This is a genomic window from Pseudomonas frederiksbergensis (assembly GCF_003732275.1).
Classification (GTDB): Bacteria; Pseudomonadota; Gammaproteobacteria; order Pseudomonadales; family Pseudomonadaceae; genus Aquipseudomonas; species Aquipseudomonas frederiksbergensis_H.
Genome location: NZ_MOBM01000039.1, coordinates 115,344 through 173,014 on the forward strand (window position 1 = coordinate 115,344; position 57,671 = coordinate 173,014).

Below are 57,671 nucleotides of genomic sequence, written 5' to 3' on the forward strand. Positions count from 1 at the left end.
GTCGAATAGCGTGCTGGGCGGGAATGGCTGGTAATCGAAATCCATTTCCTGCGCACTCATGCCAAACCCCAGGGCGGTGTCCACTGCATCCATCATGTGCAGGTAGTGAGCCCAGGTTTCCGCCCAGTCCTCCCAAGGGTGCATGGTGGCGTAGGCGCTGACGTAACGTTGCTGCCAGTCGAGCGGCGCGCCTAGCTGATAATGCCGCTCAAGGGCCTCGGCGTAGCTTGCTTGCTCGTCACCGAACAGATCGCGGAACGGTTCCAGCCAATGACTGTTGGCGACCAGGCGGTCCCAGTAGTAATGCCCGACCTCGTGACGAAAGTGCCCGAGCAGCGTGCGATAAGGTTCGTGCATCTGCACGCGAAGCTGCTCGCGATGGGCGTCGTCGGCTTCTTTGATATCGAGGGTGATCAGACCGTTGGCATGCCCGGTGGTCGGCGGCTTGCCTTCGAGGTCGATACCGATGAAGTCGAAGGCCAGACCGATGTCTTCGTCCATGGATTTCGGAATGACCGACAAGCCCAGGCTGATCAGCTGCGCCACCAGACGACGCTTGGCGATTTCCACTTTGCGCCAGCGCTCGTGGTTCTCGGGGATCGACAGGTCAGGGATGGTGCGATTCAGGCTACAGGCTATGCACAACCCATCGTGATCATTGGCCGTCAGCAGCCAGTTGCATGCGGCCGGAGAGTCGAGATTGGCGCAGCGGCGGAACAGCCCCGCGTCGGGATCGGCGTCGAGCAACCAGGTATCCGATTGCGGGCCGGGTTGCAGCGAAGACAAGCGACTCTGCTGCGGCTGATAGCCCAGCGCTGCCGAACAAGCCAGGCACTGACTGTTGCGAAAGAACAGCGACTGCCCGCAACGGCAATGCCAGACCTTGCTGTTGCGCAACCGCTCACCCATGAAGGGCGCGGCGATGCGTGAACTGAGCTGTTCGAAGAAGCGGTACATGGCGATCTCTCCCTGGGGCCTGCCAAGACTAGATCATTCCCACACCGTGATCGTTCCCACAAATGAACACACCTGTGTGGGGCCGAGCTTTTGTGGCGAGGGGGCTTGTCGGAACGCCGCATCGCCCCGTTGGGCTGCGCAGCGGCCCCAAAACCGCCAACCGCATTTTTCAGGCATACCGTGCAAGCAGGTCTTGCGACGGCTTCGCCGCCGAACGGGAGCAAGCTCCCTCGCCACAGGTCCCGCGCTAGATCGAGATGTTGTATTCCTTCAGACGCGCCACAAACGCCTCTTCATCCAGCACCTTCAATCCCAACTCATTGGCCTTGGCCAACTTCGATCCCGCGCCCGGCCCGGCGACCACGCAGTGGGTCTTGGCCGACACGGAACCGGCCACCTTGGCGCCGAGGCTTTCAAGTTTGTCCTTGGCGACATCGCGACTCATCAGCTCCAGCGAACCGGTCAGCACCCAAGTCTGCCCGGCCAACGGCAATCCTTCGACGACCTTTTTCTCGCTCTGCCAATGCATGCCGAAATCACGCAGCTGCTTTTCGGCCGCTTCAGCGAGCTGACGATTTTCGGTCCCCGCAAAGAACTCGCGAACCGAAGTCGCCTGTTTCTCCGGCAATGCCTGACGCATGTCCAGCCAATCAGCACTCATCACCGCTTCGAGCGAGCCGAATATATCGGCAAGCTTCTGCGCCCCGCCCGGCCCGACCGACGGAATGTGCAATTTGTCGAGGAAACCGCCCAACGTGGTACTGGCGGCAAATTCGGCACCCAGCTCGCCCTGATCCTGAATCTGCAGGCCGTGCTTGAGCAGATCCTTGATCACCTGCTGGTTATGCGCGTCTTCAAAGAAGCTGTGAATCTCGTGAGCCACTTCCAGGCCGACATCCGGCAAGTACGTGAGCACGTGCGGCAACGCCTGCTGAACCCGCTCCAGAGAGCCGAGAGAACGCGCAAGGACCTTGGCCGTCTCTTCACCGACATCAGGAATGCCCAAGGCGTAGATGAAGCGCGCCAGACTCGGCTGCTTGCTGTCTTCGATAGCACCGAGCAGGTTCTTGCTCGACAGTTCGGCAAAGCCTTCCAGGTCAACAATCTGCTCGAACGTCAGGGCGTAGAGATCGGCCGGCGAACTCACCAGGCCTTCATCCACCAGTTGCTCGACGCTCTTCTCGCCCAGCCCTTCAATGTCCATGGCGCGGCGCGAAACGAAGTGAATGATCGCTTGCTTGAGTTGCGCACCGCAGGCCAGACGCCCGACGCAGCGATACACCGCGCCTTCGCTGATGGTCTCGCGACCCTTGCTGCGCTTGACCAGTTGCGTGCGCTCGACATGGGAACCACAGACCGGGCACTGCTCGGGAATCTGCACCGGCCGGGCATTCTCCGGGCGGCGTTCGGTAACCACTTGCACCACTTGCGGGATCACGTCGCCGGCGCGACGAATGATCACGGTGTCGCCGATCATCAGGCCCAGCCGCGCAACTTCATCCATGTTGTGCAAGGTCGCATTGGCCACGGTGACGCCCGCGACCCTGACCGGTTTCAAGCGCGCCACCGGCGTCACGGCACCGGTGCGACCGACCTGGAATTCCACGTCGAGCAGCTCGGTGAGCTCTTCCATGGCCGGGAATTTGTGGGCAATCGCCCAACGCGGTTCGCGAGCGCGGAAACCCAGTTCACGCTGGGAAGCAATGCTGTTGACCTTGAACACCACACCGTCGATTTCATACTGGAGCGCATTGCGACGCTCACCGATATCGCGGTAGTAATCCAGGCATTCATCGATGCCGCGTGCCAGTTTCAGCTCATGGCTGATCGGTATCCCCCAGGCTTTGAGTTGCTGCAGATTGCCAATGTGCGTGTCGGCGATATCGGCCGAAATCTGGCCGATGCCGTAGCAGCAGAATTCCAGTGGACGGTTGGCGGTGATCTTCGAATCCAGCTGCCTCAAGCTGCCCGCCGCCGCGTTACGCGGGTTGGCGAAGGTCTTGCCACCCGCTTCCAGTTGCGTGGCGTTGAGCCGTTCGAAACCGGCCTTGGACATGAATACTTCGCCACGCACTTCCAGGGTCGCCGGCCAGCCGGTGCCATGCAGCTTGAGCGGAATATTGCGCACGGTGCGCACGTTGACGCTGATGTCTTCGCCAGTGGTGCCATCGCCGCGGGTCGCGCCGCGCACCAGCACACCGTCCTGGTACAGCAGACTGACCGCCAGGCCATCGAGCTTGGGTTCACAGCTGTACTCCACCGCTGCGCCACTGCCAAACAAGTCGCCGACCGGCAGATCCAGCCCTTCCGTCACCCGGCGATCGAATTCGCGCATGTCGGTTTCTTCGAAGGCGTTGCCAAGGCTGAGCATCGGCACTTCATGACGCACCTGAGTGAACGCCGACAATGCTGCGCTGCCGACACGCTGGGTCGGCGAGTCGCTGGTGATCAATTCTGGATGGGCCGCTTCGAGGGCTTTGAGCTCGTGGAACAGACGATCGTATTCGGCGTCCGGAATGCTGGGTTCGTCCAGCACGTGATAACGATAGTTGTGCTGATCGAGCTCGGCGCGCAGCTCTAGAATGCGGTTTTTGGCGGCGGTCATGGGTGTTCTCTCATAAAGCAAAAGAGCAGCCGAGGCTGCTCTATCTCATCTCATCAAGATCAAGAGATCGCAGCCTCGTTTCACTCGACAGCTCCTACAGAAAATCGCGAACCCTGTAGGAGCTGTCGAGTGAAACGAGGCCGCGATCTTTTGCCTTTAACGCTTCTGGGTCAAAGCGCGACGCTCGAACTCGACGATGCGCTGACGGTAGTGCTCAATCGTTTGGGCGGTCAGCACGCTGCGCTGGTCGTCTTTCAGTTCGCCGTTCAGCTCCTGGGACAGTTTGCGTGCCGCAGCCACCATCACGTCGAAGGCTTGCTTCGGATGACGCGGGCCTGGCAGACCGAGGAAGAAGCTCACCGCCGGGGTGCTGAAATGATCGATGTCATCCAGATCGAAGACACCCGGTTTGACCGCGTTGGCCATGGAGAACAGGACTTCGCCGTTACCGGCCATGCTTTCGTGACGGTGGAAAATGTCCATCTCGCCAAAACGCAGACCGCTTTCCAGAATGTTCTGCAACAGTGCCGGGCCCTTGAAGCCGGCCGGGTCGCGGCAGATCACGCTGATCACCAGCACTTCTTCGGCTTGCGGCTGATCTTTATCGGCCGGGCTGGCGGGCTTGGTGTCATCCGGGAAATCGTCACGGCTATTGAAGCTCGGGCCGCCGTCCAGGTCCAGATTGAGGTTCAAGTCGCCTTGCGATGGCTCGCCATGGCCACGCTTGCCGCGCTTGGAACCCGATTCGCGCGATTCACGGGCAGGCATGCTCACCGACGGCAGATCATGCTCGTCCAATTGCGGCTCTTTATGGTTATCGAGCACGCGGGGCGGGCCCAACAGCTCGGCGCTGGTGTCCTCGTCCGGCAAATTGGACAAACTTCGATCAAGACGGAACTTCAGTTTTCCCTTGCCGCCGCGCATGCGACGCCAGCCATCGAAAAGAATACCGGCAATGACAATAATGCCGATGACGATCAGCCACTCGCGCAGACCGATTTCCATGTAATCCCGTGCCTCTATAAAAAATGCTGAAAAATAAGGGGTTTACATTGTGTAAACCGCTTTAAAACGTGGCGCCAACTCTATGTTCTGACAGGCGTTTTGCCCACGTATACGAAAAATTGACATTAAACTAGCACGACCAAAGGCAACTTTACACCGTCTGTCACAGTGGCTAGCGCGAATTATGTCGATTGGCCAGCAAGTCAGACAGGTAAAAAGCCCTACAGCTCAAAAATACCCGCCCTACAAGCAATAATTCAGGCGTCCACCATGGCCATCGCCTCCTCCACATCCACAGCCACCAGACGCGAGCAACCGGGTTCGTGCATCGTCACCCCCATCAATTGATCGGCCATTTCCATGGCGATCTTGTTGTGGGTGATGTAGATGAACTGCACCGTCTGCGACATCTCTTTGACCAGCCGTGCGTAGCGTCCAACGTTAGCGTCATCCAATGGCGCGTCAACCTCATCGAGCATGCAGAACGGCGCCGGATTCAACTTGAAGATGGCAAAAACCAGGGCCAATGCAGTCAGGGCTTTTTCGCCACCGGAGAGCAAATGGATGGTGCTGTTCTTCTTTCCTGGCGGCTGCGCCATAATCGTTACCCCTGTATCGAGTAGATCTTCGCCCGTCAGTTCCAAATACGCGCGTCCTCCACCGAAAACTTTTGGGAAAAGGGCCTGTAAACCGCCATTGATCTGATCAAAGGTATCTTTGAAGCGGTTTCGGGTTTCCTTGTCGATCTTGCGAATCACGTTCTCGAGCGTGTCCAGCGCTTCCACCAGATCGTCGTTCTGAGCATCCAGATAACGTTTACGCTCGGATTGTTGCTGGTATTCGTCGATGGCCGCGAGGTTGATCGCGCCGAGGCGCTGAATTCGAGCGGCGATGCGCTCGATTTCTTCTTCGGCGTCTTTCTCGTTGGCCCCGGCCAGCAGCGTGGCGAGCACGCCGTTGAGATCGTAGCCGTCCTCGAGCAATTGATCCTGCAAAGTCTTGCGTCGCACCGTCAGCGCTTGCCACTCCATGCGCTGCTGCTCGAGCTGGCTGCGAATCAACTGGGATTGCTGCTCGGCCTGAGTGCGGCGCTTTTCGGCATCGCGCAGTTCGCGGTCGGCGTCTTCCATGGCGATTTGCGCGGTCTTGAGCTCTTCGTCGACGGTCATGCGCTTGTCGAGCAGCTCTTCGAGTTTCAGTCGCAGCTCTTCCAGCGGCGCTTCGCCCTCTTCGAGGTTGAGGCTCAACTGTTCACGCTTCTCGGTCAGGCGCTCGGACTGCATTTCCAGACGTTCAAGGGCCTGACGAGTGGAATCGTGTTGCGCCTTCAGCGAACCGAGGCGTACCGCCAGTTGATGTGCATGATCCTTATGCTGTCGGGCTTCCTGACGCACCCGGTCGAGGCGTTCGCGCAAGCTGTCGCGCTGGGCCAACAGCAACTCACGCTGCTCGGTGTCCAGCGCCATGCTGTCGAGGGCTTCCTGCAACTGCAGGCGCGCTTCGCCGATGTTTTCGTGCTCCAGGGCGCGCTGTTCGCTCAGCTCGGTGAGTTCTTCATCAAGACGGGTGCGGCGCAGGGTCAACTGCTCGACCTTGGCTTTGCCAGCGGACAACTGGGCTTTCAATTCGCCCTGCTGCCGGGCTTCGTCTTGCAGCAGTCGGCGCAAATGTTCGCGGCCGTTTTCCTGCTGACGCTGTTGCGCCCTGAGATTCTGAAGTTGGGTTTCCAGGGTTTCGACCGTGGCTTCGCGCTCTTCGCGTTCAAGGCCCAAGCGCTGGATTTCCTGGCCACGGGCAAGTACACCGCTTTCCGCCTCGCTGGCCCGGCGCACACGCAAAAAGTGTCGGCCGACCCAGTAACCGTCGCGGCTGATCAGGCTTTGCCCGGCGGCCAATTGCCCGCGCAAGGCCAAGGCCTGCTCAAGGCTGTCGACCGGTTTGACTTGCCCCAGCCATGGCGACAAATCAATCTGCGCCTCGACCTTGTCGAGCAAACTGCCAGGCATGCGCACGCCATCGGTGGCCGGACTGAGCAGACGTAAATCGCCTTGGGCAAACCCGGCCAGATCGAAATCACCGAAGTCATCCACCAGCACCGCTTGCAGGTCAGCGCCGAGCACGGTTTCCACCGCCAGTTCCCAACCGGCCTCGACCTTCAGGCCTTCGGCCAGGCGTGGACGATCCGCCAGATGCTGTTCGCGCAGCCATTCAGCGGTGCCGGTGCCCGGATCGAGCGCGGCTTGCTGCAAGGCTTCCAACGACGCCAGTCGACCGTTGAGACGCTGCAAATCACCTTGGGCTTGCTGCTGCGCCGAGAGCGCTTGCTGCAGCTCCTGACGCAGTTGCTCGAGGCGCTCGACCTGAGCCTCCTCACTGGCCTGCAAGTCTTCGAGCGTGGCCTCGGACGCGGCCAACTGCTCGCTGAGTTCCATGATCGCCGCGTCTTCCGGATCCGCCGACAGCAACGCACGTTCTTCGCCAAGGCGCTTCTGGCGATCGGCCAAACGCTCCATGCTGGTTTCCAGCTGCTGGATTCGCGACTGCTGAACTTCAGACTGACGGCGTGGCTCAGCGGCGGTGAGGTTGAACGTGTCCCACTGCTCCTGCCAGCCGTGCATGGTGGTTTCGGATTCTTCGAGCGCGGCAGCAGCTTCTTCGGCGGCGGCGCTGGTGACTTCCTGTTCCGGCGTGAGCATGTCCAGCTCTTCGCCCAAGGTCAGCAGCAAGGTGCGGTCGTGGCCCAAGTGAGACTCGGTTTCCAGCCGCGCGCGCTCGGCTTCCTTCAGGTCGTCCTGCAACTGACGCAAGCGCTGCTGACCGTGCTGGATGCTCTGTTCGACCCGGGCGATATCACCGCCGACCGAATAGAAACGCCCCTGCACCAGATTGAAGCGTTCGGACAGATCGTGATGACCGTCACGCAGGCGTTCGATGGCCGCGTCGGCATTGCGTTGCTCGGCCACCAGGGCTTCGAAGGTGACCTCCTGAGTGCCGATGATCGCTTCGCGCTGGCCGACCTGTTCGTTCAACGCTTGCCAGCGCAGGGCCGACAGCTGGGCCTTGAGCTGGCGCTCTTCGCCTTTGTATTCCTGATACTTCTTGGCGGCCTCGGCCTGGCGGTGCAAGCGTTCAAGCTGACGCTCGAGTTCTTCGCGCAGGTCGGTCAGGCGGGCAAGGTTTTCGTGGGTGCGGCGGATACGGTTTTCAGTCTCGCGCCGACGTTCCTTGTACTTGGAAATACCGGCGGCTTCTTCGATGAAATTGCGCAGGTCTTCGGGCTTGGACTCGATCAGCTTGGAGATCATCCCCTGCTCGATAATCGAATAGCTGCGCGGGCCGAGGCCGGTACCCAGAAAGATGTCGGTGATATCGCGGCGGCGGCATTTGGTGCCGTTGAGGTAGTAGGTGGTCTGGCTGTCGCGGGTCACTTTGCGGCGAATGGAAATCTCCGCATAGGCAGCCCATTCGCCGAGCAGGGTGCCGTCGGAGTTATCGAACACCAGCTCAATGCTCGCCTGGCTCACCGGTTTACGGCTGGTCGAGCCGTTGAAGATGACGTCGGTCATCGACTCGCCGCGCAAGTTTTTGGCTGAGCTCTCGCCCATCACCCAACGCACGGCGTCGATGATGTTCGACTTGCCGCAACCATTGGGTCCGACCACGGCCGCCATGTTACTGGGGAAGTTTACCGTGGTCGGATCGACGAAGGATTTGAACCCCGCCAGCTTGATGCACTTGAGCCGCACGCTTAAGCGACCGTCAGGGCAGAGACCACCAGATCGCAGCTGCGCTGGGCATACGCCGTCAGCACCACGCGGATCTGAGGAAAGTCACGGGCCAGCACGGCAGCGAGCAAGCGCTCGAACAGCTCGAGGAACTCGCTCATCGAGGCCTTGCGCTGATCCAGCGCGAGGAAATACGCGCGGCTCATGGCCGGCTGCAAATTCTCGACGGTTTCCTGCAAGTACGGATTGTTGGCGAACGGATAGGCGGCGCGCATCACACTGAAGCTGTCGTCGACGAACGTGCGGATGTCCTGGCGTTGGTAGCTGTCGGTCAGGCGCTGCTGGATCTGCACGAACGGCGCCATGTCGGCCTGGACTTGCCAGCCGCTGGCCACGGCGTTGCCGAGCAGAATGTACAACTCGCTCATCAACGTGCACAGGCTCTGCACCTTGTGCGCCGTGAGTTCGGTCACATGGGCGCCACGTCGCGGCAAAATCGCGATCAAGTGGCGGCGCTCGAGAATCAGCAAGGCCTCACGGACTGAACCGCGGCTGACATTGAGGGCCAGCGTGACCTTCTGTTCCTGGATGCGCTCCCCCGGCTTCATTTCGCCGCGAATGATACGTTCGGCGAGGTGGTGAGCGATTTGCTCGGCGAGGCTGTCCGGCGCCTTGAACGTCATGGTTGTCCTTCAAACTCTTCGATCTGCACAAGCGGCGCAGTGTAGCGCAATTGATGGGTCATGGCGGAGTGCCCACCCAGCGGTTTTTGGCACGATTCAAGCAAAAGGCAAGCTATCCCGTGAGGGTCAATAATGAAGGAACGAGTCGTTGATCGACAAAATGCTATTTCCTGACCTTTAAGTCAGAAAATCATTGACCGAAAAGTCAGACCTGATAAATTCGGCTCATGTCGGTTAACAACAATAATGAGTTTGCGAGGCCTTCCGTGATCCAGTTTTTACTAAACCAGGAACTCCGTAGCGAGCACGCCCTGGACCCGAACCTGACCGTGCTCAATTACCTGCGCGAACACGTGGGCAAACCCGGCACCAAAGAAGGCTGCGCCAGCGGTGACTGTGGCGCCTGCACCGTGGTGGTTGGCGAGTTGCAGACGGACGACGATGGTCGCGAACACATTCGCTATCGCAGCCTCAATTCGTGCCTGACGTTCGTCTCCTCCTTGCACGGCAAGCAACTGATCAGCGTCGAAGACCTCAAGCATCAAGGTGAGCTGCACAGCGTGCAAAAAGCCATGGTCGAGTGCCACGGCTCGCAATGCGGTTTCTGCACGCCGGGCTTCGTGATGTCGCTGTTCGCGCTGCAAAAGAACAGCGACGAGCCCGACACCCATAAAGCCCACGAAGCGTTGGCCGGCAACCTCTGTCGCTGCACCGGTTATCGGCCGATCCTGGCCGCCGCCGAGCAATCTTGCTGCGGCAAACAACCCGACCAATTCGATGCTCGCGAAGCGGACACCATCGCTCGCCTGAAAACCATCGCCCCCACCGACATCGGCGAACTCAACAGTGGCGACAAACGCTGCCTGGTGCCGTTGACCGTGGCCGATCTGGCTGATCTCTACGACGCTTATCCACAGGCCCGCCTGCTGGCCGGCGGCACCGATCTGGCGCTGGAAGTCACGCAGTTCCACCGCACCTTGCCGGTGATGATCTACGTCGGCAACGTCGCCGAAATGAAACGCATCGAACGCTTCGACGATCGCCTGGAAATCGGCGCCGCTACCGCCCTCTCCGACTGCTACGACGCCTTGAAGGCCGAGTACCCGGACTTCGGTGAATTGCTGCAACGCTTCGCTTCCTTGCAGATCCGCAACCAGGGCACTTTGGGCGGCAACATCGGCAACGCCTCGCCAATCGGCGACTCGCCACCGCTGCTGATCGCCCTCGGCGCGCAGATCGTCCTGTGCAAAGGTGAAACCCGCCGCACCCTGTTGCTGGAAGATTACTTCATCGATTACCGGGTCACCGCGCGTCAGGAAAGCGAGTTCATCGAAAAGATCATCGTGCCGCGCGCCAGCGTTGAACAACTGTTCCGCGCCTACAAGGTATCCAAGCGTCTGGACGATGACATTTCCGCCGTTTGTGCCGCGTTCAACCTGCGTATCGACACCGGCGTGATCGCCGACGCCCGCGTTGCTTTCGGCGGCATGGCGGCCACTCCAAAACGCGCCAAAAACTGCGAAGCCGCCCTGCTGGGTGCGCCGTTCAACAACGCCACCATCGAACGCGCCTGCGCTGCATTGGCCGAAGACTTCACGCCACTCTCGGACTTCCGCGCCAGCAAGGAATACCGCCTGCTCAGTGCGCAGAACCTGCTGCGTAAATACTTCATCGAACTGCAAACACCGCATATCGAGACTCGGGTGACCGCTTATGTCTAATCATCACGCTGTAGAGAAGACCCAAGCCGAACTGGCTGAATTGTTCGCCAAGGACCTGACCACCGGCGTCGGCCGCAGCGTCAAGCACGACAGCGCCGACAAGCATGTGTCCGGTGAAGCGCAGTACATCGACGATCGGCTGGAATTCCCCAATCAGCTGCACGTTTACGCACGGCTGTCAGACCGCGCCCACGCGAAAATCATCAGCATCGATACCAAGCCCTGCTACGCCTTCGAAGGCGTGCGCATCGCCATTACCCACGAAGATGTGCCAGGCCTGAAAGACATCGGCCCACTGTTGCCGGGCGATCCGTTGTTGGCCATTGATGACGTGCAATTTGTCGGTCAACCGGTACTCGCCGTGGCGGCGAAAGACCTGGAAACCGCGCGCAAAGCAGCCATGGCTGCGATCATCGAATACGAAGATCTCGAACCCGTTCTGGACGTGGTCGAAGCCCTGCGCAAACGCCACTTTGTGCTCGACAGCCACACACATCAGCGCGGCGATTCGGCGACTGCTTTGGCCACTGCTGAACATCGCATCCAAGGCACGCTGCACATCGGCGGCCAGGAACACTTTTATCTGGAAACCCAGATCTCTTCGGTGATGCCGACTGAAGACGGCGGCATGATCGTTTACTGCTCGACCCAAAACCCCACCGAAGTGCAGAAACTGGTGGCGGAAGTGCTGAACGTGTCGATGAACAAAATCGTCGTCGACATGCGCCGCATGGGCGGTGGTTTCGGCGGCAAGGAAACTCAAGCGGCAAGCCCGGCGTGCCTGTGCGCGGTGATCGCGCACCTGACCGGTCAGCCGACCAAAATGCGCCTGCCGCGTGTCGAAGACATGCTGATGACCGGCAAGCGTCACCCATTTTACGTCGAGTATGACGTGGGCTTCGACAGCACTGGCCGCCTGCACGGCATTGCGCTGGAACTGGCCGGCAACTGCGGTTGTTCTCCGGACTTGTCGGCATCGATTGTCGACCGTGCGATGTTCCATGCCGACAACTCGTACTACCTGGGCGACGCGACCATCAACGGTCACCGCTGCAAAACCAACACCGCGTCGAACACCGCTTACCGTGGTTTTGGCGGCCCGCAAGGCATGGTCGCCATCGAAGAAGTGATGGACGCGATTGCCCGCCACCTGGGCCTCGATCCGCTGGCGGTGCGCAAGGCCAACTACTACGGCAAGACCGAGCGCAACGTCACCCATTACTACCAGACCGTCGAGCACAACATGCTCGAGGAAATGACCGCCGAACTGGAAGAAAGCAGCCAGTACGCCGAGCGTCGCGAAGCGATCCGTCGCTACAACGCCAACAGCCCGATCCTGAAAAAAGGCCTGGCGCTGACCCCGGTGAAATTCGGTATTTCCTTCACCGCCAGCTTTCTCAATCAGGCCGGCGCGCTGATCCACATCTACACCGACGGCAGCATCCACCTGAACCACGGCGGCACCGAAATGGGCCAGGGTCTGAACACCAAAGTTGCGCAGGTCGTGGCTGAAGTGTTCCAGGTGGAAATGGACCGCGTACAGATCACCGCGACCAACACCGACAAGGTCCCGAACACCTCGCCAACCGCTGCTTCGAGCGGTGCCGACCTCAATGGTAAAGCGGCGCAGAACGCGGCTGAAATCATCAAGAAACGCCTGGTGGAATTCGCCGCGCGGCAATACAAGGTCAGCGAAGAAGATGTGGAATTCCACAACGGTCACGTGCGGGTTCGCGATCACATCCTGACGTTTGAATCGCTGATCCAGCAGGCCTATTTCGCCCAGGTGTCGCTGTCGAGCACCGGCTTCTACAAGACCCCGAAAATCTACTACGACCGCAGCCAGGCGCGGGGTCGGCCGTTCTACTACTACGCCTTCGGTGCAGCCTGCGCCGAGGTGATCGTCGACACCCTGACCGGCGAGTACAAGATGCTGCGCACCGACATCCTCCACGACGTCGGCGACTCGCTGAACCCGGCGATCGACATCGGTCAGGTCGAGGGTGGTTTCATCCAGGGCATGGGTTGGCTGACCATGGAAGAACTGGTGTGGAACAACAAAGGCAAACTGATGACCAGCGGCCCGGCCAGCTACAAGATCCCGGCGGTGGCAGACATGCCGCTGGACCTGCGGGTGAAGCTGGTGGAAAACCGCAAGAACCCGGAAGACACGGTGTTCCATTCCAAGGCCGTGGGTGAGCCGCCGTTCATGCTCGGCATCGCCGCGTGGTGCGCGATCAAGGATGCGGTGGCCAGTTTGGGCGACTACCAGCATCAACCGAAAATCGACGCACCGGCGACCCCGGAGCGGGTGTTGTGGGGCTGTGAGCAGATGCGGCAGTTGAAGGCGGTGAAAGCCGTGGAAGCTGAAACCGAACTGGCTTCGCTCTAGACCGAGGGGCGGCCATCGCGAGCAGGCTCGCTCCCACAGGGTTATGTGCTGATTGTTGGACCTGTGCAAAACCAATGTGGGAGCGAGCCTGCTCGCGAAGAGGCCCGAACAGACAACAGAGATGTTGAGGTGAAACATGTACAACTGGATCGACGCCCTCGCCGACCTGCAAACCCGGGGTGAACCCTGTGTGTTGGTGACCATCATCGAAGAGCTCGGCTCGACGCCACGTAATGCCGGCTCGAAAATGGTCATCAGCGCCACGCAAACGTTCGACACCATCGGTGGCGGGCATCTGGAATACAAGGCCATGCAGATCGGCCGCGAGATGCTGGCCAGCGGCCGACAGGACACCCATCTGGAGCGCTTCAGCCTCGGCGCCAGCCTGGGCCAGTGCTGCGGTGGCGTGACCGTATTGCTATTCGAACCGATGGGCCAGGTCCAGGCGCAGATTGCGGTGTTCGGCGCCGGCCATGTCGGTCGGGCGCTGGTGCCGCTGCTCGCCAGCCTGCCCTGCCGGGTGCGCTGGATCGACTCGCGGGAAGCTGAATTTCCCGAACAGATTCCCCACGGCGTACGCAAAATCGTCACCGAAGAACCGGTGGATGAAGTCGATGACCTGCCCGCCGGCAGCTACTGCATCGTCATGACCCACAACCACCAACTCGACCTCGAACTCACCGCCGCGATCCTCAAGCGCAACGACTTCGCCTACTTCGGCCTGATCGGTTCGAAGACCAAACGGGTGAAGTTCGAACACCGCCTGCGTGATCGAGGTTTCGACAGCAGCGTGCTGCAACGCATGCGCTGCCCGATGGGCATCGGCGAAGTCAAAGGCAAGTTGCCTGTGGAAATCGCCATCTCCATCGCCGGCGAAATCATCGCCACCTATAACGCGAATTTCGGCCAGCACACTGCCAGCGCCGGATCATCGATCGCCAAACTGCTGCCTGCTTCACGCCGCAGCCAAGCTTTGAACTGAAAGCTTCGAACTCATTGAGAACTCACATGCCTCTGACTCGCAAAGCCTACCGCGCCGCCCTCCTGCACAGCATCGCCGATCCCGCCGAAGTGGGTATCGAAGCCTCGTACGAGTATTTCGAAGACGGCCTGCTGGTGGTCGATAATGGCCAGATCAGCGCCATCGGCCACGCCAGCGAATTGCTGCCGACCCTGCCGGCCGATATCGAAATCACCCATTATCAGGACGCACTGATCACTCCGGGCTTCATCGACACCCACATCCACTTGCCGCAAACCGGCATGGTCGGCGCCTACGGCGAACAGCTTCTGGACTGGCTGAATACCTATACCTTCCCGTGCGAAAGCCAGTTCGCCGACAAGGCCCACGCTGACGAAGTCGCGGATGTTTTCATCAAGGAACTGCTGCGCAACGGCACCACCACCGCGCTGGTCTTCGGCAGCGTGCATCCGCAGTCGGTGAACTCGTTCTTCGAGGCGGCCGAACAGTTGGACCTGCGGATGATCGCCGGCAAGGTGATGATGGACCGCAACGCGCCGGACTACCTGACCGACACCGCCGAATCGAGCTACGTCGAAAGCAAGGCGCTGATCGAGCGCTGGCACGGCAAGGGTCGCCTGCATTACGCCGTCACACCGCGTTTTGCACCAACCAGCACTCCAGAACAACTGACCCTCGCCGGCCAGTTGCTGAGTGAATATCCGGATCTGTACATGCAGACCCACATCAGCGAAAACCTCAAGGAAGTCGAGTGGGTCAAGGCGCTGTTCCCGGAGCGCAAAGGCTATCTGGATGTCTACGATCACTACCAATTGCTCGGCGAGCGCTCGGTGTTCGCCCACGGCGTGCATCTGTGCGACGACGAATGTGCGCGACTGGCGCAGACGGGTTCAGCGATTGCGTTCTGCCCGACCTCGAACCTGTTCCTCGGTAGCGGTTTGTTCAATCTGCCGATGGCCGAGAAACACAAACTCAATGTCGGCCTCGGTACCGACGTCGGTGGCGGCACCAGTTTCTCGCTGCTGCAAACACTGAACGAAGCCTACAAAGTCATGCAACTGCAAGGCGCGCGGCTGAGCCCGTTCAAGTCGCTGTACCTGGCCACCCTCGGCGGCGCCCGCGCCCTGCGCCTGGAAGACAAGGTCGGTACCTTGCAACCGGGTAGCGACGCGGACTTCCTGGTGCTGGACTACAACGCCACGCCACTGCTCGGCTATCGCCTGAAGCAGGCCAATAACATTGCCGAAACGTTGTTTGTATTGATGACGCTGGGGGATGACCGGACTGTTTTGCAGACGTATGCGGCGGGGAATCTGGTGCATCAGCGCTAAGATCTTCCGGGCATAAAACATCCCCCGCAATCGTTGGTTGCGGGGGATTTTTATTGTCGCCCTTCAGATCGCTATCGCGAGCAGGCTCGCTCCCACATTTGAAATGCATTCCCTGTGGGAGCGAGCCTGCTCGCGATGGGCGCGACTCGGTCTATCAGAGTTTGGCGACCGGCCGCCCAGGCTTCCTGGTCTGCAACAAATGCGAAAACACCGCATGCAAATCATCCGACGCACTTTCTTCGTCGAGGTTGAGTTTGCTGTCGATGTGGTCCATGTGATGCATCATCAGGTCCACCGCCAGCGTCGCGTCCCGCGCTTCGATGGCGTCGATCAACTGGGTGTGTTCATCGTAAGAACAGTGCGAACGGTTGCCGCTTTCGTACTGCGCGATGATCAACGAAGTCTGGGACACCAGGCTGCGCTGGAAGCTGATCAGCGGTGCGTTTTTCGCCGCTTCGGCCAGTTTCAAGTGGAACTCGCCGGACAGACGGATACCGGCACCACGATCGCCACGGGAGAAACTGTCGCGCTCGTCGTTGACCATCTGCCGCAGTTCGAGAAGTTGCTCGGCGGTGGCGTGCTGAACCGCCAGCTCAGTGATCGCCCGCTCCACCAGACGCCGCGCCATAAACACCTGACGGGCCTCCTCGACACTCGGACTGGCGACGACAGCGCCGCGATTCGGCCGCAGCAACACCACGCCTTCATGGGCCAGACGCGACAGCGCGCGGCGAATGATGGTGCGGCTGACCCCGAAAATTTCCCCCAGCGCTTCTTCGCTCAACTTGGTGCCGGGCGCCAGACGCTGTTCGAGGATGGCCTCGAAGATATGCGCGTAGACAATATCGTCCTGGGTACCGCTGCGGCCGGCTTTGCCTGCTCGCGGTTGTTTCTTGAGGGGTTGCAACTGTTCGTTCATGGGCACTCGAGTCGGGAGAACTGCGGCGAATAGACCGTGACTGTAATACGGCACAGTGGGTCGCTGGCAAGTATCGCGTAAAAAACACCGCGATTGTACACAATGGACGGTGGCAACACGACTGTACGGCTGTTTGTCGCCCTCGCTGTATTGCAACGACCGGTTACTTTTCAGTTTAGGCTTGAACGCAGAATCCTGTAGGAGCTGTCGAGTGAAACGAGGCTGCGATCTTTTGATGTTGATTTTCCAAGATCAAAAGATCGCAGCCTCGTTTCACTCGACAGCTCCTACATTGAAAGACTTCGCTACGGACATCTTCATCAGAACAAGGAACACCGCTGTCATGACCGACGCCACGCACACGCAGCTTCGCCCCCTGACTGACACATCACCCTCGGCCATCGTTGCCGGGTTCATCGCCATGATGACCGGCTACACCAGTTCCCTGGTGCTGATGTTCCAGGCCGGGCAAGCGGCGGGCCTGACTAGCGGGCAGATTTCGTCGTGGATCTGGGCGATCTCCATTGGCATGGCGGTGTGCTCGATCGGCTTGTCCCTGCGCTACCGCACGCCGATTACCATCGCCTGGTCGACCCCCGGCGCGGCGTTGCTGATCACCAGCCTGGGCGGTGTCAGCTACGGCGAGGCCATCGGCGCCTACATCACTTGCGCAGTGCTGGTGACCATTTGCGGCCTGACCGGCAGTTTCGAACGGCTGGTGAAAAAGATTCCGGCCTCATTGGCGGCGGCATTGCTGGCGGGGATTCTGTTCAAGATCGGCAGTGAGATTTTCGTCGCCGCCCAGCACCGCACTGCGCTGGTCCTGGGGATGTTCTTCACCTATCTGGTGGTCAAACGCCTGTCGCCCCGCTACGCCGTGCTCGCCGCGCTGTTGATCGGCACAGCACTGTCGGGGTTCATGGGGTTGCTGGATTTCAGTGGCTTTCACCTCGAAGTCGCGACGCCGGTCTGGACCACACCGCATTTCTCCCTGGCCGCGACCATCAGCATCGGCATCCCGCTGTTCGTGGTGGCGATGACGTCGCAGAACATGCCGGGCATCGCCGTATTGCGCGCCGACGGCTACAACGTGCCGGCCTCACCACTGATCACCACCACCGGCATCGCCTCGTTGCTGTTGGCGCCGTTCGGCTCCCATGGGATCAACCTGGCCGCCATCAGCGCGGCGATCTGCACCGGGCCGCATGCCCATGAGGATCGCAACAAGCGCTACACCGCAGCCGTCTGGTGCGGGATTTTCTACGGGATTGCCGGGGTGTTCGGCGCGACGCTGGCAGCGTTGTTCGCCGCACTGCCTAAAGAGCTGGTGCTGTCGATTGCCGCGCTGGCGCTGTTCGGCTCGATCATCAATGGGTTGAGCATTGCCATGGCGCAAGTGCAGGAACGGGAAGCAGCGTTGATTACTTTTATGGTGACGGCATCGGGGTTGACGCTGTTTTCCATCGGTTCGGCGTTCTGGGGGATTGTGGCGGGGGTGTTGACCTTGCTGATCTTGAACTGGCGTAAAAGCTAAAAGATCGCAGCCTCGTTTCACTCGACAGCTCCTACACAGCGCCTACCTTCGAATGCGTTGCCCTGTAGGAGCTGTCGAGTGAAACGAGGCTGCGATCCTTTGATCTTCACAAAAAAAACGGCGACCCTTTGGGTCGCCGTTTTTTAGAACATCAAGCTACCGGATTGATCGGCTTTTCCGGGTACCAGACGTCGATCAGCGGGCTGACGGTTGCTTCGGTCAGTTCGCTGCGGCCTTTGAGCCAGGCTTCAACAGCAGCACGCTGCTCTTCGGAGACCGAGCCACGCTTCTGCAGGCAAACCAGACCGAAGTCGTCGCCGCCAACATAGCCCAGACCGTTGGCTTCCATGGCTTCTTTCAGGAACGCGTCGAGGAAAGCATCAATGGCTTCATCAGCCAAATCTTCTTTGAAATCCAGGTTCAGTTCGAAACCCAGCTCTTGAAATTCATCGACGCACAGTTTTTTGCGCAGACGCTGGGAACGGTTAGTCGCCATTGGAACAATCCTCATAAGTAATAACGGGCCGCACTTTAGCAGTTTAAGGCGCCGATTGCCCGCCTCGGAACAGCGCTACACCTACCGTCGGTAAAAAAATAGCGGATTAGACGACCGGGGTAAGGCACAAGCTGTTGCAGCTTGGGGCATAATGCCGACACTTTCATGACCGCTGAGGGAATTTATCTCCATGCCCTCGTCTTTTTCCCCTCGGCTGTAGGGTTTTATTTCAGATGATCAAATCTTTGCGTCCATTGCTGCTGGCCAGCCTTCTTCTGCCCCTGGCCCTTCCCGTTTCCGCCGCTTCGATCAACACCGCCCTGTCGCCCAACGTCGAAAAGGCCCTCAAGGCCAGCAAACTGCAGGACAGTGCCCTGTCGCTGGTGATGATCCCGCTCAACGGCCCGGGCACCCCAACCATTCATAACGCTGATGTTTCGGTTAACCCGGCCTCGACCATGAAGCTGGTGACCACGTATGCCGCGCTGGAAATGCTTGGCCCGAACCACCAGTGGAAAACCGAGTTCTACACCGACGGCACCCTCAGCGGTGGCATCCTCAACGGTAACCTCTACCTCAAGGGTGGCGGCGATCCGAAGCTGAACATGGAAAAGCTCTGGTTGCTGATGCGCGACTTGCGCGCCAACGGCGTGACCCAGGTCACCGGCGACCTGGTGCTGGACCGCGGCTTCTTCGTGCAACCGCAACTGCCTGAATTCAACGACGACGGCAACGACGAGAACAAACCGTTCCTGGTCAAACCCGACGCGCTGCTGGTCAACCTCAAGGCCCTGCGCTTCGTGGCCCGCAACGACTCGGGCAAGGTCCTGGTGTCGGTCGAGCCGCCGATTGCCAGCATCCGCATCGACAATCAGGTCAAGGCGCTCAACTCCAAGCAATGCACCGGTGGCGTGCGTTACAACCCGGTGCCCCAGGCGGATGGCAGCGTCACCGTGACCGTCGGTGGCCAGTTGGGCGAAGGTTGCAGCTCCCAGACCTACCTGTCGCTGCTCGATCACGCGACCTACACCGCCGGCGCTGTGCGAGCGATCTGGAAGGAGCTGGGTGGCAGCATCCAGGGTCAGGATCGTCTGGCACCGACGCCAAGCAACGCCAAGGTACTGGCCCGGGCCTATTCGCCAGACCTGGCGGAAATCATTCGCGACATCAACAAATACAGTAACAACACCATGGCTCAGCAGTTGTTCCTGAGCCTGGGCCAGAAGTTCCGCACCGATGCCGACGGTGACGACGCCAAGGCCGCTCAGCGCGTGGTACGTCAGTGGCTGGCAAGAAAAGGCATTACTGCGCCGCACCTGGTGATGGAGAACGGCTCCGGCCTGTCCCGTGCCGAGCGAGTGAGTGCCCGTGAAATGGCCGCGATGCTGCAAGCCGCCTGGCGCAGCCCGTACTCCGCCGAGTTCATCAGCTCAATGCCAATTGCCGGCACCGACGGCACCATGCGCAAACGCCTGAAGACCACTGCGATGCGCGGTGAAGCCCACGTCAAGACCGGCACTCTGAACACCGTGCGCGCCATTTCCGGCTTCAGCCGCGACATCAATGGCAATACCTGGGCGGTGGTGGCGATCCTCAACGACAAGGCACCGTTTGGCGCCTCCTCGGTGCTGGATCAGGTACTGCTGGATCTGTATCGCCAGCCGAAACTGCCGGAAACGGCTTCGGTGTTGTAACCCGATCTGTAGAACGCCTTAGATCCAATGTGGGAGCGAGCCTGCTCGCGATAGCGGTATAACAGTCGACATCCATGTTGAATGTTAGAACCTCATCGCGAGCAGGCTCGCTCCCACAGGGCCTGCACGTGGCCTTAGTTCATCCGCCCCTCAACCCGATCCCGCCCCGCCTGCTTCGCCGCATACACCCCTGAATCAGCCCGCAACAGCAGCGCATCCGCGCCCTCTCCGGCCCGCCAGCTGGCAATCCCGAAACTCGCGGTGACGATCCCGACCTCGTCGATCGGCGCACTGCGCAACCCTTGCCACAACTCCACGGCCAGCACATGAGCCTGTTCGCCGTCGATATCCGGACAGAGCACCATGAACTCTTCGCCGCCCAGGCGACAGAACACATCAGTGCGCCGCAGGCGACCGCCAATGCGCTCGCACACGGCCTGCAATACCCGATCACCCACGGCATGACCGTGCTGATCGTTGATGCGCTTGAAGTGATCGATGTCGAGCATGATCACCGACAACTCGCCACCGCCGCGCTCGACCCGGGCCATTTCGGTGGTCAGGCGCTCCTGGAAGTAGCGACGGTTATGGATTCCGGTCAGGGAGTCGGTCACTGACAGTGCGCGCAACTCCTCTTCCACGCGCTTGAGGTCGGAGATGTCCGAGATGAAACCATGCCATAGCACACCGCCACCGGGCAGTTCCTCTGGGGTCGCTTCGCCGCGGACCCAGCGCAGACCACGCTGGGGCAATTGCACGCGGTACTCTTCACGCCAAGGGCTGAGGGTGTCAGCCGAAGCCAGGATCGAAGCGCGGACCCGGCGCGCATCCTGAGGATGAATACGCGCGAACACCGCTTCGGCATTGAGCAACAGCACGTCCGGCTCAAGTTCGTAGATATCGCGCATACCGTCGCTGGCGTAGATCACGCTGAAGCGCCCATCGAATTCCATCTTGAACTGGTAGATCCCGCCGGGCACATGGGCGCTGAGTTTCTTCAACAACAGGTCCCGTGCCGCCAGGGCCTCGTGGACACGCTTGCGCTCGGTGATGTCGATACAAATCGCCAGGTGCCCGACCCACAAGCCTTGCTCGTCGAGGACCGGGGTCGCCAGCATGTTTACCGTCAAATGGCTGCCGTCGTGGCGGACCAGCGTCCACTCCCGGGCTTCGTGACCGCCCTCTTCCCCGCCTTCGACCAGCATCGCCTGACACGTCGGGATCGGCTTGCCATAGCGCACGCTCAACTCCGCCGAGCGCGCTTCGAGTTCCCGGGGCAGGTGCAGATTTTCCAGGGTCATGTGGCCCACAACCTGCGCACTGAAGTAACCGAGCATCTGCTCTGCCCCAGCGTTGAAGGTGCTGATGATTCCGCGCAGGTCGGTGGCAATGATCGCCACCTGAGTCGCGGCATCCAGCACACCGCGCAACTGGCCATGCGTGCCGCGCAACTCTTGCTCACGGTCGTGAAGTTCCTGGGTCCGCTGCTCCACCATTTTCAGCGCCCGCTGGCGCTGGCTGACCAGCACATAGAGAAACACACTGAGCAGCAGGCTGAGCAAACCGCCGAGCACCACCAGGCTGGCCACCGAGGAATGGTTGGCTTTCAGGAACGCGGCGCTGGGGCGCATATCCACTTGGTAATCATGGTCGGCCAGACGCAGCAATCGCGTGGAGGACAAGTCACTGGCCCCCACCGTGTTGGTCGACTCGTACAGCACTTCGTGTTGATCATCGGTAGACAAGTCGAGGATACGCACCGAGAGAGAATCATGATTCTCTTCCGGCAGCCCGTCCGCCAACAGCTGGCGCATGCTGATCACCGCCATGACATACCCGGCGGGCGCGGCGTCCGGGAGGTTCTGATGGATGACCGGAGCTACCAGCAACACGCCCCGCGAATAGGCAGGCTCGATGCCTACCAGATGCAACGGTTGCGACACGGCCATATGGCCATTGCGATCGGCCCGTTCCAGGGTCGAACGACGCAGGGGTTGAGCCAGCAAATCGTAACCCAGCGGCGTGGGCAATCGGCTTTGGGTTTGGGTGTAGAGCACCGGTACGTACTCGTCCCGTTCCGTAGCCGTTTGCAACTGGCCATCGGCGGTGAGTTCGCGAAAGGTGAAATCGCCCAAGCCTTCTTCACGCACCACGCGTTCAAGCAGGGGACGTTCAGCACGGGAAACCCGGGGGGCCCAGGAGTAGGCCTGGGTGCGACGCAAAAGAGGTTTGGCGTAACCGTCGAATTCCTCGCGGGACACCGATCCGGAATTGATGAAGAACCGGCGCAGGCCGTCGAGGCGCTGCTCCTGATCTTCGAAACGCTCTTGGATACGGCTGTAACGTTCACTGGCGATCAGCTGAAAACGTTGCCGCAATTGCTGATGAAATTGATTGAACGTCGCCCAGGCCAGCAATCCCGTGAGAATCCCGCCGACGAGCAACGCCAGTAGCGCGACCAGCCAGGCCGAAACATCTTCGCGGATAAAACCCAGGATCTTGGGGCGCACGGCGTGCAACGACATAGATACAACTCAAAACGCCAGGTGCCGGAAAAGCCCATTGGCCATGAGTTGAGTTATAGCTATTAGCCACTAATTTGACCAGCACTGAAAGGACCCAAGAGCCTTTAAAAATCAAGGCCCTGTGGATCCAATCGTGCTTAAGGGTCAGCGAGCGGTGATTTTCCAGGCACGGTGAATCTTGCCATTACGGGCGAAATCCGGATCGATGGTCTGGGCGGTGATTTCTTCAACGGCATAACGCTCGGTGAGGTTTTCCTCGAGCTGGAACTTGCGGAAGTTGTTGGAGAAGTACAACACCCCGCCCGGCGCCAGACGCGCCATGGCCAGGTCGATCAACTGCACCTGGTCACGCTGCACGTCGAAGATTCCTTCCATGCGCTTGGAGTTGGAGAAGGTCGGCGGGTCGATGAAGATCAAGTCGTACTCGTCACGGCAGGCATCGAGCCAGGCCATCACATCGCCCTGCTCCAGACGGTTCTTGTCGGAGAAACCGTTCAGCGACAGGTTGCGACGCGCCCAATCCAGATAGGTTTTCGACAGGTCGACGCTGGTGGTGCTGCGCGCGCCCCCCTTGGCTGCATGAACGCTGGCGGTCGCGGTGTAGCAATACAGGTTGAGGAAGCGCTTGCCGGCTGCCTCTTTCTGGATCCGCATGCGCATCGGCCGGTGGTCGAGGAACAGCCCGGTGTCGAGGTAGTCGGTGAGGTTCACCAGCAGCTTCACGCCGCCTTCGTTGACCTCATTGAACTTGCCCTGTGCGCTCTGGCGTTCGTACTGCTTGGTGCCACTCTGACGCTCGCGACGTTTGACCACCACGCGGTTCTTGTCGATGTTCAACGCTTGCGGGATTGCAGCCAGGGCATCGAACATCCGCGCCGAGGCTTTTTCCGGGTCGATGGATTTCGGTGCGGCGTATTCCTGAACGTGGACCCAATCCTGATACAGGTCGATGGCCATGGAGTATTCCGGCATGTCGGCATCGTAGACACGGTAGCAATCGATGCCTTCACGCTTGACCCACTTGCCCAGCGCCTTGAGGTTTTTTTGCAGGCGGTTGGCAAACATCTGCCCGCCTTCGCTCAAGCGCGGTTGCTCGATCACCACCGGGGCCGGTTTGATCGGGTTGCCGTTCTTGTTGTACTTCTCGTACTTGCCCGGTGCCACATCGTTGTCGGCGACTTCGACTTCAGCTTGCTCGCGCTCGATCTGGCGCTGTTCCGGAGTACGACGCTCGCCGGTGACGAACTGGTCTGGCGTGACCTTGATCAGCAGCAATTTGCACGGCAAGGCACCGTTCCAGAACGAGTACTGCTTGTGGCTGCGGATGCCCATGCGCTTGCCCAGGTCCGGGGCGCCGGTAAACACCGCCGCTTCCCAGTTCAGGCAGGCCTGACGCAGACGTTCGCCGAGGTTCTGGTAGAGGTAGAGCAGGCTCGCCTCATCGCCCAGACGCTCGCCGTACGGAGGGTTGCAGATCACCAGGCCTTTCTGGTTCTGGTCCGGGCGTGGCTCGAAAGTCGCGACTTCGCCCTGATAGATTTTGATCCACTCGCTCAGGCCGGCACGTTCGACGTTATTGCGGCCCGGTTGAATCAGGCGCGGGTCAGCTTCGTAACCGCGAATCCACAGCGGTGGCTTGGCCAGGCCGGCCGCGGCGCGTTCGGTGGCTTCTTCGTGGAGTTTTTTCCACAATGCCGGCACGTGACCGAGCCAGGCGGTGAATCCCCACTGCTCACGACGCAGGTTCGGCGCCATGTCGGCGGCGATCATCGCGGCTTCGACCAGGAATGTACCGACACCGCACATGGGGTCAGCCAGCGCGCCGCCATCGGCGGCAATCCGCGGCCAACCGGAACGGATCAGAATCGCCGCCGCGAGGTTTTCCTTCAGCGGCGCCGCGCCCTGCTGCAAGCGGTAACCACGCTGGTGCAAGCTGTGACCGGAAAGGTCGAGGGACAGAATTGCTTCGCCACGGTCCAGGCGCAGGTGAATGCGCAGGTCCGGGTTGAGTTTGTCAATCGACGGACGATCGCCCTGCGGGGTGCGCAGTTTATCGACGATCGCATCCTTGACCTTCAAAGCGCCGAAGTGCGTGTTGTCGATACCCGAACCGTGACCGCTGAATTCGACGGCCAGAGTGCCATCGTTGAGCATGTGGTCTTGCCACTCGATATCCAGCACGCCGTGGTAGAGGTCTTCGGCGTCCTTCATCGGGAAGCGCTTGAGCACCAGCAGCACGCGGTTCGCCAGACGCGACCACAGGCACAGGCGATAGGCGGTTTCCATGGTGGCCATGCCGCGCACAGCCGAGGTGTGCTCACGTGCTTCCTCAAGGCCAAGCCCGACGGCTTCCTCGATGAGCAGGCCTTCAAGGCCTTTGGGGCAAGTGAGGAAGAGTTCGAAACGATCGGACATGGTAATTCCAGAGCCTTTAGCTAAGTGAACCGGCAACGCATTGCCGATCCGGTTTTCAATCAGGCGTTTTTCTAACAGAACGCCCGCGTGGCACGAAGGTGTGCCGTCCCACCCTGACTGCTCGGGTTAAAAGAGCTTAGATGTCAGGGCAGATAAAAAAGTTGATGCAACAAAATGTCATAAGTCGACCCTTCGTCGAATAGTCCCCAAATGCAACGGGGGTCACTTTCGTTAAAGGCTCAGCCCTGTGAGCCGCGCAGGGCCGATCATACCGGGGTTTGGCCAACAAACACGGGACAAATATCGTGTTACTTATGGCCGTAGCATCTTTATGGTTACGTTCTTATGACAAAACGATCATTCCCTCGATGTGACGCATTGGTTAGAACTCAACTCAGGTTGACGTCGCAACGGCGTCAACACCTTGGCTCGCGACGCCGGCAGCGAGCCTCCAACGGCAGAGTTTTTCTGCCTGACCTCGATTGAGGTCGACGCGATAAATACAGTCAACAAGTGAGGGCAACACCCTATGAGAAGACTTAAGCGTGATCCGTTGGAAAGAGCATTTTTGCGCGGATATCAATATGGCGTTGGTGGTAAATCCCGTGAGCTTTGCCCTTTTACTCTACCGTCGGTACGCCAAGCCTGGATCAATGGCTGGCGAGAAGGACGCGGCGACAACTGGGACGGTATGACCGGCACTGCGGGAATCCACAGACTCAACGAACTTCACGCCGTCGGCTAATACAGGGCACACACTCCGACACGACAATCTGATTACGCAACGACTTAAACCACGCACGTCCCATCCGGACGGCGGGCTTCGGCCCAGGGGCTCCTTCGGGGAGCCCTTTTTTATGCCTGCATAAAACTCAACCTTGAGCTGCAAACACACTGTGGGAGCGAGCCTGCTCGCGATAGCGATTCAACATTCAACAATGATGTTGCCTGTCAATCCGTCATCGCGAGCAGGCTCGCTCCCACAGGGATTAGCGCAGGGCTGCGATGGCGTCTACGGATTCACGAATCAGCGCCGGGCCTTTGTAGATGAAGCCGGAGTAGAGCTGCACCAGGCTCGCACCCGCGGCGATTTTCTCAGCCGCGTGCTTGCCTTCTGTGATGCCGCCCACAGCGATGATCGGCAAGCGACCGGCCAGTTCCGCCGCCAGTACCTTCACCGTGTGAGTGCTCTTGTCGCGAAGCGGTGCGCCGGACAACCCGCCCGCCTCATCACCATATTCCATGACTTCGACGCCGACGCGACTCAGGGTGGTGTTGGTGGCAATCACCGCGTCCATCCCGGTTTCAATCAACGCTTGGGCGACTTGAGCGGTTTCTTCGTCGGTCATGTCCGGCGCGATCTTGATTGCCAGCGGTACATGTTTGCCGTGACGCAGCGCCAGTTCCGCCCGGCGGGTGGCCAGGTCGGCGAGCAACTGCTTGAGCGAATCGCCGAATTGCAGGCTGCGCAGGCCCGGGGTGTTCGGCGAACTGACGTTGACCGTCACATAGCTGGCGTGGGCATAGACCTTGTCCAGGCAGAGCAGGTAGTCGTCGACCGCACGTTCAACCGGCGTATCGAAATTCTTGCCAATGTTGATGCCCAGCACGCCCTTGTACTTGGCTGCCGCCACGCGAGCGAGCAAGTGATCGACGCCGAGGTTGTTGAAACCCATGCGGTTGATGATCGCCTCGGCGTCCGGCAAGCGGAAAATCCGTGGTTTCGGGTTTCCCGGTTGCGGACGCGGCGTGATGGTGCCGATTTCGACAAAACCGAAACCCAATTGGGCAAAGCCATCGATCGCTGCGCCGTTCTTGTCCAGACCGGCCGCCAGACCCACCGGGTTCGGGAACTCCAGGCCCATGACCGTTACCGGCAGTTTCGCCGGCGCCTTGCACAGCAAGCCGTTGAGGCCCAAACGCCCGCCCGCGCCGATCAGGTCCAGGGACAGATCGTGGGAGGTTTCCGGGGAAAGTTTGAACAACAGCTGACGGGCCAGGGTGTACATGGGCGGGTTTGACTCGGTTGGCGATGAGAGGCGGCGATTATAGCCGCGCATCAGGGCTTCACGCGAGGCGCGCAACAAAATCAGCCAGCGATGGCATATGCCTTGCACCGTCACAGGCATCAGCACTCATGCCAACGACGGGATGAGTGGAAGGACAATGGCGTCGTCACCCGGCTTTGCCCATGCAAGGGCCTTGGGACGACGCTTTTTTTTGGAAGGTGCGAAATCGATGAACGAACCATCAGCCGGCCCACTGGCCTGGGTCAATGGCAGCGATGCCCCGGAAAAAACCGCAATCAACCTCGGCTTCATGGCCCTGAGCGACTGCGCCTCAGTGGTGGTCGCGGCCACTCAGGGCTTCGCCCAACCGTACGGCCTGACACTGAACCTCAAGCGCCAGTCGTCCTGGGCCAACCTGCGGGACAAACTGGTCAGCGGCGAACTCGACGCCGCCCACAGCCTGTACGGCCTGATTTACGCCGTGCACCTGGGCATCGGCGGCGTAGCCTCCACCGACATGGCCGTGCTCATGGGCCTGAACCAGAACGGCCAGAGCATCAACCTCTCCCACGGCTTGCAGGCCCTGGACGTGACCAGTCCTGAAGCACTGGACCGACATGTGCACCAAAGTCGCCCAAAACTGACCTTCGCCCAGACATTTCCTACGGGCACCCACGCCATGTGGCTGTATTACTGGCTCGCGAGCCAGGGCATTCATCCGTTACAGGATGTCGACAGTGTGGTGGTACCACCACCGCAAATGGTCGCGCACCTGCAAGCCGGGCGCATCGACGGTTTCTGCGTGGGCGAGCCGTGGGCAGCCAGTGCGGTGCAGCAGAATCTGGGATTTACGATGGCCACCAGCCAGACCCTCTGGCCCGATCACCCGGAAAAAGTCCTCGGCTGCACCCGCGCCTTTGTCGAGCAATACCCCAACACCGCACGGGCATTGGTGATGGCGATCCTCGAGGCCAGCCGCTTTATCGAAGCCAGTGGCGAAAATCGCCGCAGCACCGCGCAACTGTTGAGTGCGCCTGAATATCTGGATGCACCGCTCGATTGCATCGAACCACGCTTTCTCGGTGACTACGCCGACGGCCTGGGCAATCGCTGGCAAGACCCGCACGCCATGCGTTTCCACGGTGGTGGCGAGGTCAATCTGCCGTATTTGTCCGACGGTATGTGGTTCATGACCCAGTTCCGGCGCTGGGGTTTGTTGCGTGACGACCCGGATTACCTCGGCGTGGCCCGTCAGGTCCAGCAACTAGACTTATACCGTGAGGCCGCCACCGCTGTCGGCGTGCCCGCCCGGAGTCAGGAAATGCGCAGCAGTCAACTGATCGACGGCAAAGTCTGGGACGGCTCGGACCCGGCCGGCTATGCCCGCAGCTTCACGCTGCACGCCATGAGCGACAGCGCTCCCCTTCTCGCCAGCCGCTGACAGGAGCCTACGAATATGTTGCGTATCCTGCTGATCAATGACACTGCGAAAAAAGTCGGGCGTCTGAAGGCGGCGCTGACCGAAGCCGGGTTCGAGGTCATCGACGAGTCCGGCCTGACCATTGACCTGCCCGCCCGCGTCGAAACGGTGCGTCCGGACGTGATCCTGATCGATACCGAGTCACCGAGCCGCGATGTGATGGAGCAAGTGGTGCTGGTGACCCGAGACCAACCACGGCCGATTGTGATGTTCACCGACGAGCACGACCCCGATGTGATGCGCCGCGCGATCAAGTCCGGCGTCAGTGCCTACATCGTCGAAGGCATTCACGCACAACGCTTGCAGCCGATTCTCGACGTGGCCATGGCGCGCTTTGAAAGCGACCAGGCCCTGCGCGCGCAACTGCACGCCCGCGACCAGCAACTGGCCGAGCGCAAGCGCATCGAGCTGGCCAAGGGGCTGCTGATGAAGATGAAAGACTGCAACGAAGAAGAGGCCTACACCCTGATGCGCCGCCAGGCCATGAGCCGCCAGCAGAAGCTGATACAGGTGGCGGAGCAGATTATTGCCATGAGTGAGTTGTTGGGTTGATCCGATCATTGTGGCGAGGGGGCTTGCCCCCGTTGGGCAGCGAAGCGGCCCCTTAAATTCCGTCATGCAGACCTCGCACAAAGGTCTTGCGACGGCTTCGCCGCCGAACGGGGGCAAGCCCCCTCGCCACAAAAGCAGATTGTTGGCACAAATCTCGCTTAGTAAATCCCTGCAAGGTAACCAACGGCGGTTGCCCCACCTACGACAAAGACGTCGCTTACCTCATTCGCCCCCTTGGCGGATCGGGTAGCGGCGTTTTTCCGTTTTGGCCCCAGAGACCGGGGCTGGTGGTGCGGCCGTTGCGGCGCCCCACCTGCAAGCTCATGACTCCTTCTTGATACGCCTGACAGCTGAGGTGCGCGATGAATTCAAGCTTCTGGAAATCCGGCCATACCCCGACACTGTTCGCAGCCTTCCTCTATTTCGATCTGAGCTTCATGGTCTGGTACCTGCTCGGCCCTCTGGCGGTGCAGATCGCCGCTGATCTGCACCTGACCACCCAACAGCGCGGGCTGGTGGTGGCCACGCCGATTCTGGCCGGGGCTGTATTACGCTTTGCGATGGGCCTGCTGGCTGATCGCCTGTCGCCAAAAACCGCCGGGATAATCGGCCAGGTGATCGTCATCTGCGCCCTGTTCGTCGCCTGGAAAGTCGGTATTCACAGTTACGAGCAAGCGCTGTTGCTGGGCCTGTTCCTCGGCATGGCCGGTGCGTCCTTCGCCGTCGCCCTGCCGTTGGCCTCGCAATGGTATCCGCCCCAGCACCAAGGCAAAGCCATGGGCATCGCCGGTGCCGGTAACTCGGGCACCGTCCTCGCTGCCTTGATCGCCCCGGTACTGGCCGCCGCGTTTGGCTGGAGCAACGTGTTCGGCTTCGCCCTGATCCCGCTGATCCTGACCCTGATCGTCTTCGCCTGGCTGGCCAAAAATGCACCCGAGCGCCCAAAAGCCAAGTCCGTGTCTGACTATTTCAAGGCCCTGGGTGATCGCGACAGCTGGTGGTTCATGTTTTTCTACAGCGTGACCTTCGGTGGCTTCATCGGTCTGGCCAGCGCCCTGCCCGGCTACTTCAACGACCAATACGGCCTGAGCCCGGTGACCGCCGGCTACTACACTGCTGCTTGTGTGTTCGGTGGCAGCCTGATGCGTCCGTTGGGCGGCGCGCTGGCGGATCGCTTCGGCGGGATTCGCACCCTGCTGGCGATGTACACCGTGGCGGCGATCTGTATTGCAACGGTGGGTTTCAATCTGCCGAGTTCCTACGCCGCGTTGGCGCTTTTCGTCTGCACCATGCTCGGTTTGGGTGCAGGCAACGGTGCGGTATTCCAGTTGGTCCCGCAGCGTTTTCGTCGGGAGATCGGTGTGATGACCGGGTTGATCGGCATGGCCGGCGGCATCGGTGGCTTCGCACTGGCAGCCGGCATGGGCGCGATCAAGCAAAGCACTGGCAGCTATCAACTGGCCTTGTGGTTGTTCGCCAGCCTCGGTGTACTTGCCTGGTTCGGCCTGCACGGTGTGAAACGTCGCTGGAGAACCACTTGGGGTTCGGCAGCCGTCACCGCAGCACGGGTGTGAGGACTGAATGAGCCTGCAACTGAGCTTCGCCGAACACAGCGCCATCGGCCCCCGCGAGGAGAACCAGGACGCTCTGCGCCTGGTCACTCCGGCCCCGGCGCTGGCGGCGAGCAAGGGTTACCTGTTCGCCATCGCCGACGGCGTCAGCCAATGCGCCGATGGCGGTCTTGCGGCCCGTTCGACCTTGCAGGCCTTGGCGCTGGACTACTACGCCACCCCGGAAACCTGGGGCGTCGCCCAGGCATTGGATCGTTTGCTGCTGGCGCAAAATCGTTGGTTGCAGGCTAACGGTGGCGGGCAACCGCTGCTGACCACCGTCAGTGCCTTGGTGATGCGCGGCAGGCGTTTCACCCTGGCGCATGTCGGTGATTGTCGGGTTTACCGCTGGCACGCCGACACGCTGCAACGGGTGAGTGAGGATCACGTCTGGGACCAGCCGGGCATGCAGCATGTGCTCAAGCGGGCCCTTGGGCTGGATCAACACCTGGTGCTGGACTTTCTCGATGGCGAACTGCGCTTGAACGAGAGTTTCGTCTTGCTCAGCGACGGCATTTGGGCCGTGCTGGGCGACACGGCCATTGCAGCGATTCTGCGCGATCAACCTGACCTGAGCAGTGCCGCGCAGACCCTGGTCAGCGCTGCGCACCTGGCCGGCAGTCAGGACAATGCCAGTGCCCTGCTGGTGCGGGTCGATGCCCTCGGTGAAACCAGCATTGGCGATGCACTGATTCATCTGCAGCAATGGCCACTCCCGCCTGCGCTGAAGCCGGGCCAGGCCTTCGAAGGCTGGCAGGTCGAAGGGATCCTCGGCCAGAGCCAGCAATCACTGCTCTATCGGGTGCGCGACGCACAACAACAGCCCTGGCTGCTGAAAACCTTGCCCAGTGCGCTCCGTGATGATCATCGGGCCGGGCAGGCGTTGTTGTCGGAGGAATGGTTTCTCAAGCGTGTGGCCGGGCGGCATTTTCCTGAAGTACATGCCGCCAGTCAGCGTCAGCATTTGTACTACGTGATGCGTGAATATTCCGGGTCTACCCTGGCTGAGCTGCATGAGCGTGTCGCAACACTGCCACTGGCTCAATGGCTGGACCTGGCCGAACGCCTGCTGCGGGCCGTCGGCATACTGCATCGACGGCAAATTCTGCATCGCGATATCAAACCGGAGAACCTGTTGCTGGGCGACGACGGTGAGTTGCGCCTGCTGGATTTCGGCCTCGCCTACTGCCCCGGGCTGTCCGAAGATCAAGCTTGCGCCCTGCCCGGAACGCCCAGCTATATCGCGCCGGAAGCCTTTCGAGGTGACCCTCCTACACCACAACAGGATTTGTATGCAGTCGGCGTGACCTTGTATTACCTACTGACCGGGCATTATCCCTACGGCGAAATCGAAGCGTTCCAGCGCCCTCGGTTTGGTGTGCCTGTCAGCGCCAGTCGCTACCGGCCCGACCTGCCGGAATGGATCGCGCAAAGCCTGGAGCGCGCGGTGGCGGTGGCTCCGGATCAGCGTTTTGAAACGGCGGAAGAATGGTTGTTGCTGCTGGAACAGGGAGAACGACGCAGTTTGAGCGTGCGCCCCAGACCGTTGCTGGAGCGCGAACCGCTGAAGGTCTGGCGGACGTTGGCGCTGGTGTCGTTGCTGGTGAATCTGGTGCTGCTGTTTTTGCTGTTACATGGTTGATACCGCGTAGCGCCCATCGCGAGCAGGCTCGCTCCCACAGGGGATTTCCGGCGTTCACATAATTAATGTGGGAGCGAGCCTGCTCGCGATGACGGACGCATAGTCACTCCAAGTCCATCGGCAACCCGCTCCATTACTGGGCAACATGCTTCGATTCGGTGCAAAAACCGCCATAACGATCTGTACAAACCGCCTTCAACACAACAAATCCGGCCCACTTAACAACTTGGCACAACCACTGCATTACCTTTCCCAACATACATAAAGCCCAACCTTCAACGTAGAAGGCTGCGCTGCCCGAGAGAACGGGACAAGGACAAAGGCGTCCTCGCTAGTTAACTAGCGGGACGCCTTTTTTTGTTTGCGCAAAATTTTGTCGAGCAAGGCCTGAATGCCCTGATGAGGCAGGCCCGAGCTCCCCGGAGAACCTGATGAAAAAACTAAAACTAGTGATGATCGGCAACGGCATGGCCGGGGTACGTACCCTGGAAGAACTGCTCAAGCTGAGTAATGAGCTGTACGACATCACGGTCTTCGGCGCCGAACCCCATACCAACTACAACCGCATCCTGCTGTCGCCTGTACTGGCCGGCGAACAGACGTTCGAAGAGATCGTGCTCAACGATCTGGACTGGTACCTGGAAAACAACATCAAGCTGCTGCTCAACCGCAAAGTGGTGGAGATCGACCGGGTCAAACGCCGGGTCATCGCCGAGGACGGTACCGAGGCCGAATACGACCGTCTGCTGATTGCCACCGGTTCGACCCCGTTCATCCTGCCAATCCCCGGCAACACCTTGCAGGGCGTGATCGGCTACCGCGACATTGCCGACACCCAAGCGATGATCGACACCGCCAAGACCCACAAGCACGCCGTGGTCATCGGCGGCGGCCTGCTGGGTCTTGAAGCCGCCAACGGCTTGATGCTGCGCGGCATGCACGTCACCGTCGTGCACATCGGCGAATGGCTGCTGGAACGGCAACTGGACAAAACCAGTGGCCAACTCCTGCAAACCGCCCTGGAAGCCCGTGGCCTGCATTTTCGCCTGTGCGAACAAACCCAAGCCCTGCACGACGCCGGCAATGGCCGGGTCGGCTCGGTGCAGTTCAAGAACGGCGACATCATCCCCGCCGATCTGGTGGTGATGGCCGCCGGTATTCGCCCCAATACCGAACTCGCGGAAAAATCCGGCATCCCGTGCAACCGCGGGATTCTGGTCAACGACACGATGCAAACCTACGACCCTCGGGTCTATGCCATCGGCGAATGCGCCAGCCATCGTGGCATCGCCTACGGTCTGGTCGCGCCGCTGTTCGAACAGGCCAAGGTATGCGCCAACCACCTTGCTCAACTGGGTTTCGCCACCTACAAGGGTTCGGTGACTTCGACCAAATTGAAAGTCACTGGCATCGACCTGTTTTCTGCTGGCGACTTCATGGGTGGCGAAGGCACTGAGACCATCACCCTCTCCGACCCGATCGGCGGGGTCTACAAAAAACTGGTGATCAAGGATGACGTGTTGGTCGGCGCCTGTCTGTACGGCGATACGGCAGATGGCGGTTGGTATTTCCGGCAGATCCGTGAGAACCATGGCATCGGCGAGATCCGCGATCACTTGATGTTCGGTGAAAATGCTTTAGGCGATGTAGGACACCAGGGCCAGGACAAAGCCATGAGCATGGCCGACACCGCCGAAGTCTGCGGCTGCAATGGCGTGTGCAAAGGCACCATCGTCAAGGCCATTCAGGAACACGGTCTGTTCAGCGTCGACGACGTGAAGAAACACACCAAGGCCGCCAGTTCCTGCGGTTCCTGCGCCGGCCTCGTCGAGCAGATCCTGATCAATACCGTGGGCGGTGCGGCGGACGTCAAACCGAAAAGCGAAAAAGCCATCTGCGGTTGCAGTGACCTCAACCACGGGCAAATCCGCCAAGCCATCCGCGACCAGCACCTGCTGACCATCGCCGGCACCATGAGCTACCTGAACTGGCGCACCCCGAATGGTTGCGCCACGTGCCGTCCGGCCCTCAACTACTACCTGATTTCCACCTGGCCAGGCGAAGCCAAGGACGATCCACAATCGCGCCTGATCAACGAACGCGCCCACGCCAACATTCAGAAAGACGGCACTTACTCTGTAGTCCCGCGGATGTGGGGCGGTGTGACCAATCCTTCAGAGCTGCGGCGCATTGCCGACGTGGCCGACAAGTACAACGTGCCAATGGTCAAGGTCACCGGGGGCCAGCGCATCGACTTGCTGGGGATCAAAAAGCAGGACCTGCCTGGCGTCTGGAAAGACCTGGACATGCCGTCCGGCCACGCCTACGGCAAATCCATCCGCACCGTAAAAACCTGTGTCGGCAGCGAGTTCTGCCGCTTCGGCACCCAGAATTCCACGCAACTGGGCATCGAGCTTGAGCACGACCTGTTCAACATGTGGTCGCCGCACAAAGTGAAACTGGCCGTCTCCGGTTGCCCACGCAACTGCTCGGAAGCGGGGATCAAGGACGTCGGAATTATCGGCGTGGACTCCGGCTGGGAGATGTACATCGGTGGCAATGGCGGGATCAAAACCGAAGTCGCGGAGTTCTTCGTCAAACTGAAAACCGCCGAAGAGGTGCGCGAATACAACTGCGCCTTTCTGCAGCTGTATCGCGAAGAAGCCTTCTACCTAGAGCGCACCGTGCACTACCTGCAACGGGTCGGCATGGAGCACATCAAGAAAGCCGTGCTGGAAGACCCGGAGCGGCGCAAGGCATTGAATGATCGCCTGCAATTTTCCCTGTCGTTCGAGCAGGACCCCTGGAAGGAACGCCTCGAACAGCCGCTGCTGAAAAAAGAATTCGAGGTCATTCCCGTGAAGAACCTGGAGGTGTCGGTATGAACTGGCTGGATATCTGCGCACTGGAAGAGATCAACACCCTTGGCTCGCGGATCATCGCCGGCCCGAAAGGCGACATCGCGATTTTTCGTACGAGCGACGATGAGGTTTTCGCCCTCGACGACCGCTGCCCGCACAAGGGCGGGCCGCTGTCCCAGGGTTTGATCTACGGCAAACGAGTGGCCTGCCCGCTGCACAACTGGCAGATCGACCTGGAAACTGGCGAGGCCCAGGCCCCGGATATCGGCTGCGCCCATCATCATTCGGCACGGGTCGAGAACGGCCGCGTGCTGCTGGCTCTACGGGAAGCAAGCTGATGGACAAGCACATCACCGCCTCGACCTGCTGCTACTGCGGGGTCGGCTGCGGCGTGCTGATCGAACACGACGGCGAGCGCATCCTCGGCGTCAGCGGCGATCCGGCGCACCCGGCCAACTTCGGTAAATTGTGCAGTAAAGGTTCGACCCTGCACCTGACCGGCGACTTGACGGCACGGGCGTTGTACCCGGAATTGCGCCTGGGCAAAGGCCTGGCCCGCAGCCGCACCGACTGGGACACGGCTCTCGATCACGCCGCCAGCGTCTTTGCCGAAACCATCGCCGAGCACGGCCCGGACAGCGTTGCGTTCTATATCTCCGGGCAGTTGCTGACCGAGGATTATTACGCCTTCAACAAACTGGCGCGGGCGCTGGTGGGCACCAACAACATCGACAGTAATTCACGGCTATGCATGTCTTCGGCGGTGGTCGGCTACAAGCGCAGCCTCGGCGCCGATGCTCCGCCCTGCAGCTATGAAGACCTGGAATTGAGCGACTGCGTGATGATCGTCGGCAGTAACATGGCCTACGCCCACCCGGTACTGTTTCGTCGTCTGGAAGAAGCCAAATCCCGTCGGCCGCAGATGAAAGTCATCGTCATCGACCCACGGCGCACCGACACCTGCGATTTGGCCGACATGCATTTGGCGATTCTCCCCGGCACCGACGTCGCCTTGTTTCACGGGATTTTGCATCTGTTGCTGTGGGAAGACTGGGTCGACCGCGATTTCATCAAGGCCCATACCGAAGGCTTGGCCGAGCTGAAAAACCTGGTGCGTGATTACACCCCGACAATGGTTTCGCAACTCTGCGGCATCAGCGTCGAGCAACTGCATCAATGCGCGGAATGGGTCGGCACTTCGCCGAGTTTTCTGTCGCTGTGGTGCATGGGTCTGAATCAGTCCACCGCCGGCAGCGCGAAAAACAGCGCGTTGATCAACCTGCACCTGGCCACCGGACAAATCGGCCGGCCCGGTGCAGGACCTTTCTCGCTGACTGGTCAGCCGAATGCTATGGGCGGCCGGGAAACCGGCAGTTTGTCGAACCTGCTGCCAGGCCATCGCGAAGCAGCCAATGCCGAACACCGCGCGCAAGTGGCCGACTACTGGGGCGTTGATCAACTGCCCGAGAACACCGGGCTGACGGCCATCGAACTGTTCGAGCAGATGCGCAGCGGCAAGATCAAAGCCCTGTGGATCGCCTGCACCAACCCTGCACAATCGCTGCCTGATCAGACCGCTGTACGCGCGGCACTGCAGGCGTGCCCGTTCGTGGTGTTGCAGGAAGCCTTTCGCACCACCGAAACCGCCGCGTTCGCCGACCTGCTGCTGCCCGCCGCCAGTTGGGGCGAAAAGGACGGCACGGTCACCAACTCCGAACGGCGCATTTCCCACGTCCGTCAGGCCATCGGCGCACCCGGTGAAGCACGGCCCGACTGGGCGATCACCGTGGATTTCGCACAGCGCCTGGAAAAACATCTGCGCCCTGGAGCAACCAGCCTATTTGCCTTTGAAACTCCGGCACAGGTCTTCGACGAATACAAACACCTGACTCGCGGTCGCGACCTCGACCTGTCCGGAATCAGCCATGAATTGATCGACCAGCTCGGTCCGCAGCAATGGCCTTTCCCCGCTGGTGCCCGCGAAGGCACGGCGCGACTGTATCTCGACGGAGTTTTCCCTACTGCCAGCGGGCATGCACAGTTCGTCACCGACCCGTATCGCGCCGCCAAGGAACAACGCGATGCGCGCTTCCCGCTAACCCTGATTACCGGCCGCCTGCGCGATCAATGGCACGGCATGAGCCGCACCGGCACCGCCGCGCAGCTATTCGGCCATGTCAGCGAAGCCGTGTTGAGCCTGCACCCGGATGAACTGCGTCGGCATCGCTTGCAACCGGGCGATCTGATCAATCTGAAAAGTCGCCGGGGCTCGGTGATCGTGCCGGTCAGCAGCGATAACAGCGTACGTCCGGGCCAGGCGTTTCTGCCGATGCACTGGGGCGACCGCTTTCTCAAGGGCGGCGTGAATACCCTCACCCTTCCCGCCTTCGACCCATTGTCGAAACAACCGGAACTCAAACACAGCGGTGTGCGACTCGAGCCTGTGCAATTGCCTTGGCAGCTTTTCGCCCTGATAGAGGGCGATGTTCAGCAGCACTTGGAGACGCTACGGCCGCTCTGCGAGGCGTTTTCCTACGCAAGCCTCAGTCTTACGGGCCGTGAGCGCCCTGCACTGCTGATACGTGCCGCCAGCGCCACCGCGCCAGAACCACAGCTGTTGCGTGATATCGATCAATGTCTGGGCCTCAACGACGGCCCGGTATTGGCCTACGACGATCCTCGGCGCTCGATCGGCAAGCGGGTACGGATCGAAAACGGTCGGATCACCGCGATTCGCCTGGCCGGTGAAACCCTCGCCCAGCACTGGCTGCAAAGCCTGTGGCTCGAAGGCCGCGCCGATGAACAGCTGCGCCGTTGGCTGCTGGCGCCCTTGAGTGCGCCACCGGGCAGCGCTGGCAGTCCGGCATCAGGCACCAAAACCCTGTGCAACTGCATGAACGTCAGCCAGAACGCGGTCTGTGCCGGTATCAGCCGTGGTCTGGATTTGCAGGGTTTGAAACAAGAATTGGGTTGTGGCACGCAATGCGGCTCCTGCGTCCCGGAAATCAAGCGTTTGCTGGCCGCCACTGCGCAGCCGGTCGCCGTCATCTCGTGAGGAAAACACTATGAGCGCAAAAGTCTGGCTGGTGGGTGCGGGTCCTGGCGACCCCGAATTGCTGACCCTCAAGGCGGTTCGAGCGTTGCGCGAAGCGGACGTGGTGCTGATCGACGATCTGGTCAATGACGCGGTGCTGGAGCATTGCCCGAACGCGCGAATTATTCCTGTGGGCAAGCGCGGTGGTTGTCGCTCCACGCCTCAAGCCTTCATTCATCGCCTGATGTTGCGTTATACCCGTCACGGCAAATGCGTGGTGCGGCTCAAGGGCGGTGATCCGTGCATCTTCGGACGCGGCGGTGAAGAAGCGCAGTGGCTGCGTGAGCGTGGCGTCGAGGTTGAGCTGGTCAATGGCATCACCGCGGGTCTTGCCGGCGCGACCCAATGCGATATTCCGCTGACGCTGAGGGGCGTCGCGCGTGGCGTGACACTGGTCACGGCGCACACTCAGGATGACAGCAGCCTGAACTGGCAAGCCCTGGCTCAAGGAGGCACCACACTGGTGATCTACATGGGCGTGGCGAAGCTCAGTGAAATTCGCGAGCAACTGCTGGCCGGCGGAATGGCAGCCGATACACCCGTGGCGATGATCGAAAATGCTTCCCTGCCGCACCAACGGGAATGTCGGAGCGACTTGGCAGCCATGGAAGAAGATGCCTGCGACTTCCAGCTCAAAAGCCCGGCGATTCTGGTGATCGGTGCTGTAGCGGCCTGTGATGAGATCAAAAGATCGCAGCCTGCGGCAGCTCCTGCGTTGGTTCGGCGTTCATTCCTGTAGGAGCTGCCGAAGGCTGCGATCCTTTCGGAACAGCGCCAAACCCTCGCTGAAACCCAAATCGCAGACAAAGAAAAGCCCGGCCTGAGCCGGGCTTTTCAGAGCTGCAAGCTAATTACTTACCTTGAGCTTCAACCTGCGCTTCTACGCGACGGTTTACAGCGCGACCAGCTTCAGTTTTGTTGTCAGCAACTGGGCGGGATTCGCCGTAGCCAACAGACTGAACGCGGGACGATTCAACACCGTACTGGTTGGTCAGAACTTGCTTAACGGCGTTTGCACGACGCTCGGACAGTTTCTGGTTGTAAGCGTCAGGACCGACGGAGTCAGTGTGACCTTCAACAGTAGTAGTGGTGGATGGGTACTGCTTCATGAAGTCAGCCAGGTTTTTGATGTCGCCGTAGCTGTTAGGCTTGACTACCGACTTGTCGAAGTCGAATTTCACGTCCAGCTCAACACGAACAACTTCAGCAACTGCTGGGCAGCCATCAGCGTCAACAGTTACGTTGGCGGCGGTGTCCGGGCACTTGTCAACGTTGTCGCAAACGCCATCGTTGTCGCTGTCGGAGCAGACTTCAGCTGGTGCTGGAACTGGAGCAGCAGCAGGCTTGGAGCCGCCACCGAAGTTCACACCGATACCAACGCTAGGAGCCCACTCGGTGTCGCCCTGGTCGATGTTGTACTGAGCTTCAACGCCGGCACGGGCGTAGAAGTTCTCGGTGAAGTACAGCTTGGCACCGCCGCCAACGTTGGCGAAGGTGGAGCGGTTACGGCCGTTCGAACCGTTCTGGTCGATGCTCTGGTCGGAGAAACCGGCCGAGACGTACGGACGCAGCATGTCGCCTGGGTTGTTGAAGTGGTACAGAGCGTCCAGAGCAGTGTTGGCGCCCTTCACGTTCTTGCCATCATCGGCACGTACGTTGTGCACTTCGTCGTAAGCCAGACGCAGTTCAACGTCGTCGGTCAGGAAGTAACCAACGGAACCGCCGAACAGGTTGCCGTTGTTCTTGAAGTTACGAGCGCTGTCGAATTGTTCTTTCTTAGCGAAGCCTTCGATTTCAACTGCGCCTTGGCCTTGTGCCAGAGCGCCGAACGAAGTGGCGGCAATAAGAGAACCAATGGCCAAGCCCAAGGTGTTTTTCAGTTTCATCCGTTAAATCCCCATCTGGTGATTGTGAAGCAGTCCCGCAAACCGGGGGACAACTCGGCGGCAAGTCTATCAGAACTTGCCTACACGTAAGAGATATTTGCGCCGAACTAAGTTTCAGCAATGCCTGCAAATTTCTCACGCAATTTGTCTAGAGCGCGTTTGTAACGCATTTTTGTCGCACTCAAACCCATGTGCATTATGTCTGCGATCTCCTGAAACTCCAGCTCTGCGACAAATCGTAGCACCAGAATTTCCCGGTCGATCGGGTTCACATACACCAGCCAGCGATCAAGTCCACCCTTCTCCTCGGGTTTCGGCGTCTTTTCTTCAGACGCTTCCTCGAGGGGGTCCAGACTCAAAGCGTCCATCAAGCGACGCTTTCGCCGTTCTTTCCGATACTGCGTGATGCACTCGTTGTACGTGATGCTATACAGCCACGTCTTGAACTTCGATTTGCCCTCGAAGTTCTTCAGCCCGTACAGCACCTTCAACATCACTTCCTGACAGACATCATCTGCGTCACGATCGTTCCCGAGATACCGTGCACAAACGTTAAATAATGTTCGCTGGTAACGCCGCATCAGTTCTTCATAAGCGCGCGTTACGTGAAACAGCTCGGTATGCGAGCGCGCGACCAACTCCTCATCAGAGAGCTCGCGGGGGTCGTAGCGCGTGGAGAGCGATTGAGCTTTATTCAAAACAAGTCTGGCCGACAGTCAGGTCAATGTCCGCCGCAGCCCTTCAGGGCATTTTGCGGCGGCATACATTAGCAGGATTTGCCGGGTTAGCGGCTACTCACATGCTGCTCCAAGAGAATCCGATTCGAGAGAGAGACTAGCTCACCCTCGTCGGTCAGCACGGTGGTTTTAACCGTGCCGATCTCTTCGATCTGACCTTCGACCTCGCCAACTCGCACTTGTTGCCCAACCTGATACAACTCACGCACATAGATTCCCGCAAGAATCTGACCGGCAATTTCCCGGCTTCCCAAACCCATGGCCAGCGCAACCGCCAGACCAACGGTAATCAAGACGATCACGATTACGTGGTTGAGCAGGTCTGTCTTGACCTCCAACTGGCTGATCGCAACCGAAATACTGATGATGATCACCAGGCCCTGGGCTATCCGCCCCAGGCCCGCAGCGTAATCAAGCCCTACGCCTTCTGCCGCGCCACGCACCAGCCCATTGGCCAGTTGCGCCAGCAAGACCCCCACCAGCAGCACCAGCGCAGCGCCGAATACTTTCGGCAAATACAGCGCCAACATGTCCAGCGTAGCCGAAACTCGCTCAAGTCCAAGTGATTCTGCGGCAGAAACCAGAAAAATCAGCAGAACGAACCAATAGACGATCTTGCCGATCAACGTCGAGATCGGCACCTGAAGGCCGGCGCGGGACAGCAATTTGGTCAGCCCGGTACCACCCATCAGGCGATCGAGGCCCAGTTTGGCAAGCAATTTGGAGAGCAGCGTGTCCAGCAGTTTGGCCACGACAAAACCCAGCAGCAGCACAACCAGTGCGCCGAACAGGTTCGGAATGAAGTTCGCAACCTTGGTCCATAACGCAGTCATTGCAGTGACGAGGCTCTGAGTCCAGAGATCAAGTTCCATATTCAATCAGCCTTATCAGCAGTGCGAGCAGTAGGTTTACGAAGACGGGAAACCGGCGAGACATGGGCCGATCCGTTATTCAGGGCGATCATCAGCGCGGGCAGCCAACGGCCCAGCAGGCTGAACAGATCGCCGGCACCGACCTGGCGGTTGGCGGTTTTCAGCACGCGACCCAGGCAAGCATCGTCGTCACGGGTGGACGGCGAAGCTTTGAGCATGTCACGCAAAGACTGTTCAAACGGATCGTGCATACGCACCTCTCGTGATATCTGTGAAAGACGCGATCAAATTTGGTCGGGTCACATGTCCCATCATCAGACCCAGCGCAACCGTCGAAATAACCACCACTGCCCCAGCGCTACCGAGACCATCATCAGGCACGCGACCAGGAAGCCATAGGGGCTGGCGGAGAACGGAATGCCGCCCACGTTGATGCCCAAAAGACCGGTCAGAAAACTCATCGGCAAAAAGATCCCGGTGATGATCCCGAAGCGGTACATCGTGCGGTTCATGCGCACGCTCAAACGCCGGTCTTCAGCCTCCAGGACCAGCCCCACGCGCTCCCGGGTCAATTCCAGCTCCTCGAGATAACGGGTCAGGCTGTTGTTCAATTCGTTCCAGTAATCGCCATCGTCTTCGACGAACCATGGCAGTTTTATCCGCGTCAACTGACCGAAAATATCCCGCTGCGGTGCCAGAAAACGTTTCAGTGCGGCCGCCCTGCGACGGATCTGCAAAACAGCCCCATGCTCCGGTGTATACCGTTCGTCGGCATCCAGCTTTTCTTCTTCCTCATCGACGATTTCCGAGAGGCAGCTGACCAGATCCTGCACTTTGTTAGTGAGGTATTGCGCCATATAAAGAATGAGTTCGGAGGCGGTTTTCGGCCCTTTGCCTTCGGCCAGCTGCACCAGCAACTCATCAGTGGCGCGCAACGGCCGCAGACGCAGGGAGATCACCCGCTGGGCCGAACCGAAGATCCGCACCGAGACCATGTCTTCCGGCTCGGCACCAGGATTGAGGTTGATCCCGCGCAGAAACAGCAACAGCTCGGAGTCCGGCAGCGGCAAAAGGCGGGGCCGGGTGTTCTCTTCCAGCAACAAGTCGCAACTAAATTCACTCAGACCGCTGTATTTACGCAGCCAGGTCTGGGTTTGCGGGTGACTACGATCCCAGTGCAGCCATAGGCTTTCATGGGCCTGCAACTGCAAGTCATCGAGTTCAGTCCGGGCTATCGAACGCGCACCGCCTTTACCATCCAGCACCAGGGCATGCACCAGCCCCCACTGCGCGTTTTCTTCCTCGAACATCCTCACCCCTTTAATGAAACGCGCTTTATTCAGGCATCTGCAGCGGGCTAGGCGAAATGATCACACCGTTGTTGTCCGCATAAACATAGTGACCCGGGTGGAAGGTCACACCCGCGAAGGTCACAGCAACGTTGAGTTCGCCAACACCGCGCCGGTCGGTTTTCATCGGGTGACTGGCCAGGGCCTGAACCCCCAGATCGGTTTGCGCGATGACGTCGACGTCGCGGATGCAACCGTAGATCACCAGCCCTTCCCAACCGTTACTGGCGGCTTTCTCGGCCAGCAGGTCGCCCAAGAGCGCGCGGCGCAGCGAACCGCCACCGTCTACCACCAGCACTTTACCGTTACCCTTGAGCGCGACTTGCTCCTTGACCAGCGAATTATCTTCGAAACATTTGATGGTCACGATTTCGCCACCGAAAGAATCACGGCCACCGAAATTGCTGAACATCGGTTCCAGCACCTGCACCAGCTCCGGGTAGGCGTCGCACAGGTCAGGTGTGATGTAATGGTTCATCGAGAAACTCCTGTAAGAAGGAAGACAATCGAGTAGGCAGCATACGCGGGCCAGGGCTGAACGGTCGCAAACGCGCCGATCGAGTCAATCACCAAAAGTGACCAGAACCGCTTAATGCGTCATATCTTAGCCGCAAGCCGTTCCGAGCGAAATGCCCTTGTCAGAGCATCAGGCTCAAATTGCTGCGGCCAAATCCGGCTTTCCACCCAGCAACGGCGTCTGTTGATCCGCCAGCCAACGCGCCACCAATGGCCAGACTTCAGTCTGTGCAGCCTTGCTGACAAGCATTTCCACATGACCGAAATTATCGCCAAAGCCTTGCTCGTGGCCAAGGGTGATGAATTGCTTGTGCTCGGAGCCGACCTGATCGAACAGCTTGCGGCAGGCCCAAGTCGGGTCCTGATGATCGCCCGCAGCGCTCACGGCCAGCACTGGCAACTGAACCTCGGCCAAACCCGCCCACCAGTCCTTGTCGGCATCGCCAAAACGGCCGAACAGCCCGTACCAGCGCATGCTTTCCAGGGCCAGGCCAATCGGCTCGTCCTCCGGGCCGCGCTTGAGCCGTGAACCTGACAGTTGGGCAAACCGCTTGAGAATGAAGCGCCCGCTCCACTCCACCGGCGGAAACTTCAACGGCCAGTAGGTGCGACTGACCTGTGTGCCAAAAAACGCCGCAGACGCGACGACAGGCTCGCCGATGTATTCCCCACCCAGCGCCGCCGCCAGCGTAATGCCACCCAGCGAATGACCGATCCAGTGTGGGACCTGGCCGCTTTGCTCGCGCACGAACGCGCCAATGGCCGGCAAATCGTAACGTGCGTAGTCGGCGACGCGGTTCTTGCGATAGTCCTGATTGCGCTGAGACAGGCCATGACCGCGCATTTCCGGAATCCACACATCGAACCCCAGACGCGTCAGATAAGCCCCCAACCCCAGACCTTTGGGAGAGAACCAGAACCGTCGATTGGAAAAGCTGCCGTGCAACAGAATCACCGGCACGCCACGCACCGTCGGCTCATCCGCCAGGCCCAAGCGGGTCACAGCCAGTTCGACGGTGCCGTCGGGGCTGTTGCCGGGTTTCAAACGATAGACGTCTTCGCTCAGATCACCGCGCCGCTCGGCGCTGATCAGGGCGACAGGAAATAGGTTGCTGCTGCTTTGCATAATGCTCTTGCACAAAAAAGGGCGGCATCCAGAGGAACCCGCCCGTGAGTCCTATCTCGACAATGACTGTTCAATTTTGACGGCGTCTTTTGCTGGCATGCTGCGTTGCCGCTCCTCGCCATAGCAAGCTATGACTCGTCACGGCGCCTTGCCTGCCAGCAAAATCCACACGTCAAAATTGAACGCATTGCCGAGATAGGACACAGAATCTTAAAGCCCCGGCCACTTGACCGAGGCTTCATTCACAGATCAGGCCGGAGCTTGACCTTCAGCCAGGAAGAACCAGGTTTCCAACACGGAATCGGGGTTCAGCGAAACGCTTTCGATGCCCTGCTCCATCAGCCACTTGGCCAGATCCGGGTGGTCCGAAGGACCCTGACCGCAGATGCCGATGTACTTGCCGGCCTTGTTGCAGGCCTGAATAGCATTGGCCAGCAGCTTCTTGACCGCAGGATTTCGCTCGTCGAACAGGTGCGCGATGATCCCCGAGTCACGGTCCAGGCCCAGTGTCAGCTGAGTCAGGTCGTTGGAGCCGATGGAGAAGCCGTCGAAGAACTCGAGGAACTCTTCAGCCAGGATCGCGTTGGACGGCAGTTCGCACATCATGATCACGCGCAGACCGTTTTCGCCACGGGCCAGACCGTTTTCGGCCAGCAGATCGACCACCTGGCTCGCTTCGCCCAGGGTGCGAACGAACGGCACCATGATTTCGACGTTGGTCAGGCCCATCTCGTTGCGCACGCGCTTGAGGGCGCGGCACTCGAGCTCGAAGCAGTCACGGAACGATTCGCTGATGTAACGCGAAGCGCCACGGAAGCCCAGCATCGGGTTCTCTTCTTCCGGCTCGTAGAGTTTGCCGCCGATCAGGTTCGCGTATTCGTTGGACTTGAAGTCCGACAGACGCACGATGACCTTTTTCGGCCAGAACGCTGCCGCCAGGGTGCTGATGCCTTCGACCAGTTTCTCGACATAGAAGCCGACCGGGTCGTTGTAACCGGCGATGCGCTTGTCGACGCTGTCCTTGATTTCTTGCGGCAGGCCGTCGTAGTTCAACAGCGCTTTGGGATGCACGCCGATCATGCGGTTGATGATGAATTCCAGACGGGCCAGGCCCACACCGGCGTTCGGCAGTTGCGCGAAGTCGAAGGCGCGGTCCGGGTTGCCGACGTTCATCATGATCTTGAACGGCAGATCCGGCATGGCATCCACTGAGTTTTTCTTGATATCGAAGCCCAGTTCGCCTTCGAAAATGTAACCGGTGTCGCCTTCAGCGCAGGAAACGGTCACGCCCTGGCCGTCTTTCAACAGCTGGGTAGCGTTGCCGCAACCGACCACGGCCGGGATACCCAGCTCGCGAGCGATGATCGCCGCGTGGCAGGTACGGCCGCCACGGTTGGTGACGATGGCGCTGGCGCGCTTCATGACCGGTTCCCAGTCCGGGTCGGTCATGTCGGAAACCAGAACGTCGCCCGGCTGGACTTTGTCCATCTCGGACACGTCCTTGATGATCCGCACCTTGCCGGCGCCGATGCGCTGGCCGATGGCGCGACCTTCCACCAGCACGGTGCCGGTTTCTTTCAACAGGTAACGTTCCATGACATTGGCCGAAGTGCGGCTCTTCACGGTTTCAGGACGGGCCTGAACGATGTAGAGCTTGCCGTCGTCACCGTCTTTGGCCCATTCGATGTCCATCGGGCACTTGTAGTGCTTTTCGATGATCATCGCTTGCTTGGCCAGCTCGCTGACTTCGGCGTCGCTCAGGCAGAAACGTGCGCGATCAGCCTTGTCCACGTCGATGGTCTTGACCGATTTACCGGCCGTGGCCACTTCGCCGTAAATCATCTTGATCGCTTTGCTGCCCAGGTTGCGACGCAGGATGGCCGGACGACCGGCTTCCAGCGTGCCTTTGTGGACATAGAATTCATCCGGGTTCACCGCGCCTTGTACGACGGTTTCACCCAGGCCGTAAGCGCCGGTGATGAACACCACGTCACGGAAGCCCGATTCGGTATCGAGGGTGAACATCACGCCGGCGGTGCCGGTTTCGGAGCGGACCATGCGCTGCACGCCGGCCGACAGGGCAACCAGCTTGTGGTCGAAGCCCTGGTGGACGCGGTAGGAAATCGCACGGTCGTTGAACAGGGAAGCGAACACCTCTTTGGCGGCGCGAATAACGTTTTCGACACCACGGATGTTCAGGAAGGTTTCTTGCTGACCGGCGAAGGAAGCGTCCGGCAAGTCTTCGGCGGTAGCGGAAGAGCGCACGGCAACGGCCATGTCAGAATTGCCGGCCGACAGCGTGGCGAACGCGGTGCGGATCTCGGCGTTGAGCTTCTCGGGGAATTCGGCTTCCATGATCCATTGACGGATCTGGGCACCGGTTTTGGCCAGGGCGTTGACATCGTCGACATCCAGCGCATCGAGGGCGGCATGGATCTGATCGTTCAGACCGCTCAGTTCCAGGAAATCACGATATGCCTGAGCTGTCGTGGCGAAGCCACCGGGCACCGATACACCGGCACCTGCAAGGTTACTGATCATCTCGCCCAGGGATGCGTTCTTGCCCCCCACATGCTCTACATCATGGACGCCGAGCTTATCGAGGGAAACTACGTACTCTACCAAGGTGATCTCTCCACTAACTGTGTTGGAAAAGCTCAGAAGCCGGCGACTCGGGGGAGCATTTGCCGGCTGTATGGCCTGGACCTGGAAAATAAGTGAGAATGCAGGCCACTGGCGGCCGACAAATCGCGCCTACTATATCCAAGAATCGTCACTAGCTTAAGGCCCAAGGTGCAAATGAAACGATCTGCTTTCTTTATCTCCGATGGCACGGGCATTACGGCCGAAACCCTCGGTCAAAGCCTGTTGGCGCAGTTCGAAAACATTACCTTCAGCAAAATCACGCGGCCCTACATCGACAACGCGGATAAAGCGCGGGCCATGGTACAACAAATCAACAAAGCCGCCGAAAACGATGGTTTTCGTCCGATTATTTTCGACACCATTGTCAATCAGGACATTCGTGAGATTCTCGCAACGTCGAATGGTTTCATGATCGACATTTTTTCGACCTTCCTGGCCCCGCTGGAACAGGAGCTGACCGAGCATTCTTCCTACACCGTCGGCAAATCCCACTCCATCGGTGGCAACTCCAATTACATGGAGCGCATCGAGGCGGTGAACTTCGCCCTCGACAACGACGATGGCGCCCGCACGCACTATTACGACAAAGCCGACCTGATACTAGTAGGCGTGTCGCGCTGTGGTAAAACCCCGACGTGTTTGTACATGGCCATGCAATTCGGCATCCGCGCAGCCAATTACCCGTTGACCGAAGACGACATGGAGCGCCTGCAACTGCCAACCGCCCTGCGCGCCCATCATCACAAGCTGTTCGGCCTGACCATCGACCCGGACCGCCTCACCGCGATCCGCAACGAACGCAAGCCCAACAGCCGCTATTCGAGCTACGCGCAGTGCGAATTCGAAGTGCGCGAGGTGGAGAATCTGTTTCGTCGCGAGAACATTGCCCACATCAATTCCACGCATTTCTCCGTGGAAGAAATCTCAGCGAAGATTTTAGTAGAGAAAGGTGTGGAGCGACGGTTCAAGTAAATTTCCGGGGACAGTTACACGCCATCGCGAGCAGGCTCGCTCCCACATTTGAACGGTGTCGCACACAGATGATGTGTCCGCTGAAGATCCAATGTGGGAGCGAGCCTGCTCGCGATTGAACGATGACGCGGTGTAACTAGATCACAAACAAATCCACAAACCGGTTCACAGGCGTCGCTTCAAGCGCAGCCTGGTCCTTGCACAGCGCAATAATCTCGGCACTGCGCTGAGCCGTGAAGCGCGTCGCCAGGTTGGCCTTGAACTTCTCTTCCAGCAGCGGAATACCATCGGCGCGACGACGGCGATGGCCGATCGGGTACTCCACCACCACGTTCTCGGTGCTGGAGCCGTCCTTGAAGAACACCTGCACCGCATTGGCGATGGAGCGTTTATCCGGCTCCAGGTATTCGCGGGTAAAGCGCGAGTCTTCGACGATGATCATTTTGTCGCGCAGCACATCGATGATCGGATGCACGGCGTGGAAGTCGTCTTCGTATTGCTCGGCCACCAGATTACCGAATACCAGGGGTACGGCGGTCATGTACTGGATGCAGTGGTCGCGGTCCGCTGCGTTGGCCAGCGGACCGACCTTGGAAATGATGCGGATCGCCGATTCGTGGGTGGTGATGACGATCCTGTCGATTTCGTGCAGGCGATTCCTGACCAGTGGATGCAGGGTGACGGCGGCTTCACAGGCAGTTTGCGCGTGAAACTCGGCGGGAAAGCTGATCTTGAACAACACGTTTTCCATCACGTAGCTGCCAAATGGCCGGGAGAAGCTGAAGGCACGTTTGTCTTCAGGCTTGAGCGCCAAGTCATTGTTGGTGTGGCTGAACAACACGTCGTAGAAACCCCATTGTTTGGCGGTCAGCACCCCGGGAATGCCCATCTCCCCGCGCATCGCAATGTCCGCCAGGCGTACGCCACGACTGGACGCGTCCCCCGCTGCCCAGGATTTACGCGACCCGGCATTGGGCGCATGCCGGTAAGTGCGCAGGGCCTGGCCGTCGGCAAAGGCATGGGACAACGCCGACAGCAGTTGCTCGCGATTGGCGCCCATGAGCTTGGCGGTGACCGCGGTCGAGGCGACTTTCACCAGGATGACGTGGTCGATGCCGACGCGGTTGAAGGAGTTTTCCAGCGCAATCACGCCTTGAATCTCGTGAGCCATGATCATGGCTTCCAACACCACCCGAATGGTCAGCGGTGCGTCGCCATTGGCCAGGCTTTTTTGCGACAGGTGGTCGGCCACCGCGAGAATGGCGCCGAGGTTATCGGACGGATGCCCCCATTCGGCGGCGAGCCAGGTGTCGTTGTAATCGAGCCAGCGGACGATGCAACCGATATCCCACGCGGCTTTGACCGGGTCGAGACGATAACTGGTGCCCGGCACGCGGGCGCCGAAGGGAACGACCGTGCCTTCGACGATGGGTCCCAGGTGTTTGGTGCATTCGGGAAAACGCAGGGCTAGCAGACCGCAGCCGAGGGTGTCCATCAGGCAATTGCGGGCGGTGTCCAGCGCCTCGGTAGATTCGATTTTGAAGTTGAGGACGTAGTCGGCGATGTCCTGCAGGACCGTGTCGTAGTCGGGGCGGTTGTTCAGGTCGACGTTGGCGCTCATGTTCGATTCACTCGGTCAGTGGTTCGCTGATGGGACCTCGGTTCAGGATCAATCTTAGTTGGTGACGCCATTCTTGTTATTGAAATGCAATTGACTGTGGAAGCGGGCTTGCTCGCGAAGAGGGAGTGTCAGTCAAAATCAATATTGCCTGATACACCGCCTTCGCGAGCAAGCCCGCTCCCACATTGGTTCGGTGTCGGGTTAGAAAGAATCCCCCGGCACGCGGACATAACCTTCCATCAACACCCGCGCACTGCGGCTCATGATGGCTTTGTTGACGGTCCATTCACCGTTGACCTGGCTGGCCTCGGCGCCCACGCGCAAGGTGCCGGAGGGATGACCGAAGCGCACGGCGTTGCGTTCGATGCCACCTGCCGCCAGGTTCACCAACGTGCCGGAAATTGCTGCCGCCGTGCCGATGGCCACCGCTGCCGTACCCATCATCGCGTGGTGCAGTTTGCCCATGGACAGCGCACGCACCAGCAAGTCAATGTCGGTGGCCGCAATCGCCTTGCCGCTGGACGCAATGTAATCCGCCGGTTTGGCAACGAACGCCACCTTCGGTGTGTGCTGACGTTTGGCGGCCTCATCCAGATGCTCAATCAGCCCCATGCGCAGCGCGCCGTAAGCGCGGATGGTTTCGAACATCGCCAGGGCCTTCAGGTCGCCGTTGATCGCGCCCTGCAATTCGGTACCGGTGTAGCCGATGTCTTCGGCATTGATGAAAATGGTCGGAATGCCGGCGTTGATCAGGGTGGCCTTGAGCGTACCGACGCCCGGCACTTCGAGGTCATCCACGAGGTTGCCGGTGGGGAACATCGAACCACCGCCACCCTCTTCTTCCGCCGCCGGTTCCATGAATTCGAGCTGCACTTCGGCTGCCGGAAAGGTCACGCCGTCGAGTTCGAAATCGCCGGTTTCCTGGACCTCACCGTTGGTGATCGGCACATGGGCGATGATGGTCTTGCCGATGTTGGCCTGCCACACGCGCACCACCGCCACACCATTGTGTGGAATGCGGCTGGCATCCACCAGGCCATTGCTGATAGCGAACGAACCGACTGCCGCCGACAGGTTGCCGCAGTTGCCACTCCAGTCGACGAAAGGCTTGTCGATGGAGACCTGACCGAACAGGTAATCGACGTCGTGATCGGCCTTGATGCTTTTCGACAGGATCACGGTTTTGCTGGTGCTGGACGTCGCACCGCCCATGCCGTCGATTTGCTTGTCGTATGGGTCGGGACTGCCAATCACTCGAAGCAATAATGCATCGCGAGCCGGGCCGGGAATCTGTGCCGCTTCGGGCAGGTCTTTCAGGCTGAAGAACACGCCTTTGCTGGTGCCACCGCGCATATAGGTGGCGGGGATTTTGATCTGAGGTGCGTGAGCCATTGGTGCTCCTACTCCTTATCGTAAAAGAAGGCGGACACGGGCCTGAAATCCCGTGTCCGCACATCGTGTGTTAAACGGCGACCGCCGACTCTTCGAGGAAGTCCTGAGCGAAACGCTGCAACACGCCGCCGGCCTCGTAGATCGACACTTCTTCGGCGGTGTCGAGGCGGCAGATCACCGGCACCTCGACGCGTTCGCCATTCTTGCGATTGATCACCAGCGTCAGCGTCGCACGCGGGGTGCGATCGCCGATCACGTCGTAGGTTTCGCTGCCGTCGATGGCCAGGGTGTGACGGTCGGTGCCCGGTTTGAACTCCAGCGGCAACACGCCCATGCCCACCAGGTTGGTGCGGTGGATGCGCTCGAAACCTTCAGCGGCAATCGCTTCCACACCCGCCAGACGCACACCTTTGGCCGCCCAGTCGCGGGACGAACCCTGACCATAGTCGGCGCCGGCGATGATGATCAGCGGCTGCTTGCGTTCCATGTAGGTTTCGATGGCTTCCCACATGCGCATGACCTGGCCTTCCGGCTCGACTCGCGCCAGGGAACCCTGCTTGACCTTGCCGTTTTCCTGAACCATTTCATTGAACAGTTTCGGGTTGGCGAACGTCGCACGTTGCGCGGTCAAGTGGTCGCCGCGGTGCGTGGCGTAGGAGTTGAAGTCTTCTTCCGGCAGGCCCATTTTCGCCAGGTATTCACCGGCAGCGCTGTCGAGCATGATCGCGTTCGATGGCGACAGGTGATCGGTGGTGATGTTGTCCGGCAGTACCGCCAGCGGACGCATGCCCTTGAGCGGACGAGCGCCGGCCAGCGCGCCTTCCCAGTACGGCGGACGACGGATGTAGGTGCTCATTTCGCGCCAGTCATACAGCGGCGTGACCTTTGGACCGGTGTCTTCGTGGATGGCAAACATCGGAATGTACACTTGGCGGAACTGTTCCGGTTTCACCGAGGCCTTGACCACCGCGTCGATTTCTTCGTCGCTCGGCCAGATGTCTTTCAGGCGGATTTCCTTGCCATCGACCACGCCCAGCACATCTTTTTCGATGTCGAAACGAATGGTCCCGGCTATGGCGTAAGCCACCACCAATGGCGGCGAGGCCAGGAACGCGTTTTTGGCGTACGGGTGAATCCGCCCGTCGAAGTTGCGGTTACCGGACAGCACGGCGGTGGCATACAGATCGCGGTCGATGATTTCCTGCTGGATCACCGGGTCCAGCGCGCCGGACATGCCGTTGCACGTGGTGCAGGCGAAGGCCACGACGCCGAAGCCGAGTTGTTCCAGCTCTTTAGTCAGCCCGGCTTCATCCAGATACAGCGCCACGGTTTTTGAGCCCGGCGCCAGCGAGGATTTGACCCACGGCTTGCGGCTCAGCCCGAGCTTGTTGGCGTTGCGCGCCAGCAGGCCTGCGGCAATCACGTTGCGTGGGTTGCTGGTGTTGGTGCAACTGGTGATGGCGGCGATGATCACCGCGCCGTCCGGCATCTGGCCGGGCACGTCGTCCCACTGGCCGGAGATACCTTGCGCCGCGAGATCGGACGTGGCGACACGGGCGTGCGGGTTGCTCGGGCCGGCCATGTTGCGCACCACCGTGGACAGGTCGAAGCTCAACCCCCGCTCGTACTGCGCGCCTTTCAGGCTGTCGGCCCAGAGACCGGTCTGCTTGGCGTAATTCTCCACAAGCTGCACTTGCTCGTCTTCACGGCCGGTGAGTTTCAGGTAGTCGATGGTCTGCTGGTCGATGTAGAACATTGCCGCCGTGGCGCCGTATTCCGGGGCCATGTTGGAAATGGTCGCACGGTCGCCCAAGGTCAGCGCCGAAGCCCCTTCACCGAAAAACTCCAACCACGCGCCGACGACTTTTTGTTTGCGCAGGTACTCGGTCAGCGCCAGCACCATGTCGGTGGCGGTGATGCCCGGTTGCAGCTTGCCGGTGAGTTCAACACCGACGCTTTCCGGCAAACGCATCCACGATGCGCGACCAAGCATCACGCTCTCCGCTTCCAGACCACCAACACCAATGGCGATCACGCCCAGCGCATCGACGTGTGGGGTGTGACTGTCGGTGCCGACGCAAGTATCGGGGAAGGCCACGCCGTCGCGGACCTGAATCACCGGCGACATTTTCTCCAGGTTGATCTGGTGCATGATCCCGTTGCCCGGCGGGATCACGTCGACGTTCTTGAAGGCTTTTTTGGTCCAGTTGATGAAGTGGAAACGGTCTTCGTTGCGACGGTCTTCAATGGCGCGGTTCTTTTCAAACGCTTCCGGGTCGAAGCCACCGCGTTCAACGGCCAGGGAGTGATCGACGATCAACTGAGTCGGCACCACCGGGTTCACTTGCGCAGGGTCACCACCTTGCAGGGCGATGGCGTCGCGCAGGCCGGCGAGGTCGACCAGGGCGGTCTGGCCAAGAATGTCGTGGCACACCACGCGGGCCGGGAACCACGGGAAATCGAGATCGCGTTTGCGCTCGATGAATTGTTTGAGCGATTCGGTGAGCGTGGCCGGGTCGCAGCGACGCACAAGGTTTTCCGCCAGCACGCGGGAGGTGTACGGCAGGGTGTCGTAGGCGCCAGGCTGAATGGCATCGACCGCCGCGCGGACGTCGAAATAATCCAGATGGCTGCCGGGCAGCGGTTTGCGGAATTCAGTGTTCATCGTCAGGACTCGGTCACGGTGGTTTCAAAGGGTAGGCGTCTGGCGCAGCTCCCGAAGTGAACACGGTCAAATGTGGGAGCGGGCTTGCTCGCGAAAGCGGTATGTCAGTCGACATCAATGTTGGATGTCAGTCCGTCTTCGCGAGCAAGCCCGCTCCCACACTGGTTCCCGGTTCATTCAGCAACCAGCGCGGTAGCCCTCCCGGTCAGCGTTGTTCGATTGGCACGAACTTGCGCTGTTCGACGCCGACGTATTCGGCGCTCGGGCGGATGATGCGGTTGTTGGCACGTTGTTCGAACACATGCGCCGCCCAGCCAGTCAGGCGTGAGCAGACGAAGATCGGCGTGAACAACTTGGTTGGAATGCCCATGAAGTGGTACGTCGAGGCATGGTAGAAGTCGGCGTTCGGGAACAGTTTCTTCTGTTCCCACATGGTCTTGTCGATGGCTTCGGACACCGGGAACAGCACCGTGTCGCCCACTTCGTCAGCGAGTTTTTTCGACCAGGCCTTGATCACCTCGTTGCGCGGATCGTTGTCCTTATAGATCGCGTGGCCGAAGCCCATGATCTTGTCCTTGCGCTCGAGCATGCCGAGGGTGCCTTTGATCGCCTCTTGCGGCGATGAAAAACGCTCGATCATTTCCATCGCCGCTTCATTGGCGCCGCCGTGCAGCGGGCCGCGCAGGGAACCGATGGCCGCCGTGATGCAGGAATACAGATCCGACAGGGTCGAGGCGCACACCCGGGCGGTAAAGGTCGAGGCGTTGAACTCGTGTTCCGCGTAGAGGATCAGCGAAACGTTCATCACCTTGACGTGCAACTCGCTCGGCTTCTTGTCGTGCAACAGGTGCAGGAAATGGCCGCCGATGCAGGCTTCGTCGGTCACGCAATTGATGCGCTTGCCGTCGTGGCTGAAGCGATACCAGTAGCACATGATCGCCGGGAACGCGGCCAGCAGGCGGTCGGTTTTGTCGTGCTGTTCGGAGAAGTCTTTCTCCGGCTCGATGTTGCCCAGAAACGAACAACCGGTGCGCATCACGTCCATCGGATGGGCGTCAGCGGGGATGCGTTCCAGTACTTCTTTCAGTGCTTGCGGCAGGTCGCGCAGCTTGCTCAGTTTGGTCACGTAAGCGGCGAGTTGCGCTTTGGTCGGCAGCTCGCCGTACAGCAGCAGGTAAGCCACTTCTTCAAATTGTGCGTCAGCCGCCAGTTCGCGAACGTCATAGCCGCGATAGGTCAGGCCTGCGCCCGACTGGCCCACGGTGGACAGTGCGGTTTGCCCGGCAACCTGGCCACGGAGCCCGGCGCCACTGAGTACTTTTGCTTCGGCCATTGCTGTCTCCAGTTTTCTTGAATTTGTTAGGGAATCGGCAAATTGTGTTTCATCAGGTTCTTTGCGTGTTGCCGAAAAGATCGCAGCCTCGTTTCACTCGACAGCTCCTACACAGCGCCTACATTGACCGCGTTCGACAACAACCCTGTAGGAGCTGTCGAGCGCAGCGAGGCTGCGATCTCTTGATCTTTATTTCTTCGCCGCAAACAACGCATCGAGCTTCTGCTCGAAGGTGTGGTAATCGATGCGATCGTAAAGCTCCATGCGCGTCTGCATGGTGTCGATGACGTTCTGCTGCGTGCCGTCGCGGCGGATCGCGGTGTAGACGTTTTCCGCGGCTTTGTTCATCGCACGGAACGCCGACAGCGGGTACAGCACCAACGACACGTCGGCAGCAGCGAGTTGCTCGGTGGTGTACAGCGGCGTCGCGCCGAATTCGGTGATGTTGGCCAGGATCGGCGCTTTCACGCGGCTGGCGAACAGCTTGTACATCTCAAGCTCGGTGATCGCTTCCGGGAACACCATGTCGGCGCCGGCTTCGATGCATGCGGCCGCGCGTTCCAGCGCAGATTCAAGACCTTCCACCGCCAGGGCGTCGGTGCGGGCCATGATCACGAAGCTGTCGTCGGTGCGGGCATCGACGGCCGCTTTGATGCGGTCGACCATTTCCTGCAGCGAGACGATCTCTTTATTAGGACGGTGACCGCAGCGCTTGGCGCCGACCTGGTCTTCGATGTGAATCGCCGCCGCGCCGAACTTGATCATCGACTTCACGGTACGGGCGACGTTGAACGCCGAGGAACCAAAACCGGTGTCCACGTCCACCAGCAGCGGCAGGTCGCAGACGTCAGTGATGCGGCGCACGTCGGTCAGCACATCATCCAGACCGGTAATCCCCAGGTCCGGCACGCCGAGAGAGCCGGCAGCCACCCCGCCACCCGACAGGTAAATAGCCTTGAAACCGGCGCGCTTGGCCAGCAGTGCGTGGTTGGCGTTGATCGTGCCGACCACTTGCAGCGGATGCTCGCTGGCGACCGCATCGCGGAAACGCTGGCCTGGAGTGCTCTTGTTGGAACTCATGACTCACCTCGTTCAGTGGCTGTCGGGTTAGCGCCGTCCTGGTAGTGACGGGCGATATTGCGTTTGGAGGCGCCGATGTGACGGCGCATCAACAACTCGGCCAACTCACCGTCACGGTCGGCGATGGCATCGAGAATTCGGTGGTGTTCGGCAAACGCCTGGCGCGGCCGATTGGGCGTGGTGGAAAACTGGATGCGGTACATGCGCACCAGCTGATAGAGCTCACCGCACAGCATCTGGGTCAGGGTACGGTTGCCGCTGCCCTGGATGATCCGGTAATGAAAGTCGAAATCGCCTTCCTGCTGGTAGTAACCGACACCGGCCTGAAACGCCGCATCGCGCTCATGGGTTTCCAGCACCCGACGCAGTTCGTCGATTTCTTCGACCGTCATGCGTTCAGCCGCCAGACGGCACGCCATGCCTTCCAGGGATTCGCGAATTTCGTAGAGTTCCAGCAATTCAGCGTGGCTCAGCGACACCACCCGCGCCCCGACGTGCGGCACGCGAACCAGCAAGCGCTGCCCTTCCAGACGGTGAATAGCCTCACGCAGTGGCCCGCGGCTAATGCCGTAGGTGCGCGCCAGCTCCGGCTCGGAGATCTTGCTGCCCGGAGCGATCTCGCCTTTGACGATGGCCGCCTGAATACGTCGGAAGACGTTTTCGGAAAGCGTTTCCGAGTCGTCCTGAACTGTGACCGGGGGATCGAGTTGATCCAGCATATTGTCGACACCTTGAAAACCAATGCCGCAAAAACTAGCGAATATGGCCGGTTACGTCAAAGGATAATTCGATATTGTCGACAATCGTCTAATAACCACGCTGCACCATAAGGAAGCAACACCTCAAGTTATAGCCGTCGGCCAGCGCTGGCGCCATAAACCCACCGTGCTAGAATGCCGCCCGCATTTGCTTGTCATCTGCATTGCCTGTCATAAAAAACGGATAGGCATACGAGGGAGCTTGTGCAGCAATGCCAGGGCCTTGAATTGAAGAACGGACCGCTGCGCACCAGGATTTATGAGACTCACGCCCTTCACCACATTCCTTTGTCTTTTTGGCCTGCCAGGTTTCGCCGCGGCAGGGGAAAAGACTGTGTACGGCCTCAATGAGTACGCTTCGCTGGATGGCATCAATCTGGAAGTCGCCGCCAAACTCGACACCGGGGCGAAAACCGCTTCGCTGAGTGCCCGCGACATCAAACGCTTCAAACGCAATGGCGAGTCCTGGGTGCGCTTCTATCTGGC

General features: G+C 59.9%; 41 protein-coding genes (2 of these 41 cut by a window edge). 17 read left to right on the plus strand and 24 right to left on the minus strand.

The genetic code is table 11. The features are described from left to right. The 5 genes from BK662_RS26490 to BK662_RS26510 all read right to left on the minus strand — a co-directional run. On the minus strand, positions 1–957 hold the 5' portion of the coding sequence (locus BK662_RS26490; RefSeq protein WP_123360027.1) for a zinc-binding metallopeptidase family protein. Its footprint begins 207 nt before the window's first position; only the first 957 of its 1,164 coding nucleotides appear in the window; its start codon is at positions 955–957; the stop codon falls past the left edge of the window. A 247-nt stretch (positions 958–1,204) separates the two neighbouring features. Next, positions 1,205–3,562, minus strand: coding sequence for an NAD-dependent DNA ligase LigA (gene ligA, locus BK662_RS26495; RefSeq protein WP_123360028.1), 2,358 nt, complete (start codon positions 3,560–3,562; stop codon positions 1,205–1,207). Positions 3,563–3,718: 156 nt separating this feature from the next. Then, positions 3,719–4,567: a cell division protein ZipA gene (zipA, locus tag BK662_RS26500; protein WP_123360029.1), complete on the minus strand. Its 849-nt coding sequence runs from the start codon at positions 4,565–4,567 to the stop codon at positions 3,719–3,721. A 257-nt stretch (positions 4,568–4,824) separates the two neighbouring features. Further along, positions 4,825–8,313 (minus strand): chromosome segregation protein SMC, encoded by a 3,489-nt coding sequence (gene smc, locus BK662_RS26505; protein ID WP_123360030.1) that lies wholly within the window; start codon positions 8,311–8,313, stop codon positions 4,825–4,827. 2 nt (positions 8,314–8,315) lie between these two features. After that, positions 8,316–8,975 (minus strand): GntR family transcriptional regulator, encoded by a 660-nt coding sequence (locus tag BK662_RS26510; protein ID WP_123360031.1) that lies wholly within the window; start codon positions 8,973–8,975, stop codon positions 8,316–8,318. A 266-nt stretch (positions 8,976–9,241) separates the two neighbouring features. On the opposite strand from BK662_RS26510, the gene xdhA reads away from it, so the two are divergent. The 4 genes from xdhA to guaD all read left to right on the plus strand — a co-directional run bounded on the left by xdhA (position 9,242) and on the right by guaD (position 15,401). Beyond that, positions 9,242–10,696 carry a xanthine dehydrogenase small subunit gene (gene xdhA / locus BK662_RS26515; protein ID WP_123360032.1) on the plus strand — a complete coding sequence of 485 codons (1,455 nt, stop codon included), beginning with the start codon at positions 9,242–9,244 and terminating at the stop codon, positions 10,694–10,696. After that, positions 10,689–13,088 carry a xanthine dehydrogenase molybdopterin binding subunit gene (xdhB, locus tag BK662_RS26520; protein WP_123360033.1) on the plus strand — a complete coding sequence of 800 codons (2,400 nt, stop codon included), beginning with the start codon at positions 10,689–10,691 and terminating at the stop codon, positions 13,086–13,088. The genes xdhA and xdhB overlap by 8 nt, the downstream gene beginning before the upstream one ends. 136 nt (positions 13,089–13,224) lie before the next feature. Further along, entirely contained in the window at positions 13,225–14,070 is an 846-nt protein-coding gene (xdhC, locus tag BK662_RS26525) for a xanthine dehydrogenase accessory protein XdhC (RefSeq protein ID WP_123360034.1), read from the plus strand. Between the two features lie 26 nt (positions 14,071–14,096). Further along, complete coding sequence (gene guaD / locus BK662_RS26530; RefSeq protein WP_123360035.1) at positions 14,097–15,401, plus strand: guanine deaminase; 1,305 nt, start codon at positions 14,097–14,099, stop codon at positions 15,399–15,401. 154 nt (positions 15,402–15,555) lie between these two features. Here guaD and BK662_RS26535 read toward each other — a convergent pair whose 3' ends face one another. Continuing rightward, positions 15,556–16,320, minus strand: a complete 765-nt coding sequence (locus BK662_RS26535) for a GntR family transcriptional regulator (protein WP_123360036.1) — start codon at positions 16,318–16,320, stop codon at positions 15,556–15,558. Between the two features lie 343 nt (positions 16,321–16,663). On the opposite strand from BK662_RS26535, the gene BK662_RS26540 reads away from it, so the two are divergent. Then, positions 16,664–17,854 (plus strand): benzoate/H(+) symporter BenE family transporter, encoded by a 1,191-nt coding sequence (locus tag BK662_RS26540; RefSeq protein WP_123360037.1) that lies wholly within the window; start codon positions 16,664–16,666, stop codon positions 17,852–17,854. A gap of 151 nt (positions 17,855–18,005) precedes the next feature. On the opposite strand, the gene BK662_RS26545 is transcribed toward BK662_RS26540, so the two are convergent. Then, entirely contained in the window at positions 18,006–18,350 is a 345-nt protein-coding gene (locus tag BK662_RS26545) for a YggL family protein (protein WP_007896965.1), read from the minus strand. 233 nt (positions 18,351–18,583) lie between these two features. On the opposite strand from BK662_RS26545, the gene dacB reads away from it, so the two are divergent. Continuing rightward, a complete protein-coding gene (dacB, locus tag BK662_RS26550) occupies positions 18,584–20,044 on the plus strand; it encodes a D-alanyl-D-alanine carboxypeptidase/D-alanyl-D-alanine endopeptidase (RefSeq protein ID WP_123360038.1) in 1,461 nt (486 codons plus the stop codon). A 134-nt stretch (positions 20,045–20,178) separates the two neighbouring features. Here the strand turns inward: dacB and BK662_RS26560 are convergent, their stop codons facing one another. Both BK662_RS26560 and rlmKL read right to left on the minus strand, forming a co-directional pair. Continuing rightward, complete coding sequence (locus tag BK662_RS26560; protein WP_123360039.1) at positions 20,179–22,569, minus strand: sensor domain-containing diguanylate cyclase; 2,391 nt, start codon at positions 22,567–22,569, stop codon at positions 20,179–20,181. Between the two features lie 144 nt (positions 22,570–22,713). Next, positions 22,714–24,984: a bifunctional 23S rRNA (guanine(2069)-N(7))-methyltransferase RlmK/23S rRNA (guanine(2445)-N(2))-methyltransferase RlmL gene (rlmKL, locus tag BK662_RS26565; protein WP_123360040.1), complete on the minus strand. Its 2,271-nt coding sequence runs from the start codon at positions 24,982–24,984 to the stop codon at positions 22,714–22,716. 529 nt (positions 24,985–25,513) lie between these two features. Here rlmKL and BK662_RS26570 point away from each other — a divergent pair. Further along, on the plus strand, positions 25,514–25,729 hold the full coding sequence (locus tag BK662_RS26570; protein WP_003223300.1) for a BatR family protein: 216 nt from the start codon (positions 25,514–25,516) through the stop codon (positions 25,727–25,729). Positions 25,730–25,973: 244 nt separating this feature from the next. Here BK662_RS26570 and BK662_RS26575 read toward each other — a convergent pair whose 3' ends face one another. Continuing rightward, positions 25,974–26,993 carry a quinone-dependent dihydroorotate dehydrogenase gene (locus BK662_RS26575; RefSeq protein WP_123360720.1) on the minus strand — a complete coding sequence of 340 codons (1,020 nt, stop codon included), beginning with the start codon at positions 26,991–26,993 and terminating at the stop codon, positions 25,974–25,976. 229 nt (positions 26,994–27,222) lie between these two features. Here BK662_RS26575 and BK662_RS26580 point away from each other — a divergent pair, with 229 nt between their 5' ends. From BK662_RS26580 to cobA, 8 genes are all read left to right on the plus strand, one after another. Continuing rightward, the gene (locus BK662_RS26580; RefSeq protein ID WP_123360041.1) at positions 27,223–28,434 is read left to right on the plus strand and encodes a CmpA/NrtA family ABC transporter substrate-binding protein; all 1,212 of its coding nucleotides are present in this window, start codon (positions 27,223–27,225) and stop codon (positions 28,432–28,434) included. Between the two features lie 15 nt (positions 28,435–28,449). Beyond that, entirely contained in the window at positions 28,450–29,025 is a 576-nt protein-coding gene (locus BK662_RS26585) for an ANTAR domain-containing response regulator (RefSeq protein WP_008006986.1), read from the plus strand. 362 nt (positions 29,026–29,387) lie between these two features. Then, positions 29,388–30,599: a nitrate/nitrite transporter gene (locus tag BK662_RS26590; protein ID WP_008006983.1), complete on the plus strand. Its 1,212-nt coding sequence runs from the start codon at positions 29,388–29,390 to the stop codon at positions 30,597–30,599. 7 nt (positions 30,600–30,606) lie between these two features. Beyond that, entirely contained in the window at positions 30,607–32,277 is a 1,671-nt protein-coding gene (locus BK662_RS26595; RefSeq protein ID WP_123360042.1) for a bifunctional protein-serine/threonine kinase/phosphatase, read from the plus strand. A gap of 431 nt (positions 32,278–32,708) precedes the next feature. Next, positions 32,709–35,162 (plus strand): nitrite reductase large subunit NirB, encoded by a 2,454-nt coding sequence (gene nirB, locus BK662_RS26600; protein WP_123360043.1) that lies wholly within the window; start codon positions 32,709–32,711, stop codon positions 35,160–35,162. Continuing rightward, positions 35,159–35,476 carry a nitrite reductase small subunit NirD gene (nirD, locus tag BK662_RS26605; protein ID WP_007902067.1) on the plus strand — a complete coding sequence of 106 codons (318 nt, stop codon included), beginning with the start codon at positions 35,159–35,161 and terminating at the stop codon, positions 35,474–35,476. The genes nirB and nirD overlap by 4 nt, the downstream gene beginning before the upstream one ends. After that, positions 35,476–38,193: a nitrate reductase gene (locus tag BK662_RS26610; RefSeq protein WP_123360044.1), complete on the plus strand. Its 2,718-nt coding sequence runs from the start codon at positions 35,476–35,478 to the stop codon at positions 38,191–38,193. Before nirD ends, BK662_RS26610 begins: the two co-directional genes overlap by 1 nt. 10 nt (positions 38,194–38,203) lie before the next feature. Then, the gene (gene cobA / locus BK662_RS26615) at positions 38,204–38,971 is read left to right on the plus strand and encodes a uroporphyrinogen-III C-methyltransferase (RefSeq protein ID WP_123360045.1); all 768 of its coding nucleotides are present in this window, start codon (positions 38,204–38,206) and stop codon (positions 38,969–38,971) included. Positions 38,972–39,083: 112 nt separating this feature from the next. Here the strand turns inward: cobA and BK662_RS26620 are convergent, their stop codons facing one another. The 8 genes from BK662_RS26620 to ppsA all read right to left on the minus strand — a co-directional run bounded on the left by BK662_RS26620 (position 39,084) and on the right by ppsA (position 47,343). Further along, positions 39,084–40,118: an OmpA family protein gene (locus BK662_RS26620; RefSeq protein WP_123360046.1), complete on the minus strand. Its 1,035-nt coding sequence runs from the start codon at positions 40,116–40,118 to the stop codon at positions 39,084–39,086. Between the two features lie 107 nt (positions 40,119–40,225). Beyond that, positions 40,226–40,816, minus strand: a complete 591-nt coding sequence (gene sigX / locus BK662_RS26625; protein WP_032834987.1) for an RNA polymerase sigma factor SigX — start codon at positions 40,814–40,816, stop codon at positions 40,226–40,228. A gap of 86 nt (positions 40,817–40,902) precedes the next feature. Further along, positions 40,903–41,727 (minus strand): mechanosensitive ion channel family protein, encoded by an 825-nt coding sequence (locus BK662_RS26630; RefSeq protein ID WP_007902078.1) that lies wholly within the window; start codon positions 41,725–41,727, stop codon positions 40,903–40,905. A 2-nt stretch (positions 41,728–41,729) separates the two neighbouring features. Next, positions 41,730–41,978: a CrfX protein gene (locus BK662_RS26635; protein WP_123360047.1), complete on the minus strand. Its 249-nt coding sequence runs from the start codon at positions 41,976–41,978 to the stop codon at positions 41,730–41,732. A 63-nt stretch (positions 41,979–42,041) separates the two neighbouring features. Next, positions 42,042–43,037: a divalent cation transporter CmaX gene (gene cmaX / locus BK662_RS26640; protein WP_123360048.1), complete on the minus strand. Its 996-nt coding sequence runs from the start codon at positions 43,035–43,037 to the stop codon at positions 42,042–42,044. Between the two features lie 25 nt (positions 43,038–43,062). Then, the gene (gene rraA / locus BK662_RS26645; RefSeq protein WP_123360049.1) at positions 43,063–43,554 is read right to left on the minus strand and encodes a ribonuclease E activity regulator RraA; all 492 of its coding nucleotides are present in this window, start codon (positions 43,552–43,554) and stop codon (positions 43,063–43,065) included. A gap of 174 nt (positions 43,555–43,728) precedes the next feature. Beyond that, complete coding sequence (locus BK662_RS26650; RefSeq protein ID WP_123360050.1) at positions 43,729–44,718, minus strand: alpha/beta fold hydrolase; 990 nt, start codon at positions 44,716–44,718, stop codon at positions 43,729–43,731. Between the two features lie 249 nt (positions 44,719–44,967). Beyond that, complete coding sequence (ppsA, locus tag BK662_RS26655; protein ID WP_123360051.1) at positions 44,968–47,343, minus strand: phosphoenolpyruvate synthase; 2,376 nt, start codon at positions 47,341–47,343, stop codon at positions 44,968–44,970. A gap of 174 nt (positions 47,344–47,517) precedes the next feature. On the opposite strand from ppsA, the gene ppsR reads away from it, so the two are divergent. Continuing rightward, a complete protein-coding gene (gene ppsR, locus BK662_RS26660) occupies positions 47,518–48,336 on the plus strand; it encodes a posphoenolpyruvate synthetase regulatory kinase/phosphorylase PpsR (RefSeq protein ID WP_007902088.1) in 819 nt (272 codons plus the stop codon). 136 nt (positions 48,337–48,472) lie between these two features. Here ppsR and prpD read toward each other — a convergent pair whose 3' ends face one another. The 6 genes from prpD to BK662_RS26700 form a co-directional block, all read right to left on the minus strand. Further along, positions 48,473–49,957, minus strand: coding sequence for a 2-methylcitrate dehydratase (gene prpD / locus BK662_RS26665; protein WP_123360052.1), 1,485 nt, complete (start codon positions 49,955–49,957; stop codon positions 48,473–48,475). 201 nt (positions 49,958–50,158) lie between these two features. After that, complete coding sequence (gene prpF, locus BK662_RS26675) at positions 50,159–51,349, minus strand: 2-methylaconitate cis-trans isomerase PrpF (RefSeq protein ID WP_123360053.1); 1,191 nt, start codon at positions 51,347–51,349, stop codon at positions 50,159–50,161. A 70-nt stretch (positions 51,350–51,419) separates the two neighbouring features. Continuing rightward, positions 51,420–54,014, minus strand: coding sequence for a Fe/S-dependent 2-methylisocitrate dehydratase AcnD (gene acnD / locus BK662_RS26680; RefSeq protein WP_123360054.1), 2,595 nt, complete (start codon positions 54,012–54,014; stop codon positions 51,420–51,422). Positions 54,015–54,219: 205 nt separating this feature from the next. Next, positions 54,220–55,347 (minus strand): bifunctional 2-methylcitrate synthase/citrate synthase, encoded by a 1,128-nt coding sequence (gene prpC / locus BK662_RS26690; protein WP_123360055.1) that lies wholly within the window; start codon positions 55,345–55,347, stop codon positions 54,220–54,222. A 189-nt stretch (positions 55,348–55,536) separates the two neighbouring features. Next, positions 55,537–56,427 (minus strand): methylisocitrate lyase, encoded by an 891-nt coding sequence (gene prpB, locus BK662_RS26695; protein ID WP_038979899.1) that lies wholly within the window; start codon positions 56,425–56,427, stop codon positions 55,537–55,539. Beyond that, on the minus strand, positions 56,424–57,146 hold the full coding sequence (locus tag BK662_RS26700) for a GntR family transcriptional regulator (RefSeq protein WP_007902102.1): 723 nt from the start codon (positions 57,144–57,146) through the stop codon (positions 56,424–56,426). The genes prpB and BK662_RS26700 overlap by 4 nt, the downstream gene beginning before the upstream one ends. A gap of 298 nt (positions 57,147–57,444) precedes the next feature. Here BK662_RS26700 and rloA point away from each other — a divergent pair, with 298 nt between their 5' ends. Continuing rightward, positions 57,445–57,671, plus strand: the 5' end (the start) of a protein-coding gene (rloA, locus tag BK662_RS26705; RefSeq protein ID WP_123360056.1) for a retropepsin-like aspartic peptidase RloA. Its footprint extends 310 nt past the window's final position; only the first 227 of its 537 coding nucleotides appear in the window; it begins with the start codon at positions 57,445–57,447; the stop codon falls past the right edge of the window.

Excerpts from the sequence above, each read along its gene's own strand:
- BK662_RS26575 (WP_123360720.1), bottom strand. The coding sequence starts at position 26,993 with ATGTACACCCTGGCCCGTCAGCTGTTGTTCAAACTTTCCCCGGAAACC.
- xdhB (WP_123360033.1), top strand. The coding sequence starts at position 10,689 with ATGTCTAATCATCACGCTGTAGAGAAGACCCAAGCCGAACTGGCTGAA.
- BK662_RS26595 (WP_123360042.1), top strand. The coding sequence starts at position 30,607 with ATGAGCCTGCAACTGAGCTTCGCCGAACACAGCGCCATCGGCCCCCGC.
- BK662_RS26700 (WP_007902102.1), bottom strand. The coding sequence starts at position 57,146 with ATGCTGGATCAACTCGATCCCCCGGTCACAGTTCAGGACGACTCGGAA.
- acnD (WP_123360054.1), bottom strand. The coding sequence starts at position 54,014 with ATGAACACTGAATTCCGCAAACCGCTGCCCGGCAGCCATCTGGATTAT.
- nirB (WP_123360043.1), top strand. The coding sequence starts at position 32,709 with ATGAAAAAACTAAAACTAGTGATGATCGGCAACGGCATGGCCGGGGTA.
- dacB (WP_123360038.1), top strand. The coding sequence starts at position 18,584 with ATGATCAAATCTTTGCGTCCATTGCTGCTGGCCAGCCTTCTTCTGCCC.
- BK662_RS26535 (WP_123360036.1), bottom strand. The coding sequence starts at position 16,320 with ATGAACGAACAGTTGCAACCCCTCAAGAAACAACCGCGAGCAGGCAAA.
- nirD (WP_007902067.1), top strand. The coding sequence starts at position 35,159 with ATGAACTGGCTGGATATCTGCGCACTGGAAGAGATCAACACCCTTGGC.
- BK662_RS26560 (WP_123360039.1), bottom strand. The coding sequence starts at position 22,569 with ATGTCGTTGCACGCCGTGCGCCCCAAGATCCTGGGTTTTATCCGCGAA.
- prpF (WP_123360053.1), bottom strand. The coding sequence starts at position 51,349 with ATGGCTCACGCACCTCAGATCAAAATCCCCGCCACCTATATGCGCGGT.
- prpD (WP_123360052.1), bottom strand. The coding sequence starts at position 49,957 with ATGAGCGCCAACGTCGACCTGAACAACCGCCCCGACTACGACACGGTC.
- ligA (WP_123360028.1), bottom strand. The coding sequence starts at position 3,562 with ATGACCGCCGCCAAAAACCGCATTCTAGAGCTGCGCGCCGAGCTCGAT.
- rlmKL (WP_123360040.1), bottom strand. The coding sequence starts at position 24,984 with ATGTCCGATCGTTTCGAACTCTTCCTCACTTGCCCCAAAGGCCTTGAA.
- BK662_RS26650 (WP_123360050.1), bottom strand. The coding sequence starts at position 44,718 with ATGCAAAGCAGCAGCAACCTATTTCCTGTCGCCCTGATCAGCGCCGAG.
- BK662_RS26585 (WP_008006986.1), top strand. The coding sequence starts at position 28,450 with ATGTTGCGTATCCTGCTGATCAATGACACTGCGAAAAAAGTCGGGCGT.
- BK662_RS26620 (WP_123360046.1), bottom strand. The coding sequence starts at position 40,118 with ATGAAACTGAAAAACACCTTGGGCTTGGCCATTGGTTCTCTTATTGCC.
- BK662_RS26540 (WP_123360037.1), top strand. The coding sequence starts at position 16,664 with ATGACCGACGCCACGCACACGCAGCTTCGCCCCCTGACTGACACATCA.
- ppsR (WP_007902088.1), top strand. The coding sequence starts at position 47,518 with ATGAAACGATCTGCTTTCTTTATCTCCGATGGCACGGGCATTACGGCC.
- cmaX (WP_123360048.1), bottom strand. The coding sequence starts at position 43,037 with ATGTTCGAGGAAGAAAACGCGCAGTGGGGGCTGGTGCATGCCCTGGTG.
- BK662_RS26635 (WP_123360047.1), bottom strand. The coding sequence starts at position 41,978 with ATGCACGATCCGTTTGAACAGTCTTTGCGTGACATGCTCAAAGCTTCG.
- BK662_RS26580 (WP_123360041.1), top strand. The coding sequence starts at position 27,223 with ATGAACGAACCATCAGCCGGCCCACTGGCCTGGGTCAATGGCAGCGAT.
- cobA (WP_123360045.1), top strand. The coding sequence starts at position 38,204 with ATGAGCGCAAAAGTCTGGCTGGTGGGTGCGGGTCCTGGCGACCCCGAA.
- BK662_RS26630 (WP_007902078.1), bottom strand. The coding sequence starts at position 41,727 with ATGGAACTTGATCTCTGGACTCAGAGCCTCGTCACTGCAATGACTGCG.
- BK662_RS26610 (WP_123360044.1), top strand. The coding sequence starts at position 35,476 with ATGGACAAGCACATCACCGCCTCGACCTGCTGCTACTGCGGGGTCGGC.
- BK662_RS26570 (WP_003223300.1), top strand. The coding sequence starts at position 25,514 with ATGAGAAGACTTAAGCGTGATCCGTTGGAAAGAGCATTTTTGCGCGGA.
- BK662_RS26545 (WP_007896965.1), bottom strand. The coding sequence starts at position 18,350 with ATGGCGACTAACCGTTCCCAGCGTCTGCGCAAAAAACTGTGCGTCGAT.
- rraA (WP_123360049.1), bottom strand. The coding sequence starts at position 43,554 with ATGAACCATTACATCACACCTGACCTGTGCGACGCCTACCCGGAGCTG.
- BK662_RS26510 (WP_123360031.1), bottom strand. The coding sequence starts at position 8,975 with ATGACGTTCAAGGCGCCGGACAGCCTCGCCGAGCAAATCGCTCACCAC.
- prpC (WP_123360055.1), bottom strand. The coding sequence starts at position 55,347 with ATGGCCGAAGCAAAAGTACTCAGTGGCGCCGGGCTCCGTGGCCAGGTT.
- BK662_RS26590 (WP_008006983.1), top strand. The coding sequence starts at position 29,388 with ATGAATTCAAGCTTCTGGAAATCCGGCCATACCCCGACACTGTTCGCA.
- guaD (WP_123360035.1), top strand. The coding sequence starts at position 14,097 with ATGCCTCTGACTCGCAAAGCCTACCGCGCCGCCCTCCTGCACAGCATC.
- prpB (WP_038979899.1), bottom strand. The coding sequence starts at position 56,427 with ATGAGTTCCAACAAGAGCACTCCAGGCCAGCGTTTCCGCGATGCGGTC.
- xdhC (WP_123360034.1), top strand. The coding sequence starts at position 13,225 with ATGTACAACTGGATCGACGCCCTCGCCGACCTGCAAACCCGGGGTGAA.
- zipA (WP_123360029.1), bottom strand. The coding sequence starts at position 4,567 with ATGGAAATCGGTCTGCGCGAGTGGCTGATCGTCATCGGCATTATTGTC.